Origin of the sequence: Trichocoleus sp. ST-U1, from assembly GCF_039961835.1 — a bacterium.
GTDB lineage: Bacteria > Cyanobacteriota > Cyanobacteriia > Cyanobacteriales > FACHB-T130 > FACHB-T130.
In genome coordinates this window covers 1-57441 of the sequence record NZ_JAMPJZ010000016.1, presented here as the reverse complement: position 1 = coordinate 57441, position 57441 = coordinate 1, and the positions used below count along the sequence as shown (strand labels likewise).

General features: G+C 47.2%; 53 protein-coding genes and 2 pseudogenes (1 of these 55 only partly in view). 27 read left to right on the top strand and 28 right to left on the bottom strand.

Annotated features, from left to right (window positions below; translation table 11 throughout):
• The 3 genes from NDA06_RS08790 to NDA06_RS08780 form a co-directional block, all read right to left on the bottom strand.
• Positions 1-184, bottom strand: the start of a protein-coding gene (locus tag NDA06_RS08790) for a PstS family phosphate ABC transporter substrate-binding protein (protein ID WP_190438685.1). It extends 887 nt beyond the left edge of the window; 184 of the gene's 1071 nt are visible here — the first part of the coding sequence; its start codon is at positions 182-184; its stop codon lies beyond the left edge, outside the window.
• Positions 185-213: 29 nt separating this feature from the next.
• Positions 214-1668: a serine/threonine-protein kinase gene (locus NDA06_RS08785; RefSeq protein ID WP_190438683.1), complete on the bottom strand. Its 1455-nt coding sequence runs from the start codon at positions 1666-1668 to the stop codon at positions 214-216.
• A gap of 111 nt (positions 1669-1779) precedes the next feature.
• On the bottom strand, positions 1780-2784 hold the full coding sequence (locus NDA06_RS08780; RefSeq protein ID WP_190413151.1) for a LysR family transcriptional regulator: 1005 nt from the start codon (positions 2782-2784) through the stop codon (positions 1780-1782).
• 299 nt (positions 2785-3083) lie between these two features.
• On the opposite strand from NDA06_RS08780, the gene NDA06_RS08775 reads away from it, so the two are divergent.
• From NDA06_RS08775 to NDA06_RS08760, 4 genes are all read left to right on the top strand, one after another.
• Positions 3084-3800 carry an NnrU family protein gene (locus NDA06_RS08775; protein WP_190413149.1) on the top strand — a complete coding sequence of 239 codons (717 nt, stop codon included), beginning with the start codon at positions 3084-3086 and terminating at the stop codon, positions 3798-3800.
• Positions 3801-4049: 249 nt separating this feature from the next.
• Positions 4050-4391, top strand: a complete 342-nt coding sequence (locus tag NDA06_RS08770; RefSeq protein WP_190413147.1) for a thioredoxin domain-containing protein — start codon at positions 4050-4052, stop codon at positions 4389-4391.
• A gap of 362 nt (positions 4392-4753) precedes the next feature.
• The gene (locus NDA06_RS08765) at positions 4754-6826 is read left to right on the top strand and encodes an NAD(P)H-quinone oxidoreductase subunit 5 (protein ID WP_190413145.1); all 2073 of its coding nucleotides are present in this window, start codon (positions 4754-4756) and stop codon (positions 6824-6826) included.
• A gap of 143 nt (positions 6827-6969) precedes the next feature.
• The gene (locus tag NDA06_RS08760; protein WP_190427834.1) at positions 6970-8571 is read left to right on the top strand and encodes an NAD(P)H-quinone oxidoreductase subunit 4; all 1602 of its coding nucleotides are present in this window, start codon (positions 6970-6972) and stop codon (positions 8569-8571) included.
• Positions 8572-8715: 144 nt separating this feature from the next.
• Here the strand turns inward: NDA06_RS08760 and NDA06_RS08755 are convergent, their stop codons facing one another.
• From NDA06_RS08755 to acsF, 3 genes are all read right to left on the bottom strand, one after another.
• Entirely contained in the window at positions 8716-10911 is a 2196-nt protein-coding gene (locus NDA06_RS08755) for an ATP-binding protein (RefSeq protein ID WP_190985530.1), read from the bottom strand.
• Positions 10912-11009: 98 nt separating this feature from the next.
• Positions 11010-11804: a hypothetical protein gene (locus NDA06_RS08750; protein ID WP_242047423.1), complete on the bottom strand. Its 795-nt coding sequence runs from the start codon at positions 11802-11804 to the stop codon at positions 11010-11012.
• A gap of 102 nt (positions 11805-11906) precedes the next feature.
• Positions 11907-12983 carry a magnesium-protoporphyrin IX monomethyl ester (oxidative) cyclase gene (gene acsF / locus NDA06_RS08745; RefSeq protein ID WP_190413139.1) on the bottom strand — a complete coding sequence of 359 codons (1077 nt, stop codon included), beginning with the start codon at positions 12981-12983 and terminating at the stop codon, positions 11907-11909.
• Between the two features lie 234 nt (positions 12984-13217).
• Here acsF and NDA06_RS08740 point away from each other — a divergent pair, with 234 nt between their 5' ends.
• Positions 13218-13694 (top strand): NINE protein, encoded by a 477-nt coding sequence (locus NDA06_RS08740; protein ID WP_190413137.1) that lies wholly within the window; start codon positions 13218-13220, stop codon positions 13692-13694.
• Between the two features lie 55 nt (positions 13695-13749).
• Here the strand turns inward: NDA06_RS08740 and NDA06_RS08735 are convergent, their stop codons facing one another.
• The 5 genes from NDA06_RS08735 to NDA06_RS08715 all read right to left on the bottom strand — a co-directional run bounded on the left by NDA06_RS08735 (position 13750) and on the right by NDA06_RS08715 (position 17268).
• Entirely contained in the window at positions 13750-14505 is a 756-nt protein-coding gene (locus NDA06_RS08735; protein ID WP_190985529.1) for a DUF2996 domain-containing protein, read from the bottom strand.
• Positions 14506-14617: 112 nt separating this feature from the next.
• Positions 14618-14893 carry a MoaD/ThiS family protein gene (locus tag NDA06_RS08730; protein WP_190985528.1) on the bottom strand — a complete coding sequence of 92 codons (276 nt, stop codon included), beginning with the start codon at positions 14891-14893 and terminating at the stop codon, positions 14618-14620.
• Positions 14894-14996: 103 nt separating this feature from the next.
• Positions 14997-16289, bottom strand: coding sequence for a threonine synthase (thrC, locus tag NDA06_RS08725; protein WP_190413131.1), 1293 nt, complete (start codon positions 16287-16289; stop codon positions 14997-14999).
• Between the two features lie 245 nt (positions 16290-16534).
• Entirely contained in the window at positions 16535-16795 is a 261-nt protein-coding gene (locus NDA06_RS08720; RefSeq protein WP_190985527.1) for a MoaD/ThiS family protein, read from the bottom strand.
• Positions 16796-16827: 32 nt separating this feature from the next.
• Entirely contained in the window at positions 16828-17268 is a 441-nt protein-coding gene (locus NDA06_RS08715; RefSeq protein WP_190438669.1) for a late competence development ComFB family protein, read from the bottom strand.
• A 295-nt stretch (positions 17269-17563) separates the two neighbouring features.
• Between NDA06_RS08715 and NDA06_RS08710 the strand changes: the two genes are divergently transcribed.
• Both NDA06_RS08710 and NDA06_RS08705 read left to right on the top strand, forming a co-directional pair.
• A complete protein-coding gene (locus tag NDA06_RS08710) occupies positions 17564-18796 on the top strand; it encodes an NB-ARC domain-containing protein (RefSeq protein ID WP_242047422.1) in 1233 nt (410 codons plus the stop codon).
• A gap of 67 nt (positions 18797-18863) precedes the next feature.
• Entirely contained in the window at positions 18864-21299 is a 2436-nt protein-coding gene (locus NDA06_RS08705) for a bifunctional serine/threonine-protein kinase/ABC transporter substrate-binding protein (RefSeq protein ID WP_190985525.1), read from the top strand.
• Positions 21300-21318: 19 nt separating this feature from the next.
• Here the strand turns inward: NDA06_RS08705 and NDA06_RS08700 are convergent.
• The 3 genes and pseudogenes from NDA06_RS08700 to hemW form a co-directional block, all read right to left on the bottom strand.
• A pseudogene (locus NDA06_RS08700) lies at positions 21319-21468 on the bottom strand (phosphate ABC transporter substrate-binding protein); the annotation flags it as partial.
• A 165-nt stretch (positions 21469-21633) separates the two neighbouring features.
• On the bottom strand, positions 21634-22383 hold the full coding sequence (locus NDA06_RS08695; protein ID WP_190985524.1) for a rhomboid family intramembrane serine protease: 750 nt from the start codon (positions 22381-22383) through the stop codon (positions 21634-21636).
• Positions 22384-22442: 59 nt separating this feature from the next.
• On the bottom strand, positions 22443-23705 hold the full coding sequence (gene hemW / locus NDA06_RS08690) for a radical SAM family heme chaperone HemW (RefSeq protein ID WP_190985523.1): 1263 nt from the start codon (positions 23703-23705) through the stop codon (positions 22443-22445).
• A gap of 366 nt (positions 23706-24071) precedes the next feature.
• On the opposite strand from hemW, the gene NDA06_RS08685 reads away from it, so the two are divergent.
• Positions 24072-25151, top strand: coding sequence for a PIN/TRAM domain-containing protein (locus NDA06_RS08685; protein ID WP_190413113.1), 1080 nt, complete (start codon positions 24072-24074; stop codon positions 25149-25151).
• Positions 25152-25345: 194 nt separating this feature from the next.
• Here NDA06_RS08685 and NDA06_RS08680 read toward each other — a convergent pair whose 3' ends face one another.
• On the bottom strand, positions 25346-26587 hold the full coding sequence (locus tag NDA06_RS08680) for a VWA domain-containing protein (RefSeq protein ID WP_190681759.1): 1242 nt from the start codon (positions 26585-26587) through the stop codon (positions 25346-25348).
• Between the two features lie 468 nt (positions 26588-27055).
• Between NDA06_RS08680 and NDA06_RS08675 the strand changes: the two genes are divergently transcribed.
• The 3 genes from NDA06_RS08675 to NDA06_RS08665 all read left to right on the top strand — a co-directional run bounded on the left by NDA06_RS08675 (position 27056) and on the right by NDA06_RS08665 (position 29218).
• A complete protein-coding gene (locus tag NDA06_RS08675) occupies positions 27056-27715 on the top strand; it encodes an ATP-dependent Clp protease proteolytic subunit (RefSeq protein ID WP_190413108.1) in 660 nt (219 codons plus the stop codon).
• Between the two features lie 114 nt (positions 27716-27829).
• Positions 27830-28426 carry an ATP-dependent Clp protease proteolytic subunit gene (locus tag NDA06_RS08670; protein ID WP_190413106.1) on the top strand — a complete coding sequence of 199 codons (597 nt, stop codon included), beginning with the start codon at positions 27830-27832 and terminating at the stop codon, positions 28424-28426.
• A gap of 174 nt (positions 28427-28600) precedes the next feature.
• Positions 28601-29218 carry a J domain-containing protein gene (locus tag NDA06_RS08665; RefSeq protein ID WP_190413729.1) on the top strand — a complete coding sequence of 206 codons (618 nt, stop codon included), beginning with the start codon at positions 28601-28603 and terminating at the stop codon, positions 29216-29218.
• Positions 29219-29244: 26 nt separating this feature from the next.
• Here the strand turns inward: NDA06_RS08665 and NDA06_RS08660 are convergent, their stop codons facing one another.
• Positions 29245-29382: a hypothetical protein gene (locus tag NDA06_RS08660; RefSeq protein ID WP_190413104.1), complete on the bottom strand. Its 138-nt coding sequence runs from the start codon at positions 29380-29382 to the stop codon at positions 29245-29247.
• 674 nt (positions 29383-30056) lie between these two features.
• Here NDA06_RS08660 and NDA06_RS08655 point away from each other — a divergent pair.
• The gene (locus tag NDA06_RS08655) at positions 30057-30263 is read left to right on the top strand and encodes a hypothetical protein (RefSeq protein WP_190413102.1); all 207 of its coding nucleotides are present in this window, start codon (positions 30057-30059) and stop codon (positions 30261-30263) included.
• 331 nt (positions 30264-30594) lie between these two features.
• On the opposite strand, the gene NDA06_RS08650 is transcribed toward NDA06_RS08655, so the two are convergent.
• Positions 30595-31023, bottom strand: a complete 429-nt coding sequence (locus tag NDA06_RS08650; RefSeq protein ID WP_190413100.1) for a hypothetical protein — start codon at positions 31021-31023, stop codon at positions 30595-30597.
• A gap of 1026 nt (positions 31024-32049) precedes the next feature.
• On the opposite strand from NDA06_RS08650, the gene NDA06_RS08645 reads away from it, so the two are divergent.
• The 4 genes from NDA06_RS08645 to NDA06_RS08630 all read left to right on the top strand — a co-directional run bounded on the left by NDA06_RS08645 (position 32050) and on the right by NDA06_RS08630 (position 37570).
• Entirely contained in the window at positions 32050-32229 is a 180-nt protein-coding gene (locus NDA06_RS08645) for a hypothetical protein (protein ID WP_190683844.1), read from the top strand.
• 269 nt (positions 32230-32498) lie between these two features.
• Entirely contained in the window at positions 32499-34274 is a 1776-nt protein-coding gene (locus NDA06_RS08640) for a S8 family peptidase (protein ID WP_190985542.1), read from the top strand.
• Complete coding sequence (locus NDA06_RS08635) at positions 34271-34501, top strand: hypothetical protein (protein WP_190985522.1); 231 nt, start codon at positions 34271-34273, stop codon at positions 34499-34501. The genes NDA06_RS08640 and NDA06_RS08635 overlap by 4 nt, the downstream gene beginning before the upstream one ends.
• Before the next feature lie 519 nt (positions 34502-35020).
• Positions 35021-37570, top strand: coding sequence for a CHAT domain-containing protein (locus NDA06_RS08630; RefSeq protein ID WP_190985521.1), 2550 nt, complete (start codon positions 35021-35023; stop codon positions 37568-37570).
• Positions 37571-37679: 109 nt separating this feature from the next.
• Here NDA06_RS08630 and NDA06_RS08625 read toward each other — a convergent pair whose 3' ends face one another.
• Entirely contained in the window at positions 37680-38369 is a 690-nt protein-coding gene (locus NDA06_RS08625) for a hypothetical protein (RefSeq protein ID WP_190413092.1), read from the bottom strand.
• 373 nt (positions 38370-38742) lie between these two features.
• Here NDA06_RS08625 and speA point away from each other — a divergent pair, with 373 nt between their 5' ends.
• Positions 38743-40800: a biosynthetic arginine decarboxylase gene (gene speA, locus NDA06_RS08620; protein WP_339380229.1), complete on the top strand. Its 2058-nt coding sequence runs from the start codon at positions 38743-38745 to the stop codon at positions 40798-40800.
• Between the two features lie 73 nt (positions 40801-40873).
• Here the strand turns inward: speA and NDA06_RS08615 are convergent, their stop codons facing one another.
• The 3 genes from NDA06_RS08615 to NDA06_RS08605 all read right to left on the bottom strand — a co-directional run bounded on the left by NDA06_RS08615 (position 40874) and on the right by NDA06_RS08605 (position 43501).
• Complete coding sequence (locus NDA06_RS08615) at positions 40874-42043, bottom strand: NDP-sugar synthase (RefSeq protein WP_190413091.1); 1170 nt, start codon at positions 42041-42043, stop codon at positions 40874-40876.
• Between the two features lie 199 nt (positions 42044-42242).
• On the bottom strand, positions 42243-43061 hold the full coding sequence (locus NDA06_RS08610; protein WP_339380694.1) for a ScpA family protein: 819 nt from the start codon (positions 43059-43061) through the stop codon (positions 42243-42245).
• A 29-nt stretch (positions 43062-43090) separates the two neighbouring features.
• Positions 43091-43501 carry a LapA family protein gene (locus tag NDA06_RS08605; RefSeq protein WP_190413090.1) on the bottom strand — a complete coding sequence of 137 codons (411 nt, stop codon included), beginning with the start codon at positions 43499-43501 and terminating at the stop codon, positions 43091-43093.
• A gap of 54 nt (positions 43502-43555) precedes the next feature.
• On the opposite strand from NDA06_RS08605, the gene NDA06_RS08600 reads away from it, so the two are divergent.
• Positions 43556-43687 (top strand): hypothetical protein, encoded by a 132-nt coding sequence (locus tag NDA06_RS08600; RefSeq protein ID WP_277878341.1) that lies wholly within the window; start codon positions 43556-43558, stop codon positions 43685-43687.
• Between the two features lie 197 nt (positions 43688-43884).
• Here the strand turns inward: NDA06_RS08600 and NDA06_RS08595 are convergent, their stop codons facing one another.
• Complete coding sequence (locus NDA06_RS08595) at positions 43885-44970, bottom strand: AI-2E family transporter (RefSeq protein ID WP_190438655.1); 1086 nt, start codon at positions 44968-44970, stop codon at positions 43885-43887.
• A gap of 199 nt (positions 44971-45169) precedes the next feature.
• On the opposite strand from NDA06_RS08595, the gene pdxH reads away from it, so the two are divergent.
• The 3 genes from pdxH (at position 45170) to NDA06_RS08580 (ending at position 47307) form a co-directional block, all read left to right on the top strand.
• On the top strand, positions 45170-45814 hold the full coding sequence (gene pdxH / locus NDA06_RS08590) for a pyridoxamine 5'-phosphate oxidase (RefSeq protein WP_190985520.1): 645 nt from the start codon (positions 45170-45172) through the stop codon (positions 45812-45814).
• A 378-nt stretch (positions 45815-46192) separates the two neighbouring features.
• A complete protein-coding gene (locus tag NDA06_RS08585; RefSeq protein ID WP_190985519.1) occupies positions 46193-46705 on the top strand; it encodes a hypothetical protein in 513 nt (170 codons plus the stop codon).
• Between the two features lie 137 nt (positions 46706-46842).
• A complete protein-coding gene (locus NDA06_RS08580; protein ID WP_190985518.1) occupies positions 46843-47307 on the top strand; it encodes a translation initiation factor in 465 nt (154 codons plus the stop codon).
• Positions 47308-47433: 126 nt separating this feature from the next.
• On the opposite strand, the gene NDA06_RS08575 is transcribed toward NDA06_RS08580, so the two are convergent.
• Both NDA06_RS08575 and NDA06_RS08570 read right to left on the bottom strand, forming a co-directional pair.
• Entirely contained in the window at positions 47434-48093 is a 660-nt protein-coding gene (locus NDA06_RS08575) for an HAD family hydrolase (RefSeq protein ID WP_190985517.1), read from the bottom strand.
• A gap of 122 nt (positions 48094-48215) precedes the next feature.
• Positions 48216-50234 (bottom strand): hypothetical protein, encoded by a 2019-nt coding sequence (locus NDA06_RS08570; RefSeq protein ID WP_190985541.1) that lies wholly within the window; start codon positions 50232-50234, stop codon positions 48216-48218.
• Positions 50235-50722: 488 nt separating this feature from the next.
• Here NDA06_RS08570 and NDA06_RS08565 point away from each other — a divergent pair, with 488 nt between their 5' ends.
• Together NDA06_RS08565 and NDA06_RS08560 are read left to right on the top strand one after the other, a co-directional pair.
• Positions 50723-51466, top strand: a complete 744-nt coding sequence (locus tag NDA06_RS08565) for a DUF2993 domain-containing protein (protein WP_190985516.1) — start codon at positions 50723-50725, stop codon at positions 51464-51466.
• A 579-nt stretch (positions 51467-52045) separates the two neighbouring features.
• Positions 52046-53356, top strand: coding sequence for a nucleotide disphospho-sugar-binding domain-containing protein (locus tag NDA06_RS08560; protein ID WP_348233228.1), 1311 nt, complete (start codon positions 52046-52048; stop codon positions 53354-53356).
• Positions 53357-53529: 173 nt separating this feature from the next.
• Here NDA06_RS08560 and NDA06_RS08555 read toward each other — a convergent pair whose 3' ends face one another.
• Positions 53530-53724: a hypothetical protein gene (locus NDA06_RS08555; protein ID WP_190438634.1), complete on the bottom strand. Its 195-nt coding sequence runs from the start codon at positions 53722-53724 to the stop codon at positions 53530-53532.
• A 564-nt stretch (positions 53725-54288) separates the two neighbouring features.
• Here NDA06_RS08555 and NDA06_RS08550 point away from each other — a divergent pair.
• The gene (locus NDA06_RS08550; RefSeq protein ID WP_190987210.1) at positions 54289-54633 is read left to right on the top strand and encodes a helix-turn-helix transcriptional regulator; all 345 of its coding nucleotides are present in this window, start codon (positions 54289-54291) and stop codon (positions 54631-54633) included.
• Between the two features lie 75 nt (positions 54634-54708).
• Here NDA06_RS08550 and NDA06_RS08545 read toward each other — a convergent pair whose 3' ends face one another.
• Positions 54709-54852, bottom strand: coding sequence for a hypothetical protein (locus tag NDA06_RS08545; RefSeq protein WP_190987211.1), 144 nt, complete (start codon positions 54850-54852; stop codon positions 54709-54711).
• Positions 54853-54947: 95 nt separating this feature from the next.
• On the opposite strand from NDA06_RS08545, the gene NDA06_RS08540 reads away from it, so the two are divergent.
• The 3 genes from NDA06_RS08540 to NDA06_RS08530 are packed head-to-tail and all read left to right on the top strand — an operon-like array spanning position 54948 to position 57124.
• A complete protein-coding gene (locus NDA06_RS08540; protein ID WP_190987212.1) occupies positions 54948-55751 on the top strand; it encodes a hypothetical protein in 804 nt (267 codons plus the stop codon).
• A 5-nt stretch (positions 55752-55756) separates the two neighbouring features.
• On the top strand, positions 55757-56971 hold the full coding sequence (locus NDA06_RS08535) for a DNA methyltransferase (RefSeq protein ID WP_190987213.1): 1215 nt from the start codon (positions 55757-55759) through the stop codon (positions 56969-56971).
• Between the two features lie 9 nt (positions 56972-56980).
• On the top strand, positions 56981-57124 hold the full coding sequence (locus NDA06_RS08530) for a hypothetical protein (RefSeq protein WP_190987214.1): 144 nt from the start codon (positions 56981-56983) through the stop codon (positions 57122-57124).
• On the opposite strand, the gene NDA06_RS08525 is transcribed toward NDA06_RS08530, so the two are convergent.
• Together NDA06_RS08525 and NDA06_RS08520 are read right to left on the bottom strand one after the other, a co-directional pair.
• Positions 57121-57327 carry a hypothetical protein gene (locus NDA06_RS08525; protein ID WP_190413078.1) on the bottom strand — a complete coding sequence of 69 codons (207 nt, stop codon included), beginning with the start codon at positions 57325-57327 and terminating at the stop codon, positions 57121-57123. The two genes, NDA06_RS08530 and NDA06_RS08525, sit on opposite strands and share 4 nt — an antisense overlap.
• 21 nt (positions 57328-57348) lie before the next feature.
• Positions 57349-57441: pseudogene (locus NDA06_RS08520) on the bottom strand (IS630 family transposase); the annotation flags it as partial.

The window sequence follows — 57441 nt, the reverse complement described above, 5'->3', positions numbered from 1 at the left end:
AGGGTGTTGAGCGATTGGGCTGATTTTCCCGATCGTTGGCAGCATCACTGGGGTTGGTGGTTTGGTTTAAACGACCGAGGTCAACACCAGAGCGCTTGGTAAACCACCAAAAGCCAGCGCCTAATAAAGCAGCAGTGAGCAGGAGGGCTAAGACGAGAACCGTGGTTTCGTTTTTTTGGGACATGATGGTTACTCAGGAAGCTCACGATTAGCTTAGAGAAAATTAGCAAGTAATTTATAAATTAGGCGAAATAGAGCAGTCACTGCGATCGCGCCTGCTCCAGCCAACATAGCCACAAAAACGACTATCTCCAGGGGAAACCCGTCTCGTAAAACGGGAAAAAACAGCATAATTGCCAGGGTTATTCCCGCAATAATCAATAAATCCAATTTTTCAATGAAGCGGCGGTATTGAGCAAACAATAGACCCCCAATCATCATCCCCAACAATCCAACGCTCAGCCCTGGGGATGGCAGCAAACTACCCAAAGCAATAAATAACAATCCGCCTTCAAACCCCGTAAAAGCTGCTCCTCCTAAAACCTCCAGTAGAGAAAATCTCGGTCGAGAGGCGGGTTGAGAAATGGGGGCGGGTGGCTGAGGGGTCGGGGCTGGAGTTGGAGGCGCGGCAGCGGCGGCTGGAGCGGCGACGCGGGTAGGCATCTGAGTCGGTGGTGCCAGAGGCGCAGGGGACGGTAATAAAGAAGTCAGGGCGTGCAGCACTTCATCAGCAGACTGAAACCGTTGATTCGGCGCACTCAAGAGCATCTGGTCTAAAATATCGGCGAAGCGATTCCACTCACTAGCTCCCGCAGCGCTAGCGATCGCACCCGCATGAGGTCTCCAATTCCACTGATTTGTATAGACATCAAATAACTCGGTTGGCTGCTTGCCCGTGAGTAGGATAATGCAAGTCACCGCCAAGGCATACAAATCTGTTGAAGGATACACTTGACCCCCAGCCATTTGCTCTGGCGGTGCAAATCCCATTGAATAAATTCCGGTTGACGATCCACCAGGCGTTGCCTTCGTCACCTGCTTAACAGCACCAAAATCTAAGAGATAAAGCCGACCGTTGCGATGGCGCATAATGTTGGAAAGCTTGATATCTCGGTGGATGGAGCCGCTATCATGAACAAACTTTAGCACCGGCAGGATTTCTCGCAGCAGTAATAACACCTCGTCTGGGGAGAACTTCCCCTTCTGCGCCAGTTCCTCTTCCAAATTATGCCCATCGATGAATTCCTGCACCAGATAGAAAAACTTGTCCTGTTTTCCCGGTTGAATGCTGGGAACTGTGATATCAAAGAAAGCAAACAAGTCGGGAATTTGAGGATGGCTGCCGAGTTCTTCTAAAACTTCTCCTTCCCGTGCAAATAGATTTTGGGCAATTTGTAGCTGATCCGGCGTTAAATCTCCCACTGGCTGAAACTGTTTGACGACGCATCGGCGCATTCCAGGCGTGCGGCGATCGCGTGCCAAAAACGCTGCACCAAATCCCCCTCGTCCTAACAGCTTTGCCGATAGATACCGACCATCTAAAATCAGCTGCATTCCACAGGCGGTGCAATACTTCTGCTGCACCGTTTTGACAAGGTTGTTGTCATCAAGATCGGCAAAAAAATTCAGGGGGCGAGGGCAGCCGGGACGGGTACAGTAAATTTCCATGAGGAGTTACTGGTCAAATCCTAATCGATGGTTGCTAATTGCTAATTGTTTAAGAGCTAGTAGCCATACTTCCATTCGCGATTAGCAACTAACAGCTGGCTAATACTGGAATTAACTGCCTGCGGAGTTAGGAGCAGCTGCCTTGAACCCATCGGCTTCGATTGGAGTGGATGCTTCCATTTCTCTTCCCCATCCGGGGGAGGCAAAGGCAGGTAAAATTTCTTGGCTAAACGCTTCTGCTGCTTTGGAGCGGTAGCGATTTGGGTTCACAATCACCCATAGCATCCGCTTGACCACTACCTCTTCAATTTTTGCGTAGTGGAGGATGCCCATTTGCAACTCTTTTTCGATCGCCGATAGGGAGACAAACGACGCCCCAAGTCCTGCCTGCACGGCATTTTTAATTGCCTCAATCGAGTTGAGTTCCATCTCTATTTTGAGGCGTCGGGTATCGATGCCGCAGCGAGTTAGCACTTGGTCAATCACCTTGCGGATGGTGGATTGGGAGTCTAAGGCAATGAACTGCAATTTGTAAAGGTCGTCTTTTTGGATAGTCCCAATTTTGGCGAGGGGATGTAAGGCTGGCAAGATCAGCGCTAGTTCATCTTCAGCATAAGGAATAATTTTTAGTGCTTCTTGTAGTTCGGAAGGAACCTCTCCCCCAATGATTGCCAGGTCAACTTGCCCGTTGGCGACACTCCACGCCGTGCGGCGCGTCGAGTGAACGTGTAATTGTACTGCTACATCTGGATACTGCTGGCGGAACATCCCAATCATTCGGGGCAGTAAGTAGGTTCCTGTCGTCTGCGAAGCTCCTATAATCAGGGTGCCACCCTGGAGATTTTGCAAGTCTTCAATGGCGCGGCAGGTTTCTTGACAAAGCGTCAAGATTTTTTCGCCGTAGCTGAGAAGTAGGTGCCCTGCTTCCGTCAGTTGTGCCCTGCGTCCTCCCCGGTCAAACAACGGCACATCCAACTGCCGCTCTAAGTTTTGGACTTGGAGGCTGACAGCGGGTTGCGAGACGTACAGGCTATCGGCGGCACGCTTGAAGCTTCCCTCGGCGGCGATCGCTTTAAGAATGCGGAGTTGGTCTAAAGTGAAAGGAAGGTCAGACATACAGGCTTTACCTGAAAAGGGAAAGGAGCGACTGAGGCATAAAGCTCGGCGATCTGTTAGCTTTTTGTCGGTTGTCAGTTGTCAGTTGTTGGTTACTGCTGACATTTGACCGATGACCCATCACCAATGACCGAAGGATCGCTAAGCGCTCTCTTGCGAGAGATGGGGCTGGACTCAAGCGATTGATAGCCCACTTCGTTGTAAAGCCTCTCAGTCATCGACAGTAACACAACACGAGATCAAGTCTCTCAGGGAATACTTGGGGGGTCTATTTTCTACTGGAAATTACGTAAAAGTTTATGAATTTCTTTCGCGTTCTGACTCCTAGCCACTACATAATGCTGGGACTGCTTTTTGGGTTTGCGATCGCTCACAGTGGTCTGGCTGCACTGCGTCCTTGGGGCGAAAAAAAAATCGGCCCCCGCCTCTACCGCATCTTATTTGCCCTCGTCAGTCTTCCTCTAGCAGTGGTGTTGATCGTTTACTTCATTAATCATCGTTATGATGGGCTGCAACTGTGGCAAGTTCAGGGCGTCCCCGGCGTTCAGTCGGTGGTGTGGGTGCTTTCGGCTATCTCATTTCTGTTTCTTTATCCAGCAACTTTCAACTTGCTAGAAATTGCCGCCATCGAAAAGCCTCAAGTGCATCTTTACGAAACCGGCATTATCCGCATCACTAGGCATCCCCAAATGGTTGGACAGGTGATTTGGTGTATTGCTCATACGCTTTGGGTCGGCACGACTTTTACCCTCTTAACTTCAGTAGGGCTAGTGCTGCATCATTTATTCGCAGTTTGGCATGGCGATCGCCGTCTCTTGGCTCGCTATGGGGAAGCTTTCGAGGCTGTGAAAGCTCGCACCTCTGTTGTCCCCTTCCAGGCACTCCTGGAAGGGCATCAAACCCTGAAATGGCAAGAGTTTCTCCGCCCTGCGTATCTGGGGGTCACTGCTTTCATTCTGCTGTTGTGGTGGGCGCACCCCTGGTTGATCCAGGCGACAGGTGTTGTCAGATGGTAGTGTGAGTTCCGCAATTATGCTGAGCCACGCGATCCCAAATGGATGTAGCATGATTCCAAATAACTTTCAGCTTAATTACGCTCTGGTTCTACCGCCTTAGCTTCCCCATAGATGCCTAGACGTAGTAGATACGCACTGGCATACCAGTTGCGCTAGAGTAAGCTGAAGGATTTTACTTCATTGTTTATTGTTCCACTTCCTCCTTTTGGCTGACTTTCAATAGTAAAAGCGAATAAAACTAGAGGGATCATGGTGCTTTCTGTTAACGAACGGACGTTTACACAAGAAGTTTTAGAATCTTCCACCCCAGTCCTAGTTCATTTTTGGGCACCCTGGTGTGGATTATGTCGGCTAATTAACCCCCTCCTGACTAGAGTTCAATCTGAATGGGGCGAACAAGTCAAATTAGTTGGAATTAATGCCGATCAAAATTTAAAACTGGCGAATACTTATCGCCTCCAGACTCTACCCACGATCGTTCTGATTGAAAACGGCAAGGTAGTTCACCGCATTGATAGCTTTCAAGGGCGGGATGATTTACGCATGGCATTAGAAAAAATTATGGTAAGTTATTTGCCAAATTCTGCCTGAAGTTGGAGATAGCTGCTCCTATCCAAGATAAATAGGACTGACGCAGAGATCCCCTTTACATCCGCCGATAAAGTGGGGAATTGTCCGGTTCCCCGTTTTCAAGGGGGGTTTGGGGGATCTCGGTTTCAAGCTTTCAGTGCGTAAATCCCGATCAATTTTTTCGCTGCTTGTAACTGTTCAACCTGAATGCAACGTTTTACCCGTTCTTAAACTCACCGATTCTCTCTATCGGTGGGTTTAATTTTTGGCTGACAAGTTTCTGGCTGTCTAAACTGTTAGTTATAAATACTTTAGAGACCGTCTGTGTCACAATGTAAACGGTCTTACCAAGTTAGTTAAGAAATATAAAGTAGGCGTCAGTGATGGAACTGCTCTATCAGTATGCCTGGATCATCCCAGTCCTGCCGCTAGCTGGGGCGATGCTGGTCGGTCTGGGACTAATCTCGATTAATCGATTTACCAACAGTCTGCGGCAGTTAAATGCCGTGGTTATAGTCTCCCTGCTAGGGATGGCGATGGGTTTCTCCTTGGCGCTGCTCTGGAGTCAAATTCAAGGTCATGCTACCTACACCCGTACCCTGGAGTGGGCAGCCGCGGGGAATTTTCACCTGAATATGGGCTACACGATTGACCACTTGACGGCCCTGATGCTGGTCATCGTGACGACAGTTGCCTTCCTGGTGATGATTTACACCGATGGCTACATGGCTCACGATCCGGGGTATGTGCGCTTCTATGCCTATCTGAGCCTGTTTAGTTCCTCCATGTTGGGTTTGGTGGTCAGCCCCAACTTGGTACAGGTTTATATTTTCTGGGAACTGGTCGGTATGTGTTCTTACCTACTGATCGGATTCTGGTATGACCGCAAGGCAGCAGCCGATGCTTGCCAAAAGGCTTTTGTCGTCAACCGCGTCGGCGACTTCGGGCTGTTGTTAGGGATGCTGGGGCTGTACTGGGCGACGGGCAGCTTTGAATTTGACGTAATCGGCGATCGCCTGCAAGCATTTGTCGCATCAGGCTACCTAAGTACCGGCCTTGCGGCTCTGTTCGCAATCTTAGTGTTTATGGGACCAGTGGCAAAATCTGCTCAGTTCCCGTTGCACGTCTGGCTACCAGATGCGATGGAAGGCCCTACCCCCATCAGCGCCCTGATTCACGCGGCAACGATGGTGGCTGCGGGCGTCTTCCTAATTGCGCGGATGTATCCCGTGTTTGAAGGCATCCCAGTGGCAATGAACGTGATTGCCTGGACGGGTGCCTTTACTGCATTTTTGGGGGCAACCATTGCCATTACCCAAAACGACATCAAGAAAGGTCTCGCTTATTCCACCATGTCCCAGCTGGGCTACATGGTAATGGCAATGGGCGTCGGTGCCTATACTGCCGGTCTATTTCACCTAATGACACACGCCTACTTCAAGGCGATGCTATTTTTGGGTTCTGGTTCTGTGATTCACGGCATGGAATCAGTCGTAGGTCACGATCCCGCCTTGGCTCAGGATATGCGGATGATGGGCGGACTGCGGAAGTATATGCCGATTACCTCCCTCACCTTTTTGGTTGGAACGCTCGCGATCAGCGGGATTCCACCTTTCGCTGGGTTCTGGTCGAAAGACGAAATTCTAGGCAGCGCTTTTGGGGCAAATCCGGCGCTGTGGTTCGTCGGCTGGCTGACGGCTGGAATGACTGCTTTCTATATGTTCCGGATGTATTTCCGGACGTTTGAGGGCAAATTCCGAGGGCATGAATCAGGCATCAAGCAGGAACTACTAGGGGCGACGAAATCTCCCCAAGTTGAATTTGCTTTTGGCCCTGGGGCGATGGATACCAGAGAGTTATCCTCCAAAGCCCATGACAGCCACGATGACCACGGTCATAGCGAGTATCCGCACGAGTCGCCGCTGACAATGACGCTGCCCCTGATTGTTCTGGCGGTGCCGTCGATGCTGATTGGTTTGGTTGGGACGCCTTTCCACAATTATTTTGAGGAATTCATTCACGCCCCCGGCGAACCGCTGACTGAGGTGCTGGAAAAAGCCACTGAGTTTGATTTGACAGAATTTCTGATCATGGGGGGTAATTCGGTCGGAATTGCCTTGATTGGAATTACGCTGGCTTCTCTGATGTACTTGAGAGGCAAGATCGATCCCGCTGCGATCGCTGCTAAAATCCCCTTCTTTTACAAGCTGTCGCTCAACAAGTGGTATTTCGACGAAATCTATGACACCCTCTTCGTTCAAGGGTGCCGTCGCTTAGCGCGACAAGTCATGGAAGTGGATTTCCGCGTGGTTGATGGCGCAGTCAACTTCACCGGCTTAGCGACGCTGTTGAGTGGTGAAAGTCTGAAATACTTTGAAACTGGTCGCGTCCAATTCTATGCCCTGATTGTGTTTGGGGCGGTGCTAGTGGGCGTGATTGTCTTTGGTGTGACTTAAATTTAGAAACCGCTCGCTGTGTGTTTCTACCCGCTGTCAACAAAAGATAAAAGGAAAAAGCTGAAAACTTTTTCCTTTTTCCTTTTTAAGTACACTTACTCATAGCTGACAGCTAAACCTTATTGCTCACGATTTGATATCTCATGAATACAGCTAATTTTCCTTGGCTGACTTTTATCATCCTGTTCCCCATCGCGGCATCCCTGTTGCTTCCGTTGATACCAGATAAAGATGGTAAGACGGTACGCTGGTACGCCCTCATTATTGGGCTGATTGATTTCGTGGTGATGGTTTATGCCTTCTATACTCAGTACGACTTTTCTAATCCCGGTCTGCAACTGGTGGAAAGTTACTCCTGGGTACCCCAAATCGACCTAAGGTGGTCGGTGGGCGTAGATGGCTTATCAATGCCGCTAGTCTTGCTCACCGGCTTTATCACCACCCTGGCGACTTTGGCAGCGTGGCCCGTGACGTTTAAGCCGAAGCTGTTTTACTTTTTGCTCCTGGCGATGTACGGCGGTCAGATTGCAGTGTTTGCGGTCCAGGATATGCTGTTGTTTTTCCTGGTGTGGGAACTGGAACTGATTCCGGTGTACCTGCTGCTGGCAATTTGGGGCGGTAAGAAGCGTTTGTACGCGGCTACCAAGTTCATTCTTTATACGGCTGGCGGGTCGCTGTTCATTTTAGTAGCCGCCTTGGCGATGGCGTTCTACGGCGATACCGTGACGTTTGATATGAGGGCGATCGCTGCCAAGGATTACCCCCTAACTTTCCAACTCTGGATCTATGCAGGGTTTCTGATTGCCTACGGCGTCAAGTTGCCGATTATTCCCCTGCATACTTGGCTACCAGATGCTCACGGCGAAGCGACTGCGCCAGTGCATATGTTGCTAGCAGGAATTCTCCTGAAAATGGGCGGTTATGCGCTGATTCGGATGAATGCCCAGATGCTACCCGATGCTCATGCCGTGTTCGCGCCCGTTTTGGTGATTTTGGGCGTTACCAACATCATCTACGCAGCCCTCACCTCTTTTGCTCAACGGAACCTGAAACGGAAAATCGCTTATTCCTCGATTTCCCACATGGGATTTGTGCTGATTGGAATTGCCACGTTTACTGACTTGGGTTTGAGCGGTGCGGTACTGCAAATGGTTTCCCACGGTTTGATTGGGGCAAGCTTGTTCTTCCTTGTGGGAGCCACTTACGACCGCACCCACACCCTGATGCTGGATGAAATGGGCGGCGTCGGGTTGAGGATGAAAAAGATGTTTGCCATGTGGACGACTTGTGCCCTCGCGTCATTAGCATTGCCAGGGATGAGCGGATTTGTGGCAGAAATCATGGTGTTTGTTGGCTTTGCGACCAGCGATGCTTATAACCCCACTTTCAAGGTCGTGGTGGTCTTTCTAGCCGCCGTTGGCGTGATTCTGACCCCCATCTACCTACTCTCGATGCTGCGAGAAATTTGCTACGGGCCGGAGAATAAGGAATTAGTGGAACACGAAGCCTTGATCGATGCGGAACCACGAGAGGTGTTCATCATCGCCTGTCTGTTGGTGCCGATTATTGGCATTGGCTTGTACCCCAAAATCCTGACTCAAATTTACGACGCAACCACTTTGCAGCTGACGGAGCGACTGCGAGGTTCAGTTCCGACGCTGGCGAGTGGGCGACAGGTTCCGACCCAAGCACAGGCGGATATTCCCCTGTTGTCGTTGCGGGCACCAGAAATCGGCAATCGCTAGAGAATTCAAAGGTGAAAAATCGCAAAAATTTTCTTGAGGTTTGAATTTTCAGCTTGCTAAATTTTCATAATCAATAATCCTTTTTGGGGCGGAATTAAATATCCGCCCTTTTTGTTAAAAATTACGAATTCATCGGCAATAGTATCAAATGTGTGATGGCGGATGCAGGGGAATTTCTATCAGAAATTGCGCCCCCTGACCGGGCGCTGAAATACATTTGAGTTGACCGCCGTGTTTTTCGACCACAATTTGATAGCTAATCGACAACCCAAGCCCTGTGCCAATACCGACAGGCTTAGTTGTGAAGAAAGGATCGAAAAGTCGCTTTCTGACTTCCTCTGCCATTCCTGGCCCATTGTCGGAAATCTTGATTACGACTCGGTTATTTGTCAACACGTCGGTACGAATCCGAATGATACTGGCGTCGGCTTTGATTTGTTCAAGCGATCGCTTTTTATTGGACTCATCCAAAGCATCAATTGCATTGGTGAGAAGATTCATAAATACTTGGTTGAGCTGCCCTGGATAGCACTCTACTTTAGGTAGGTTGCCATATTCTTTGATTAGCTGGATAGGGGGATGATCTGGTTTGGATTTGAAGCGGTTTTGCAGAATTAGGAGCGTACTTTCGATGCCTTCATGAATATCTACCAGTTTCATCTCGGCTTCGTCAAGGCGGGAGAAATTGCGTAAGCTACGCACAATCTCACAAATGCGCTCTGCCCCCACATTCATAGAAGAAAGTAATTTAGGCAAGTCCTTGATGAGAAAATCTAGGTCAATCGCGGCAATTTCGTCTTGAATTTCTGGCGTTGGATGGGGATATTGCTGTTGATATAGTTGCAGCAACCCAAGAATGTCTCGCGTGTATTCGCTCGCTGGGGCTAAATTCCCGTAGATGAAGTTAACGGAATTATTGATTTCATGCGCGACTCCAGCCACTAGCTGACCCAAACTGGACATTTTTTCACTTTGAACCAGTTGAGACTGAGTACGTTGGAGTTCCTGAAGCGTGGTTTCGAGCCGGGTGGCGTGTGCTTGAGCGATCGCTGCGGCTTCACGAGTTTGAGTATAAAGTTCTGCTTGGTTAATCGCGATCGCGACTTGGTCGCAAACCGCCGAAAGCAGTTCCACTTCATCGTCATGCCAAGTTCGAGGACTGCTAAATTGACCGCAGGCAACTACACCAAGTTCGCCCGTGCGAGTCATTATCGGAAAATTTAGTATAGAAACGTACCCCAGCGATTGGAAGAACTGCCGTGAATTGGGGTCGGTTAACGCTTCAATATTATCCAAATGGATGATTTCTCGGTTTAAGAGTTGTATTACTTGAAAACTGGTCGGTTCCTCTGGATAGCAACCCAGAAAGCTAGGCAAATTGTCTACCTTCGCTTCATGCAATATCTCCCAACTTGCCGATTCACCATTGGGACGATACCACATGAAAAGGCACTGCTCAATTTGCAGCAGCCTGCGGATTTCCTGCACGGCTGTTTCCAAGATGGTATTGAGATCCAGCGAACTGCGAATTTGACTAGCAAGACGATTGAGTAGTTCTTCTCGCTGCGCGAGTTCTCGGAACCGAGCTTCTGATTGCCGCAACGCTTCTTCCACCTGCTTGAGAGCGCTGATATTACTTCCGGTGCCGATAATTCGATAGATGCGACCCGCAGCATCCCGCAGTGGAGTTAAAGTCGTTAGCCAATAAGTGTCTACACCCTGCAAGGGAATGCAATCCTCGTAAAAAGTACATTCCCCTGCGACGAGACATTTTGTATATCTCTCATGCAAGGAATTACCTAACTCTAAACCAAATAGTTCATGGGGAGTTTTGCCCATCGCTTGGGCACTACTGATGCCAGTAACCATCGCTATCGGTCGATTCCAGCTAAGGTAGCGAAAAACCCCTTGTGCGTCCACATCTAAAACAAAGATGGCGTTTTCCACGCCCTCGTAGATGGAATGGAAAAAGTCCTCACTCTGGATCATCTCTGCCGACAGGATCAATCCACCCCTTTCCCCGCTTGGGTGCTTCCAAGGATGCAGGCTCCACTTTATCGGCACCGAGGAACCGTCAGGGCAAACAAAGCTACTTTCCTGAAACTCCCCTGAACTCGCCCCAGATAAAACTAGCTCAGCCTTGTGCCGCCATTGGTCGGGAAGGTGAGGAAAAACTTCGTAATGCGATCGCCCAATCAAATTTTGCTCATCTAGCCCGTAATCGATTAGCCACCGACGAGAAGCGAGCAAGTAACGCATCTGGCGATCGCACATCGCTACGGCAGCGGGTGTATGTTGCAAAAATAGCCCAAACAGCTCTAAATTGTCTGAGGCGTTCATAGGTCGGCAAAGGCTCTTTTTGTAATGGCATTCAATTTAGAGGTTTTCAGGGTGAAATGCCCTAAACATTGCAATATTCAATTATCTAAACATTTAATTTAAGGCATCCACTCTAGTACGACGCCAACCCGACTATCTTTGCGTTGTCTTGCATTTTGCTTCTCAATGTCTGTCGATAAGCGCAGGTTGCGGGTAAAGGCATAGCCGACGGAAAGCTTTGTAATTCCGACTTCTTCATTCGTTGCTGGAGCAACCCAACTCTGAGTTAAGGAGATATCGGCTGCACCAGTGCGAGATAAAACGAATATCAGCTTCGCACCCACATGTAAGCCATCTGTTGAGTATCGGTCAGTTTCCAAATGTCGATAGCCCACCAGGGGCGCGATATTAACGTAGCCACCCAAAGGAAGTACGTAGTACCGTAAATCTGCTCCATAAGCCTCGCGCTGACCCTTGAACTCAGTGTGATAATCCCCACTGACGGTTAAGCCGGTGCGACCAATAAACACGTCCTCCACGCCAATATTGACTCCCCCGGCTTGCCCAGATGAAGGAAACTGGGAGTAGCCGAGGCGCACCCTAGTCCGAAAGCTGGGGTCATTGCGAATTTCTTCTAGCACATTCGGCACGTCTCGCCGCCAACGCTGCAAAACCGGGCTATTTTCAATAATTTCTGGGCTTAAATCCAACTCGCTAGCATCTGGCTTGGGCGTTTCTTGTGGCTGGGTTTGAGCCTGGGTTTGAGTTTGGGCAGACGATATCCCCAAAATCAAGGAAGTGCTGATTGCGAACAGTATAGAGTTTCGCGCAAAGGCGCAAAGGCGCAAAGAAAGGCAAGTTAGCGTCTGTGCGTCTAGCGGGCTGAGGCGCGAGATGCTAAAGGTCTTCGTCATGGGGGTTGCGTCAGTTCTATATTTATGAGGAATTTTGATAAGGATAAAAAAAGTGGCTCTGCTTAGTGCAGAACCACTTTAGTTGAGGGAAGATGCTCAAAATTAGCGGGCTTTACCTTGCACGGCAGTCATATCAATCGGCTTGATTAGGTACAGGCGCAGCAACTGCCAAGCGTTAGAAGCATAAAGGGGTAGCTTCTGGAACAATTGCAGGAATTTGGGGGTGTTGGAGGTTGCGATCGCACCCAGCTTCTCATTATTTTTGATGCACACTTCTAGGCGCTCGTAAAATTCTGGCTTCTCTACATCCAGAATCACTGGGAACACCCGTCCTGCGGTTTCGTTGGTCTTCTGAATCACGTGAATGTCATATTCCCGTGCGTCCAGACCAAGCGTGGCATAGAATTTGGAACGCTGGATGTCGTTGAGATACATCGTCGCAAACACTGACAGCAGGAAGAAGCGACACCACAGCTTTGCTTTCCAATCATTCAAGAATTGGGGTTGCGCTCTCATTACGGCATCGAAGAAGTCACCGTGCCGGTTTTCATCCTGGCACCAGTTTTCAAAGAAGCGGAAGATTGGATAAACGCGGTTTTCGGGATGTGCTTCTAGGTGCCGGTAAATGGTGATATACCGCCAGTAACCAATCTTCTCGGACAGATAGGTCGCATAGAAGATGAATTTCGGCTTAAAGAAGGTGTATTTGTGATTCTTGGTCAGAAATCCCAAATCTAGTGACATATTGAAGTCTGACATTGCCTTATTCAGGAAGCCAGCATGACGAGCTTCATCCCGCGACATCAAGTTAAAGCCTTCTGCCAGAAGCGGGTTTTTGTCCTTCAATCGGCGTCCGAGTTCTTTGTAGAGTAGGAATCCGGAGAATTCTGCCGTGCAGGAACGCTCTAGAAATTCAATAAATAACTGGCGCGTCTCCCCATCAATATGATCCCAGGATTGGTCAAACTCGGCATCCCGCACGAAGTGGTGACGGTTGTAGTCAGCGCGGAATTCTTCCATCAGCGCCTTGAGTTCATCTTCATTTGGCGACAGATCCATCTTCGCCATTTCATCAAAGTCGGTGGTGTAGAACCGGGGCGTCAGTAGGGTTTCTTTCGCAGGTACTTTCACCCCAGGTCTTAATTCTTCAAAGCTGGGTTTTTTGAGGGAATCCACCATATTCTTTGTCTCTCTTGTTTCTCTTATTATTATGATTCCGTCGCTTTCACTCAAAGGCTTGCGTTCCAGTCTACCAATCTACACGAGAGCGATCGCACTTGTTACGTTAAGACTTACTACACGCTGTCAAGTTTTGTGACATCTTCAGAGTTCTTGCTGCTCAATTCCTAGGTGCAAGAGTTAAGAACAAAATCCTATGATTGAAGTTAGGACATCTGAAGCGCTAGGAATCTTATGAAGAACGTCTCGACTGCCTATGTTCTTTGGCTAGCCTGTTTTTTGTCCCCACCGATAGCGGGGATGCATCGCCTGTACAATGGCAAGATTGGCACGGGGCTGCTGTGGCTGTTTACGTGGGGTTTGTTTGGGGTCGGACAGTTCGTGGATTTATTTCTGATTCCCGGCATGGTGGAGGAACATAATGCCAAGCTTCAAGACCGCTTGGGGGTATCCTCCACGGGCGTGCCTCTATCGCCACCTGCGATCGCGCTTACCAAGCAGGAGCTTACCCGCGATCAACTAATGGTTAAACTTGTGAAAGCCGCCGCTGCTAGAGGTGGCAAACTTTCCGTTACCCAAGCGGTGATGGATACAGGTGTAAGCTTTGCCAAGGCAGAAGCCACTTTGAAAGAAATGCTCAAAAGTGGCTACGTCATGGTTGACAATCACCCAGAAACTGGCGTTGTCATTTATGAATTTATCGAGTTGTAATGGCTCATTAGTCATTAGTAATTATCTAATGACTAATGAAATTCACCTTTCCCGACTAATTTCTTTCCAGCCACTTTTGAGCATTCAACCGCTGCGTCACGCCAAACACCATTAAATCCAGCGTGATCTTGCGCTCATCGCACAAAAAAGGCTCAATGATACTAGGTTTAGAGCCTTCAAAACAGGAAAAAGCTCTTTGTTTTTGGATGTCTTCTTCGGGAAAATAAAGGTTAAAGTTCCGCTTTCCTCCTTGCCAGCTCCCGTTGACTTGCCAGCATTCTGAGATTTCTTGAAGCGGTTTCTTGTCAAATTTCAGCTCTAAATTTTTGACGCCCTTTTTTTCAAGTGCTGTTTTCAAAGCTGGTAAATAGTCTTGTTGAATAAACTCAACAAAAGGCTTGTCTTCTACCGCAGGTGCCTTCTCTTTTTTAGCCGCTTTAGCAGCTGGCTTATCCCCTTCTGGCGACTCGTCCTTTTTAGCAGCTTTGGCACCTGCTGGCTTATCTGCTTTAGCAGCTTTGGCACCCGTTGGCTTATCCTCTTTAGATGCTTGAGCTGTTTTTTTAACATCTGTTTGAACCTGAGCCGAGTCATCTGGGGTTGATGCCTCTGTCGAAGATTTTTCTCCAGTCGCATTCGGATTCACCTCCGGATTCACAGCTTCTGGAGCGGGTGCGTTTGCTGTAGGAATGTCGGTTGCTACGTCAGAATCCGTACTGGGAGCATTTTCTTCAGAAACACTAGGAGCCTGCTTGTCAACAGTGCTAGGAGCCACCTCTCCGGCGTCATTGTGATTCGTTTCTTCTGCCATTGGACTTATCCGCAAGTTGGTGATTTTTTTGAATGTATGCAGCATGGATGAAGGTAGGATTAACAATCCCGATTCGAGATTGAAATCCTTTACTGCTCATCCTATCTTGGAATCAGCCTCCCGCCTGCGCTGCCACAATGCTTACCTCATCACCCTCATTCAGAGGTGTCTGAGTTCCATCCAAAAAGCGGATGTCTTCGCTGTTGACGTAGAAATTCACAAATCTGCGGGGTTCGCCCTTTTCATCGCACAAACGCACTTTGATGCCAGGATAGCTTCGCTCTAAGGATTCGAGCAGTTCACCAATCGTACCGCCACTGCCTTCAATGGTGGCTTGATTGTTTGTAAGCTTCTGGAGAGGAGTCGGAACGAGAACTTTGACTGTCATAGTTAAAGATTATTCAGTAGTCATTCATGCGTAGTCACGAGCGATGAGTCATTAGCAACCCCGGAGGGACTAATGACTCATCACAAAAAGCTGGTAGCGGTTATTAAACCAGAACTTGCTGCCAGTCGAGGCGTTCGAGTGTCCGAGAGCGCTCTAATGCCCGCTCGAAACTGTCCAACTTCGCCTCAATTGTCAGGGGTTCCCCGATGTATCCTTGCACCGCTTCTTGGGTTTTTAGTCCGTTGCCGGTAATGTAAACAACGGTCGTTTCTTCGGGATCAATTTTACCCGCTTCTACCAATTTTTTCAGCACGGCGATGGTAGTGCCACCAGCGGTTTCGGTAAAGATGCCTTCGGTTTCAGCTAATAGCTTGATGCCTTCAACAATTTCAGTATCGTTGACTGATTCAATGTTACCGCCGGTTTTCTTGGCGACTTCCAGCGCATAAACTCCGTCTGCTGGGTTGCCAATCGCGATTGATTTGGCAATGGTGTTCGGCTTCACGGGGGTTACGAAGTCGCGCCCTTCCCGATGGGCTTGGGCAATGGGAGAACAACCTTCAGCTTGGGCACCGCTGAAACGGACGCTCTTATCAGCTACTAGTCCAACGTTGATAAATTCTTGGAATCCTTTGTAGATTTTGGTGAACAGAGAGCCAGATGCCAGAGGAGCGACGATATGATCCGGCAGTTTCCAGCCTAGCTGTTCTGCTACTTCGTAGCCGAGGGTTTTTGAACCTTCCGAGTAGTAGGGACGGAGGTTAATATTGACAAATCCCCAACCTTGTGTATTAGCGACTTCGCAGCAGAGACGGTTCACTTGGTCGTAGTTGCCCTGAACTGCCATGACGGTGGGACCGTAGATGAGTGTACCTAGAACTTTACCGGCTTCCAGGTCGGCGGGGATGAAGACGCAGCAGTCTAAACCGGCGTAGGCCGCGATCGCTGCTGTAGAATTCGCTAAATTACCTGTACTGGCGCAGGATACCGTCGTAAATCCTAATTCCTGCGCTCTTGTTAAAGCGACCGACACCACCCGATCTTTAAAGCTCAGGGTGGGCATATTGACGGCATCGTTTTTAATATAAAGATTTTTAATACCCAGACGGCGAGCTAAGCGATTGGCTTTTACCAGTGGTGTCATGCCAGTTCCCACGTCAATCGGCTTTTCTGTGGCGACGGGCAAGAAGGAACGATAGCGCCAAATTGAGTTAGGCCCTGCCTGAATGCTTTCACGAGTGACGGTGCGGCGCAAAACATCGTAATCGTAGGTTACTTCCAGAGGGCCAAAACAAAACTCACAGACATGAGTTGCCTTGAGTTCGTATTCGGTGCCGCATTCTTTACACTTCAGTGCCGTAAAGGTTGCCGTTGTTGACTGGGTTGCCTGGGTCATGGGTATTTACACTCTAATCGTCCGTCATCGCTCGGTTGATACTAACACAGGCAAAAATACCCGTCAAATATATCCGACTCTTTTAGTCGGGTTTAAATGTTATTTACGATACAAAATTTAGCCCTCAGTCTGAAGACCGGGGCGATCGCATTCCAAGCTTGCGGTCGCGAATTTAGGAAAAAGAGGGAATTGAAGCGGATTTGGGATGAAAAAACCGGATTTCTAGGGTTTAAGTTTTGTCTTTCCTAGCCACCGCTAACAGGGGGAATCAGCACCACTTCATCCCCATCATGCAGAATGGTGTCTGGCTCGGCAAATTGAAAATTAACGCCAAAGCGAGTAACTTGACGCCATTTGTCAAGTTCCGGATGTTCGGAAGCAAATTTATCTAATATCGCTGAAACGGCTGTATTTGGAGGGATTTTCAGCACCAGTTCCGAAACGCCATAAGCTTCTTGATAGGCGGCGAATAATTTGACGGTAATCGCGATCGCTTCAGTGGACATAGGAAGTGATGCTAGAGGTGGCTGGCATTAGATTAGCGCGATCGCCGACCATCTGCTTTATGAATGCCCCCTAATCCAAAAAGCGATCGCACCCAAGAAAGGGAGAAATCGGAGCTTTTGGCTTGTTCAACATCTACATCAGATGCACTCTCTTCGAGGTTTTCGGCGTTTTCTGCGGAAGGGAGAGAATTTACCATGTTCAAGGAATCTTGTTGCACCGCCGCCAATGCTTGACCCACCGCCACGATAATCTGAGGTGCTAACTTAGCTTTAGCCCGTTGCTGTTGTAGATACCATCCTCTGGGACTGGTCGCATACAGGGCTGGCAGACGATTCAGGGCGTAAGCGATCGCATGGGCTGGATTGATATAGTTGACCAACTTTGGCGGTAACTGCTGAAGTTGTCGGTGTACTTCCTGAGCAACTAACAGTTCCATGACATTGCAGTAGGTTAGAACTTGATTCGGTTGCATAATCTTCTTAAAGACTGAGCTGGCGATCTCTATAAAGAAGGACAGACGTTAAAGAAGGCGATCTCGCGCGTTATCCTCTTAGATTGCCAAAGACGCTTTAGCTTGACGGCTCACTTTTTTGCTGACTCTTTGGCTCAGTTTTCAGCGTACGGCTGCGATCGCTACACCGAAAGGTGAGCCAGAATAAGCGAGAATTGTGGTAAAGAGCTTAACTATGGCGGGGTCTCTCAGAGCATCTGCACGGGGACTAGAAAGCGTTGATAAAGCCCGAAAAAGGAAAGGTTGGACAAAAACAATGACCGTTTCTTGGTGGCAGGCTGCCCTAACGACCCAGGCAACCTTGAAACGGTTTTGGCAGAAAAAACCTATTCACCAAGAGACCTTTATTAATATTTGCCAAGCTGTCGGGATCGGCAACTGGAGGGAAATTGTTGATTCAGGTGCCGTTGAAGAAGCAGAAGCGCGTGAAATGCCTATACTCGATTGGGGTGAAGCGCCTGATGTCTCTGGTTTCTATGGGCGCACAGAAGAACTCGCTGTGCTTGAGAAATGGATTGTCGCTGATAGTTGCCACCTAGTAACGCTGTTCGGCATGGGGGGAATTGGTAAAACAGCGCTATCCGTGATGCTAGCCGAGCAAATTCAGAATGAGTTTGATTATTTCATCTGGCGATCGCTCCGTTCTGCCCCATCAGTTGAAGACCTGATCGCAGACTTGCTCCGATGCCTCTCCAACGAGCAATCAACCGATTTACCAAAAGATATTGGTCGCCGAATCTCTCAGCTAATTGAGTCTTTGCGATCTCCCAAAGGAACAAACCCTTCCACAGGTTCCCATCGATGTCTGCTGATTTTGGATGAAGTCGAAACGATTCTAGGTGCTGGTCAAGCAACTGGGTATTATCGAGAAGGGTATGAAGGCTATGGCGAACTATTCAGACGAGTGGGAAGAGAGCGCCACAACAGCTGCTTAATGCTAATCGGTCGAGAGCAACCGAATGAAATTGCATTAATCCAGGGAGAAACTCCAAGCGTTCGTTCATTACTGCTGTCCGATCTCAATGATACAGACGCTTGGCAAATATTTAGAGCCAAAGGTTTGTCAGACGAGAACCACTGGAAAAGCCTTTTTCAAATCTATCGAGGGAATCCCTTAATCTTAAATATTATTGCCAGTTATATAAAAGACTCATTTGCTGGTAAAGTTTCTGATTTCTTAAAGCTAGAAACAATATTTTTAGGCGATATTCATCTAATTTTAGATACTTCCTGGCAACGGCTATCAAATTTTCAAAAAGAAATTATGTTTAAGTTAGCGGCTAATCTCAACCCCAGCTCTATCTTTAAATTAAAAGAAGAAATCAATCTAACGGTTTCAACTTCTGAAATTATGGAAGCGATTCAAGCATTAGAACGTCGTTCGCTGATAGAAAAGCAAATCGAAGGGAATGAAGTTATTTATACGCTTCAGCCAGTTGTGAGAAGGTATGTTAAAAGAAAAATTGCTAAGCGAACGGTTGAACAATAAAGTTATTTTCCGAGAGGAAGTTATAATTCTATAACATTCCCACTCAAATCGGGATAGTGTGTTTGCCGTGAGTTATTGCATCAATCCTAACTGCCGCAATTTCAACGAACCTGGTAATCAAAGCACTTGTCCTGACTGTGGCTCTGAAAGTTTAGTAGAAGGGCGCTATCGGGTCATCCAACGTTTGGGCAAAGGAGGCTTTGGTCAAACCTTTGAGGTGGAGGACGTGCGTCGGGAAGGTATAAAAAAAGTCCTAAAAATTTTGCTTACTGATTATGAGAAGGCAATCTGCCTATTCCAGCGGGAAGCCGAAGTTCTAAAGAAGTTGAATCATCAAGGGATTCCCAAAGTAGAGGCAGATGGATACTTCCAGTTATGTCATCTAAAGAGCGAAAAGCCCTTGCACTGCTTGGTGATGGAGAAAATTGAGGGGATCAACTTAAAAGAATGGTTGAGCAGCCGGAACCATCAACCCATCAGCCAAAAGCAAGCGATCGCTTGGTTGAAACAACTGGCAGAAATCTTACAGCAAGTGCATCAAAGCAACTATTTTCACCGGGATATTAAGCCGTCTAACATTATGCTGCGACCTGATAATCAACTGGTGTTGATTGATTTTGGCGCAGTCCGCGAAGCCACGGAAACCTACTTACACAAGTTAGCCGGAAGAGATGGCACAGCAATAATTTCCCACGGCTATACACCCCCAGAACAAGCCGATGGTAGAGCTGTTTCCAAATCTGATTTCTATGCTTTGGGACGCACCTTCGTTCATTTGCTGACAGGCATACATCCCCATGACCTTCCTGAAAACCCCCAAACAGGTCAGTTGAATTGGCGAAACAGTGCCCCACAGATTTCACTAGAGTTGGCAACTTTAATTAATGACCTGATGGCTCCTTTCGCAGGGAATCGACCTGAAAATGCCCAAGAAATTGTGCAACGTTTAGAAGAAATTGAGACGCAAATCAACAATCATCGGCGGACACGATCTCCCGACGACACGCTTACTTTGCTTCCTGAAGGCAATTGTTCAGACGAAGAAGTTACCAGGAGTATCAACTCAGGCAATTTAAGGCTTGTACTCATTTGGGTCGTGAGTGCAATTCTCTTGACAGGACTCGGAATAATTATTTATGCGCTCGTGAAACCGCCGAAGGCTTGTGATTCCAATCTTGCAGACAATGTCAGTTGTGGAGAAGAAGTTTTAGTTCCCAGTTTGAAAGGCGCTCTCAAGCAAAAAGGCGTGCAAAAATTTGCCAGCGGTCAATATGCTGAGGCTGTTGGTTTATTAGAGAAGGCACGGAGCGAACAGCCAAGCGACCCGGAAATTTTGATTTACCTGAATAATGCTCGATTGATGGATAAAAAGGAAAAGGCATACACGATTGCTGTTGCCGCTCCGATAACCAACAATCCAAACAGAGCGTTGGAAATTCTGCGAGGAGCTGCCCAAGTCCAAAATGAAATCAATCAGGGTCAAAGGATTAGTGGTAAAGGGCTGAAAGTAGTCATCGCAGATGATGCCAATAATCCTGTCAAAGCTAAACAAATTGCCGAGTCATTCGTGTTGAAAAAGGACATTTTAGCGGTCATTGGTCACTATGCCAGCGAAGTGACACTGGGAGCGATCGCAATTTATCAACAGCACGGGTTGGTATTAATTTCTCCAGGTAGCACCTCGGAAGACCTCTCTGAGTGGAGCCAAAAGAGCGAACACGTTTTCTTTCGCACTGTACCCAGTAATCGCGTGAATGCCCAGGCTTTGGCTAGCTACATGATCCAAGCCAATCAGCGGACAGCCGCAGTCTTTTACTCTGGCACGAGTAATTACAGCAAATCTATCCGAGATCAATTTCACGTTAGCTTCCCCGCAAGTAGAGGACGGGTAAGAGCAGATTTTGAACTGTGCAAAAAGGACTTCAATGCTGTTGAGGCGATTAACCAATCACAAGCAAAAGGCGCGACTACGCTTGTCTTTCTTCCGGATGGTCAGACCTGTCCTTTTTCCTTTCAGAATGTCTTAGCGGTGATTAAGGCAAATCAGGGTCGTTATCCGATGGTGGGAGCATGGGCTGTTTACAGTTCTGAGATTCTACAAATCGACCCTAAATATGTAGTCGGTCGCCTAGTAGTAACAGTCCCTTGGCATTCCTTGAGCAGCCCCAATCCAACGTTTCCCAAAGAATCTAAGCAGTTATGGAAAGCGGAAGTGAGTGGGCTGACCGCTACGACTTATGATGCAGCTCGTGCGTTAATAACGGCTTTAGCAAAAAAACCTCAACCGAATCGTTCTGACGTGCGGCTGGCTTTATCGGCTCCCGACTTTCGAGCCAATGGTGCAATGGGGATAATTAGTTTTCGCGGTGGAGATCCCAATGAGCCGATCTTTACATTGGTCAAAGTCGTGCCGTCTAACTGCTCGCTTTATGGTTTTAAGTTTGTACCTGTAGACTATCCCCCAGATAAACTTAAGGAAATAGAGCGCGGTTGCAAAAACTAAACGTACTTATCCGAATGCTCTAGCGGATTCTAACAAATCCATCCTTTTCAACTAGTTTTTGATCCCGATCTGTTAGCAGTAACTTGGCGTAAGCTTCCCCAGATCGTTGTTCAATTTGTTCGTTTTGTTTAACAATTACTGATAATTGGCGAGTTAGAGGATATTGACCATTCGAGAGGATTACTACTTGTGTAGATCGTTTAATGTCATTAAGCCTCTATTTGAGTTTGCCATTTATCGTCAAATCTTTAACTTTTCAAGTTTTTTAACTATGGTTGTTTTTTTTAACTGAATTAGGCTCGCTATATAAATCAGCTCTAACAGCTTCTCTCCTCTAATTCTTATGAGTTCTCTTCGCCTCAGGGGTTCGTTTTTTATCGGTTCTTTTTTTCAACAGCAACACGAGAATGGCACCAATTGCTAACCCTACACCATGTGCCCAATACCCAACGCCCACGGGATTGACGCCACCGGAAATATTTAAGCTACCGATTCCATAAAACATTTGCTGAATAAACCACCAGAATAGATAAAACAAAGCTGGCAGTTCAATAGGGATAAACACAATTACCAGGGGCAAAATGGTATCAATTTTTGCCTGGGGAAAACTCAGAAAATAGGCTCCGAGGACAGATGCGATCGCGCCATTTGCTCCAATTAAGGGCATCGTCAAAGTAGAGTCCAACCAAACTTGTACGATGCCCGTCAAAATGCCGCCCAGCAAGTAAAGTAGCAGAAACCACCGATGTCCGAGAAGATTCTCCACACTCTTGCCAAAAACAAATAAGAATAGGAGATTCCCTAAAATTTGACCAAAGCTGCTGTGAAGAAACATCGCCCAAAACAGGGAAGCAGAAAACATCAGCAAGGCAATCCACGCGGCTGGATTTTCTCCACTGAGAGCATCTGAAATCACCGCACTAATTCGGGCCGGAACGATCCCCCAGTGTTGGATAAAGGCGCTCAGCTTACCTACAAGCTCTAGTTTTAGCTCCCACAGAAACAAAGCAACATTGATTCCGATCAGGGCGTAATTAACAATCGGTTTGCTGCGACTGGGGATGTTATCAGCAATAGGAATCATGAAGGTTTTAGATTTTAGATTTTGGACGAATCATCAATCCACACGCTATGCCCTCAAACTTATCCTAGTTCGCTAAACAAATCCGCCAAAATTACATTAGAAAATAAAAAACCTTCCGGATCGGTTAATCTCAATCGTCCCTTTGGTGGGAGTTTCTGGGCGTCAAGCGCGATCGCTTTCCCGCTTTCGCCAACAATTTCTACCCAACCTTGCTGGTAGTAGGATTGCAAACACGTCCAAATTTGTTGCAGCGTCTGTTTGCCAAACTGTTCGGATAAGGTTGATAAACTAAGGCCCTCTGCTAGACGCAAGCCCAGCATCAACGTTTCCAACAATACTTCAGATGTCAATGTTTGAGGACAATCCCAGACGCCACCTGCTTTGACTATCTGTTGCACCCATTCGTAATATTCCCGTGTTTTGCGGGGACGGGTGAACCGGCACCCTTGCAAATAACTGGCGGCACCCATGCCAAAGGCATAGTAGGGGCGATTTTCCCAGTAAACTCGATTGTGGCGGCATTGATGACCGGGTTTGGCATAATTAGAAATCTCATAATGCTCATAACCGGCACTGGTGAGAACTTGCTGCGCCAGTCGATACATCTCGGCAGCCATTTCATCGGTAGGAAGCGGTTTGGCACCGGGTTGATACTGACGCCCAAAGGCAGTAACGGGTTCGACTTGGAGATCGTAGATTGAAATATGAGTGGGCGCGATCGCTACTGCGGTTTCTAGAGATTCCTGCCACTGTTCCAACGTCTGATGGGGCAAACCAGAAATCAAATCTAAGCTAAATTCGGGAACCCCCACTTTGCGGACTAGCTCCACAGCTGCAAAAATATCAGAGACAGAGTGCGATCGCCCGCACACTTCCAATAGTTCTGGCTGAAACGCCTGTACCCCCAGACTGATTCGATTCACTCCAACTGAGCGGTAGCCTTGAAGTTGTTGCGAGTCAAAGGTGCCAGGGTCCATCTCCATCGAAATTTCAGCATCGGTGGCAATACCAAAACCAGCATCAAGTTGAGTCAAAATTTGCTTGAGTTGTTGCACCGATAACAACGAAGGAGTACCACCTCCAAAAAAAACTGTTTTTAGGGAATTTCCTTGTACTGGTGTAACTTCAATTTCTTGGCACAATACCTCAACATACTGCTCAATTGTGCCAGAGTTCTTACCAGTCTTGCGATCCCCTACCACAGACACTGGAAAATCACAGTAAAAGCACCGGCGTCTACAAAATGGAATGTGGAGATAAGCAGAGCTGGGGATACCCAAATTAATATTTTTTGCGTCCGGGATTAAATAATTTAAGACCATATTTGTATCAATACTCAATATAGCGATGAAATCTTTAAATGTTTGATTAACAGTTGTTACTTTACTGAATTGTTGTCAGGTCTTTTCTTCTCTTAGCAAGAATACGTCAAGCCTATACCCCCTCTTGTTTCCTGTCTTTTAGAAGCGACATGATTGGCTAATTTTTCAGAATTGTTCTTTTAATAAATAAAGAGGTGGCTTCATAAAAATAGCTCAAATTGGATTAAATGCTGGTGCTAAATCAATGGTCATCCGCAAGAGTGAAGTCAATAACACAAAAGATATAATAAAACAAATGTAAATTTGTATCAGTTCTTGAGAGCCGCTTTCAGGAATTGAAGCAATCATCCCAAATAACTGGAAACCATGCTTGACGCAATCATTATTATTTTATTCATCCTAGCAGCGGCGGGAATCGGGTTCGACGCGATTGAATTACTGCCTAGCGGTGCCCTACATCAAGTCAGCAATCAGGACGCTTTACGCTGGGTCTTCGCCGGGTTTGCCGCCCTGGTTGGGGGCGCTGCCGGTTTGCTCGTGCAGACGACCTATCGACGCTTGGAAAAGAGAGTCCGGGAAATGCCGATCGAGGTCATTTTGACCAGAGCTGTCGGTTTGGTGATTGGCTTATTAGTTGCCAACTTGATGCTGGCACCCGTTTTCTTACTACCAATGCCCTTCGATTTTGCTTTTATTAAGCCTCTTGTTGCCATTTTAGGCAGTGTCATGTTTTCCTATTTGGGGGTCACTTTAGCGGATACCCACGGTCGTTCCTTCTTGAGGCTGATTAGCCCTCACAGCGTGGAAACGATGTTGGTGGCAGAAGGAACCCTCAAACCTGCCTCGACCAAGGTTTTAGACACCAGCTGCATCATCGATGGTCGCATTGAAGAACTGCTGAACACTGGCTTTATCGAAGGTCAAATCCTCGTACCCCAGTTTGTCTTGCAGGAACTGCAACAACTGGCAGATGGTTCCAACGATCTGAAGCGAGTTCGGGGACGGCGAGGGCTAGATATCCTGAACCAGATGAAGGATGCTTACTCAGAACGGATTGTAATCCACTCCGCCGATTACGATGAAATTCCCAAGGTGGATGCGAAGTTAGTCCGGTTGACGCAAGAAATCAACGGCACTTTGCTCACCAACGACTACAACTTGAGTAAGGTTGCTACTTTGCAGAAAGTGCCGGTGCTGAATATTAACGATTTGGCTCAGGCAATTCGGGCAATTTATCTGCCTGGTGATAGCTTGGATATCAAAATTATCAAGGGTGGCAAGGAACCAGCTCAGGGCGTCGGCTACCTGGATGATGGAACAATGGTGGTTGTGGAAGACGGGCGCGACTACATGGGTGGTGAAATCCGAGTGGTTGTAACCAGTGCCTTGCAGACTTCGGCGGGGCGAATGATTTTTGCTCGCCCTCAAGCGTCTGTTGTGGCTTGAGTAGCTTGAAGTGGCGATCGCCACTGGTGGCACCTAGAAAGCCCACAAGCACCACTCTTAAAATCTCACCGCCAAGAAAGTACGCAGAGGTAAATTGCTTCCTCTGTGTACCTTTGCGTTAACCTTGGCGTACCTTTGCGTTAACCTTGGCGTACCTTTGCGTTAACCTTGGCGTACCTTTGCGTTAAAAAAACCTACTCCTGCAAAATAGTTTTAGAGACGATCCGTGTCTTCTTCCTATCTGCTTCCGAAAGTTCTTCACCTGATTGCAAGCGAGTAGCACTGGTTTGGAGAACCGTCGCGCCTCCCTTGTCTCCCATTTGCAGGGCGGTTTTGGCGGCAGTTTGTAACATCGTCGCTGCACCCACGCGATCGCCTTGCTGCAATTTCGCCTCTGCTAACTGAGTTTGTCGGTATTTCGCCAACGCCAAAATAGACTGTTGCACCTGAGGATTGGGTGCGGGTTGGTAACTCCGGACAACATTCGCCTCAACTAAGACTTGTTGAGAAATTAGCCCCATTTTATCCTGGGCAGGATCGTCGTAACGGACTTGCACCTGGGCGATCGCTTGACGCCCTTCCGCTAGCTGGCTGACGTAAAGATTCGCCAAAATGATTCGCGGCACATCTTTCATCAAGTCTCCCAGACGTACCGTATAGCGATCGCCTTCTTGTTGTACCGGCAGTTCAATGGTATCTGGAGCAACTTGGGCGATGGGTTTGAGTTCCGCTAACCGTACCTTCGGCATTAACGAAAGTGATAAGTAGGCATTTGTCAACCCCACCGCAGAGATTCGATTAAACAAGCGTCCAAACTCATTCACTGCTTGTTCCGGACGCTCAATATAGGACAGCGTACCGCCACCCGCATCAGCAATTTTTTCCAAAACATCCTGGTTCCAGTGAGCGCCAAATCCCAATGTATTCAACGTCAGGTTGTAGCCAGTCGCCACTTGGGCAAATTTCAGACAGCGGTTGTTGTCGCCATGCTCATTTTCGCCATCTGTTAACAGAAAAGCTTGAGAAACCGTTTCCTTTTTGCCCTTCGCCAGTTCTTCAATTCCTAGTTTTAAACCCTCATCAATCGCCGTACCCCCATCTGCACTGAGCCGATTAATCTGTTTTTTAATATTTTCTGGGTTGTCAATGACTTGGTTGGGGACAAGCACTTTGGCTTTGTGATCGAAGGCGACAACCGAGATGCGATCGCCCGGTGTAAGACGATCCACCAGACCGATCGCTGCCTGTTTCACCGTTTCCAGGGGGCGTCCATTCATCGAGCCACTGTGGTCGAGAATTATGCATAAATTGAGCGGGGCACGATCTTCAAGATCCCCAGCGATCGCAGAAATAGAAATTTCTAGTTGACGCTGGCTACTCGTTTGAGTCGCGTCAATATTCATATCATTCAAAGCAGGCTGTAAACCAACTCTCATAGCACGCTCATTCCTGGCAGAACAAGAAGGGATCGGAGTAACCACAAGACTAAACGCTGACGCTCCGGAAAGGGAACCATAAAATTACCCCAACCGCGACCGGGCTTATTTTCTACAATAGCTTGCAGCCCAACACGGCGGAAGCAGCCAGCCAAAAGATCGCAATTCTTTGCAGAGTAAAACGCGATCGCTGGGGTGGATTTCACCCATCACCTTTCGCAAAAACCGATACTTAAACTCAGGTTTCTCTGTTTAAAAACCCAAAAATTAGAAGAGTTTAAGACCCATTTTCCGGCGTCCCCTCCCAAAAAGCCCGCTGACAGGCGCTAAAGCGACATCAAGCCACCCTCAACCTGACTAAAAGCGGTAAGGGGAGTAAAACTGCTAGAATCCAGTCAGTACGGTGGGGCACACCGGAATTAATGTCAAATTAAAGATAGCACCACTATTGCAGCTTTCCGATACGCCATGAACTCACCCATCCAGGCTGTTCAAGCTCCCTACGGCGGCGATAGCTTCTACCGAACACCGCCACCAGACTTACCGTCCCTGATTTTAAAGGAGCGGATTGTCTATCTGGGAACGCCCTTGGTGCCAGAGGTAACGAAACTAATCATCGCCCAACTGCTGTTTTTGCAGTACGAAGATCCAGAAAAACCGATCAAAATCTACATCAATTCCACCGGCACCTCGCGTTACGACGGCGAACCTGTTGGCTTTGAAACCGAAGCCTTCGCCATCTGCGACACGATGAACTACATCAAGCCGCCCATTCATACCATCTGTATCGGTTCGGCAATGGGAATGGCGGCAATGCTACTCTCTGCTGGGACTAAAGGCTATCGCGCTAGTCTGCGCCATGCCACGATTATCCTGAACCAGACTAAGAGCTACGCTCGCGGTCAGGCGACGGATATTCAAATCCGAGCCAAAGAAGTGCTGGCTAATAAGACAACGATGCTGGATATCCTATCGCGCAATACAGGTCAGACCCCTGAAAAAATTGCCAAGGATATGGATCGACTCTTCTATATGACTCCGGAGCAAGCTGTGGAATATGGCTTGATCGATCGGGTTCTAGAGTCCAAATCAGATTTACCAACACCACTTCCCGCTGGTGTTATCTGAAGAATTAAAAATTAAAAATTAAAAATGAAGACTATTCAAATTTTTAATTTTTAATTTTGCATTTTTAATTCTTTGGATACGAATTTTCACTTTTTACGAACGGAGTTCTACATTATGCCTATTGGCTACCCTAGAGTTCCCTACCGGATGCCAGGGGGACAATATACCGAGTGGATTAACATCTACGATCGCCTTTACCGGGAACGGATTATTTTCATGGGCGAAGATGTTGATGATGAAATGGCTAACCAGATAATTGCCGTGATGCTTTATCTGGATTCGGAAGATCCGGGCAAGGACATCTATCTCTATATCAACTCTCCGGGTGGCGTAGTCACTTCTGGCATGGCGATTTATGACACCATGCAGCACATCAAATCAGATGTGGTGACAATTTGTGTAGGCTTAGCGGCATCAATGGGTTCGTTCCTGCTGACCGCTGGGACAAAAGGTAAGCGTCTCGCTTTGCCTCACTCGCGGATTATGATTCACCAACCTTCTGGTGGTACGCGGGGACAAGCCACAGACATTGAGATTGAAGCGAGAGAGATTCTACGGATTCGTCGCCAGCTGAATGAGATTTATTCTCACCGGACGGGTCAGCCTATTGAGAAAATTGAGAAGGACATGGATCGTGACTTTTTCATGTCTGCTCAAGAAGCGAAGGAATACGGTCTAATTGACCGCGTTATCGAAGAACGTCCGAAGTAATGAGTGATTAGCTGTTAGCTGTTAGCTGCTTGACGGGTGGGTAGTCGCAATTGTAAACTTGGGCTTCCAACAAGATTCTCAGAAGCTAATAGCTAACCGCTAAAAGCGAAGGGCTAGAAATAAACTCCCGACTATCAACAAAGATTAAAGCCTAATCGATAGATGATTCCTCTGATGAACCTCGCAGATTGTTACCGGGTGTTGGGGTTAAGATCAGGGGCATCTTTTGCAGAAATTAAAGCGTCTTACCGACGTTTGGCACGGCAGTATCATCCCGACGCAAATCCTGGCGATCGCCAAACGCAAGATAAATTTATAGAGTTGACGGAGGCTTACAAGTTCCTCCTCAGTGTAGTAGATAAGTCTGAGACGGTTGAGAAAGTATCCAATCCAGAACAGACTGCTGCACCGCCTCCTCAACCTTCCGTCACGAAGGTGACTCGCAAAGAGACGCCCAAAGAAACGCCCGTTCAAAAACTCCCAGACTTATCGATAACTGAGCAACAGCTGAAGTGGAGTTCTTATCAGCAGTTGCAGCAGTTGCTGAAAAATCGCCGATTTCCCCGCGCGATCGCCCTCATCGAAGGACTCGCCCAACGTCTGCCAGAAGATCCAGAAGTGCGTCAGTGGCAAGCGATCGCTTATCAACGTTGGGGGCGTCAGCTGATCGCTGAAAAGCAACTCGAAAAGGCAAGAATTTATCTAAAAAAAGCCCTGAAAACCGACCCCCATAATCGCTCTCTCTGGGCAGAAGTAGAACGAGATTTTCGCCGTTTAGAGCAGATTTTTTAGCTTTACTTCGCTGCAATCAAATATCTTCAATTGGGTTCTGCTTGGGATTCTTTGGGAGCAAAGCGAATGCAAGTGATTTTCCAGTTGGACTCCTCGAAGCCTTGATTAACCGACTCCAAGGACTCTCTCACCGCTTGTGAGCCATGATAGATAGGTGGCTCCATCTCAAATCAGGGCAATGGGACTGTTGGGACCTTTGTCTAGGAGATACTTGAGAAAAGCAATCATGCCCTCAGAATTGCCTGCCTCAGCTGCTTGAATCAGTTACAAGGATATTGCACGCGAGAGTAAGCACCGCTATATAAAGCGACTCCTATAGCAGTCGTATTTGAGTTGTGATGATGCTAACGGTTCAGATCGCCGACTTCTTAGCGGGGATCTCGCCTTCAGGAACAATTTAGGATTGCTATAACAGATAATTTATTAAATAAATATTAATTGTGAAAATCGTTACTCTAGACGCATTTTCGCCCTAGCCTCTCTTAAAAACAGAACCTGAAATCTGGCTGTCTCTACCAAAAATGTAGGTTAACGAGATTCAGATTTTCTTTATAAATGTCCTCTCACCCATCAATAACCGTTTGTTTGGGAAGGGAAGGATTTTATCCAGTGCCTATAACGCTTGACAGCAGATTGTTTTGAGCAATGTTGCAATTGCTTAATCTATGGATAGTTGACGCTCGTATTTATGTTAAGCAGCTTCATAACTTTTTATGATGAAATGCAATGTTTTAAGTGGATATCGTACAAGTTATAGCTCATTGTAAAAATCAGATCGCATACTTTATAAAGACAGAGAAATTTTGCTTTTGAAATGGTTCCTCAAAGGAAATACTTTATGCAACCCTTAAATTCACCAGTTTCAGCCTGTCGCTATTGTCAATTTTATAATCCGATGGGACGACGTGGCGGCTGTTGTCAAACTCTTGGCGTAACCGTTCAAAGTGGATGGCAAGGTTGTCAACTGGGAATTCCTCGGTTTAAAATTCCCTACGAATGTTCCCAAGAAGATTCGCAGAAACGAGTTGAAGCAATTGTAATTTAAAATACAACAGAAAAGAGGAATCTGAAACAGTCTGAAAGTTAGAAAGCCAATTTTTTTTATTTCTCCTTTAATAGCACGCTTCTGTTTGACGGGTTGCCGGAAACTGAAAAAGCAATTTTCTCAATAAGAATCTATGCATTGCAACCCGTCTATAATGGCAAGCCCATGAAAGGAGTTCTTTAATCGTTTAGTTTTTCCCTTTTAAATAGTGCGATCGCTGATTAACCCGTTAATACGGGTTTTTTTGGGTATTATTCCGTACATCGGATAAATGAGCGATCGCTTTTCGATACAAGTCCAAAACCCGCCTTGCCTCTTTGTCTGAAAATCGTTACACTTTCCCCTCTGCCAAGTTTTGTAATTCCTGCTGTAGAAAATTTCCCCATTCCGCTGCAAGGGGAATTTCAGTAAAGGGGATTTTCACCGAAGCGGCTGGTGCAAAGACAAATTCCAGCGAAGCGACACGACCTTTACTGGGCAGTGCTTCTAAATCAACGGGCTTGTCATCTACTAGCAGCCGAATCGCTTTAACATCCTTTAAGGAAAACGTTTGCACCTCCACTGGACCTTTTCGCGTCGGTTTTCCCCAGGTTAAAGTGCTGTCATTTTGAGCCAACACTGCATAGATATCGTACTTAGATCGCTCAAACTGCTGTGCCCAGACGCGATAAGCTTCAACTTTTTGATACTCATTCCAGCCTTGCCAAGCCAGCCAGATAAACGCTGCCAGTAGGGGCAGCCACAACAGACCTCTTTCCATTGTCGGATTTTCGCTCTTTAACTATTCTGATATCTTGCAGCCTAACAGACGATTGCATCTATCCTTGGTTAGCTCCCCTTCGGCTATCTGCTAAGTATAAATACTGGATCTAGATTTGCCTAAAACCGTCGAAAGGTTTCTCCAGAAGCTTCCCGATGAGAGTAAATTGCCCAAAGGCTTGAATAAGGCTTTACCAATACTTACCAATACCAACAAAGTCCGCCCAGCTCTTTGAGAGGCGCTTCGCGCTTCGGAAACTCAATTTAGCCTGCCTCGCTGGCTTTGTTTCGATAAAAGCTCTCACAACTTCCGCCCCTTTGTCCTGAACGAGGCATTACGCATAAGTCCCAGCTTGTTGTCTTCCTGATGCTTCTCCCGTACAGATGCGCCCTTGGGTTCTCAGTTTGAGGGTGAAGTATTCGTGCCTTGTACAAGTCACTTCAACCCAAATCTTTCTGCGCCAATGCTTTACCCCTACATGATTTCAACAGAGGCGGGTAATGCATCGTTCTTCTGAAGAGGGGTAAAAGGGTTGGTGTAGCCGAAACTACCAGTATCGGTAGGTATTTTGGCGCTCATTACGCTGCACCCAGTTTCTAGCTGCGATCGAGATCACAAAGCTGGAAACAGCCAGTCACATTTTGTGAGCCAATCCCATCACTCAAACTTGGGGATTTCAAGCAAATATTTGCAGCAATAATGTCACATTTCACTATAGGTTTTTATCACTAGAGAATCTTAATAAAACCTTCATAATTAAAAACATCGAATTCAACAAACTAGGATGCAATCTCACATTTATCTACCTCAAGTCATTATCGAACAAGTGATTTTTCAAATATTTACTATTAGTCGAATTTTTCGTATGGCTCAACCAAAATTGATGTTAACGTTATCCTCTAAATATTTAATTAATATAAGATCTTAATTGAAAATTATTTGATGTTATTCAGTTTACAGCACTGAATAATAGATCTGATTAAAAAAATAATTTTATCATAATTATTTCAAAACGACAAAAATTTTATGAGTCATCTACTACTAAAAGCTACAGGAATATTCATCTTTATATTTGGGTTACAACTGCTCAATATTCAATTGAACTTTAGCATCAGAACTCCCGATAATACTACACAAAATCAAACCTACGAACCCCCAAATCTAGGATTCTCGGACGATAATAGTCAAGGCGCAGGAACCCGCTAACGACAAGAGAATGCCTCCCTCACCTCAAACTGAGTATTAAATAGACGCTCATCGGCTGAAAACCCACAAGTCCTTCAGTAAGAGTAAAAATAGGGTTCTTTCGCTTCAAGAGAACTTTTGCCACAAGCAGCCTGATTCGTATCGCTTATTACTGCAAACGAGCGGTATTACTCCAACAAACAAAAATTAATAACTAAAAACTGAATACACCACGGGGCAGATGCATGAGTTATCGTGGGGAGAAACTGGCGCTCACAAGACGGGTGAATATGAGAAAGCTTTTGATAGCGTGCTTGTTTTTATTGGGGGTAGGTTTTGCCCTGTTTAACTTCAAAGGACTGGCAGCACAAGGTGAGTTTGACTCGATTGTGCTGGATTTCCGCGAAGACGTACCAGCAGAAGTGGTGCAAGAACAGGTGCGATCGCTAGGCGCTCAGTATAACAGCGAATTTTCCGAGTCAGATCAGTTGTATATCATTAAAGGCGATCGCAACCTGCTGAAAACTCTAAAAAAATCGCCTTTAGCCAAAAAAACCGAATATATTGAACCGAATTATGTCTACAAAGCTCTGGAAGTCCCCAACGACCCAGAGTACAGCAAACAGTGGAACCTACGGAGTATCAACGTAGAATCTGCTTGGGACGAAACCAAAGGCGCAGGGATGACAGTTGCCGTCATTGACACCGGCATCAGTCGCGTTCCTGATCTGAAAGATACCAAGTTTGTCCAAGGCTACGACTTTGTTAACAACCGAGACCAAGCAGACGACGACAACGGGCACGGCACCCACGTTGGCGGTACTGTTGCCCAAGCCACCAATAATGGCTATGGCGTCGCGGGTATTGCTTACGAAGCCAGCCTTATGCCGCTGAAAGTGTTGAGCGCAGAGGGCGGCGGCACCGTTGCCGATATTGCCGAAGCAATTAAGTTTGCCGCCGATAACGGTGCTGATGTCATTAACATGAGCTTGGGCGGTGGTGGCGAAAGTCAGGTAATGCAAGAAGCGATTGATTATGCCTACAACAAAGGCGTCGTCATCGTAGCCGCAGCAGGAAACTCTAATGAGAATTCTGCCTCCTACCCAGCTCGATATCCCCACGTTATCGGTGTTTCAGCAATTGATTCTGCCGGTGAAAAAGCCTTTTACTCCAGCTATGGTGCTGGTGTGGATATCTCAGCCCCTGGTGGTGCAATCACCGAAGAAAATCCATCGGGTGGGATTCTGCAAGAGACCATTAGTTATGACGAAAACGGGAAGCTCATCCCCACTTTTGCTGCCTTCCAAGGCACCAGTATGGCGTCTCCCCACGTTGCTGGTGTCGCCGCTTTAGTGAAAGCCTCTGGCGTAACCGAACCGGAGGAAGTATTGGGTGTCCTCAAAAAGTCGGCACGGGTAATTTCAGATGACGCTCTCAACTACTTTGGGGCTGGTCATCTCGATGCTTCTGCGGCTGTAAAACTGGCGGTACGCGGGCAAATTACCTTCCGCGACTTCTTCCGCTGGTTGCGCGATAATGGCTATCTCAATCCTCGCTTCTGGATTGATGGCGGTGCGGTGGCACTGTTACCTAAGATTGCGATGGTATTAGGTTCTTATGTCCTTGCCTGGTTCTTGCGGAATTATTTCCCCTTTGGCTGGAGTTGGTCGCTAACCAGCGGTTTGGTTGCCGGTAGTTCTGGACTATTCTTCCTGCGCGGCTTCTATATTTTCGATCTTCCCCAGTGGCCTTTCCGGATGATGGGCAGTTCGATTCCCGAACTGGGCAATACGATTCAAGGCAGTGGTTTATTGAATCCCATCTTTGCCAGCGTGTTGATTCCTTTTGCATTAATCGCCTTGCTACTAGGACACCGCAGTTGGAAGTGGTTTGCGATCGGCTCTGCCTTGGGCGTGGCATCCTGTTTATTAGTGAGTGCCGTAGCAGATCCGGCGATGTTGTGGTTAGGTCATGGCGCGATCGCTAAGATATTCCTAATTACTAATGCCCTCCTGTGTATCGGACTCGCCTATTTATCCAGCAAAGGAGAAGGGCAAACAGCATGAGCATCAGCGTAGAAGGCACTATCGAACGCAAGGGACTTGGCCCAGGAACCTGGGCACTGGTCACTCAAGAGGGTCAAACTTATGAACTCCACAAAGCTCCAGAAGATTTACGTAAATCGGGACTCAAAGTGAAAGTCAAAGGTGAGGTGCGAAACGACGTGATGACCTTCGCGATGATTGGCCCGGTTCTAGAAGTTAAATCTTTTGAGGAAGTCAGTTCGGATTAGCCATGAGCGATTAGCGGTTGGTCATTCGTTAACAGCGAATGAGCGATCGCTAATCTGCCTTCTGCTTCTCGTTATTTCTAGCACAGTGGCTCTCCCATCGCGGGGTTGAGGGATGGAAATGCCAAGCAACTTGTGTCAGTTCCCCCCTAACCCGCCTTTGAAGCCGGGAGAAATCCAGAAAGTCTTACACCGCCTAACGAACCGAAAAAAAAATCCCCGGCTCAAACCGGTGAGCCAGGGGATGTCAATCAGGGTGCATCTACCAATCTACTCTTCTAAAGGATTCCTCAACTATCCGGATTAAGTTGGGGTAAATTTAACGATTAAATTAGAATAAATAGAAATTTTCTCTCCCTTTCCCGGAATCCATCAACGGCATCAGCGTTCAAGAAAACGAAACTGCCCTTCATGGAAACTTTAAGTAACTTGAATCTATCTAGGAAGAAAGGGAAACAGTTCCTCCTCCAGGTAAGAAAAGCAGCTAGAAGGTTCTAACTGAAGCAGGAGTGCATAGTAGCAGTGGCTCAGGAATTTCATATCTCTGTAAATCCCTTAGGGGAAAGTAAATATTGGGTGCGGACAGAATGGGTTGCCGCACCGGGTGCCGTCCCATTTGCCGAAGAGCAGGTAACGTGGCAAGTGGAGGATTGGTTAGCTCAGGCGAGGCACCTGATGAATGACCCTTTGCTGATGGCTTTGTCTCCTAGCGATATTTCTCGATCGGGTTCCCCGAACCGAGAAGCCGCCCAATCTTCCCTTAACTTGGTGGCGCTGGGGCAGCAGATGTACGATGCTTTGTTCCAAGGAACGCTGCGAGATAGTTGGATGATCGCGCAAGCGATCGCTCAAGATCGGCAAGAAGTATTGCGGCTGCGCTTGGGATTAAAAGATAGTCGCTTACTGAGCTTACCTTGGGAAGTATTGCACGATGGCGATCGCCCCTTGGCAACTGGAACCGATGTTGCCTTCTCCCGCTACCAGATGAGTACAAGGTTGAGAAGTCCCACCGTTTCGTTAGGTTCTGGGTCAAATCAACCGGCGGTGCGAATCTTGATGGCGATCGCTGCCCCCAACGACCAGGAAAGTTTGGCGCTCAAACAAGAAGTCAGCCACCTGCAAGCAGAACTGAGTCACCGTTCCCGGAATGGCTTACCCGAAATTCAACTCACCGTTCTGGAGCAACCGGGTACGGAGCAGCTGACGCACGAGCTGGAACAAGGTCAATATCAAGTTTTCCACTACGCAGGTCATAGCGACCAAGGAGCCTACGGCGGCAATCTCTACCTCGTAAGCCGCCAAACCGGGCTGACGGAGATGTTAAGCGGAGATGACTTAGCGGGGTTGCTCGTCAATAACGGCATCCAGCTCGCAGTGTTTAACTCCTGTCGGGGCGCTCATACCGCCGCTTCAGCTCCCAGCGACGGTGCCGCAGAGGGAAATTTGGCAGAAGCGCTGGTCAAACGCGGTATCAAGAGCGTGCTGGCGATGGCAGAACGCATTCCGGATCAAGTCGCTTTGACCTTGGCACGGCGGTTTTACGGCAATCTGAATCAAGGTTATCCGATTGACCTCAGCCTGAGCCGAGCGCGGCAAAGTTTAATTTCTACTTACGGTTCTCGCCAGCTTTACTGGGCTTTACCGATCCTCTATCTTCACCCGGAATTTGACGGTTACTTGACACCAGGTCATCATGCCATCAATGCCAAAGCAGAGCGACTTCAGTTGCCTGACGCTTCTGGGGCAGACATTGCTTGGGGAGGAATGCTGAATCCTCTCTCTAGGGAGGAAGAAGCGGTCTTCACGGCAGCGCCGACTGGATCTCGATCCGGTTTCTTAACCACCGACGAGGCTTTAGACTCCTTAGAGGATGACTTCTACGGGGATGACGATCCCGACTGGACCGATCCGGTTGATGATTTGGAGTATGACGATATTGGCTACGAAGACGACTCGGCTTTGGTTGCGGATCTGTTTCGCCAGCTAAAGCCTGAAGTAGCAGCAGAGACACCGAGGGAAACTGAGGTAGACCAGACAAGGGACAGACCTGTAGAAAGAGAAAATCAGACAACGATCGCCCCTCACCCGCCCAGCGAGTCGAAAACCCCCCCCCAACCCGTCGCCGCAGCGATCGCTGCTGAGTCAGCACCGAAAAACGCGGGATCGGGAGAATCGCTACTGGGATATGCCGCCGGGAACCCCCGGCTGCGATTTTGGCAGCGTGATGAAGGGAAGAAGGGACAGCGACGAGTCAAGCGTGCCCCACTGATTTTGCTGGCGTTAGGCTCGACGATGGCGATCGCGCTTTTGGGTTTCTGGTTGTTGCAACGTCGTCCGCAACCTTCAGACTTGTTGTTCTCTCAGGAGAATACCTCAACCTCACTTCCGGCGCTCCCTAGCCCCAATCTCAAAAATGTCAATCTCCAGAAAGCCAATACCCCGACTGTCACGGCGATCGCTATTGAACAATTCAGTCAAAATAACTTATCCGCCGCCGGGGTGGCTGTAGAAGAATTATTGAACCGAGGAGCGTTACAGCAGGCCCAAGGGGCGCTTGACAACGTTAACAAACAGAAAATCGACGACCCAGCCATCAGCTTCCTGAGAGGGCGTCTGGCGTGGCAGTCTGTTCAAACTGGCAGTAAGGATTACAGTTTGGATGATGCCCGTCGATTTTGGGAGCAAGCGGTCAAAAAGCAACCCAAATCTGCTAAATATCTGAATGCCCTAGGGTTTGCCTACTATTTAGAAGGGAATCTCGATCGTGCTAACCAAATTTGGTTTGATGCTTTTTACTTGATAGAAGAAAAGCAAGCTACTGTTGCTGGCTCGGTTGCCCAACAAGAAGCTTTGACAACTTATGCCGGATTAGCAATTGGGCTGACCAAATTAGCTGCATCTCAACCTGCTGATAAGCAAGCAAAACTTTTGGATGAAGCCCGGAAGCTCCGACAAAAGGCGATCTCAGAAGACCCGGTTAACTTCCAACCGGAGGCCCTAAGTAAAAACTGGCTCTGGACAGAAAAAGCAATTAAAGATTGGAGATCGCTACTTTCGACAAGTCAAAAGTAATTCCCGAAAAAACATCTACTTGCACGTTGAATTTTAGTAATTAGTAAAAAAATTTGAGTTTTGAATTAAGAATTTTTTTCTAACTCAAAACTCAAAAGTTTTATAGTAATTACTTTTTGAGCAACGCAGAGAGAGACTGTCGCTTTCGCAGATCCATGATTTCTGCCAGACTATCCTCGCCCCAATCCAGAGGATGATTTTCTTCTGGAGGCACCACCGTTACCTCAGTCATCCCATAATTTGTCATCATTAGGGGCACTTCTTGAGGTTTAGAGAAGCCTTCTGCCGGTTGTGGCGGCATGGGACGACGCTTTTGCTTTTGAGTCGGGCGGCGTTGTTTTTTGCGGACGCTTGCAGTCGGCTTTGACCGTTTGAGAGATTTACGCTGCGGTGAACGACTCAGGTTTAGCGCTATCAAAAGCGTTCCAGTGACAAAGCCCAAGGCGATCGCACCATACAACCACCGTGGCACTTCCTGTTGCTTTCGAGCTTCCGGAACTTCCGGCACCGCTGTAAAACCGGGCAACGGGGTTCCAGATGGCTGACTGGTTGTGAAGCTTGGCAGTAGTGATGTCTCTGGTTCTGGAACCGTCGTTTCGGCAGGCATCGGTTCAACAGATTTAGATTCCTCCTGCTCGATGGGGCCTGTACTAAATAGACCTAGCGCTGCTACTGCTGCGATGGTAATCATGGACGCCCACAAACCGCCCCAAAAGGCGAGTGGGTACTTCTGAACCATCTGGTACAGGAAAACAAGGCTAAAGCGCTGTATAGGAGGCTTATCGGGCTGATTGAGCATTGAACGCCCTCAACTAGCACGGCTGATTGATCTTGGGTAATTTATATCAAAGTTTTATCAAATTTTGAAAAACTCGGTATAACTCACTAGAGGCAGATTTTAGCAAAAATTGCCTGCGATCTTCCAAAAAAAGAAAATATAGTAACCCGGACAAAGAGATGATTGTAGCAGCCAAGAACCAGAGATTTTGGAGATTTCAGAGTTCTCAAAGCAGAGAATTACTTATCCCCAATCCCCAAGTACAAATTTTGGTAACAATGGGATTAAGCAGACATCCAACCGCAGGTACTGATTCAAGACAAGACACCTGCCTATGATAAATGAATGCGATAGACTAGCTACTCGACAGGGCACAGGGAGGATAGATAAAAAAATGGGCGAGCAGTTTACGCCTGCAATTGAAGAAGAGCCATCAGAAGAAGAAATTGTGGCACAAAGTTCATCGAATCGCCGTGGCACCTCCGGTGCCCTTGCCCGGAGAAATGCAGGACGGGAAAAACATGATATGGCTTTAACTCGGCTAAGCCGTGAAAGCTTGCCCCAATCCTGGTCAATAGAAAACAGTGAGAACCTGTATCGGATTGAAGGTTGGGGTCAACCGTACTTTTCGATTAATGCAGCCGGTCACGTTACAGTTTCTCCCAAGGGAGAGCGCGGTGGGTCTTTAGATTTATTTGAACTGGTCAACGCCCTGAAGCAGCGCAATCTGGGGCTACCACTGCTGATTCGCTTTTCAGATATTTTAGAAGACCGGATTGAGCGATTAAATGCTTGTTTTGCGAAAGCGATCGCGCGTTACAACTATTCCGGTACTTACAAAGGTGTCTTTCCGGTCAAGTGCAACCAGCAGCGACACTTGGTTGAAGATTTGGTGCGGTTTGGTAAACCCCATCAGTTTGGCTTGGAAGCTGGCTCGAAGCCAGAGATGATGATTGCTTTGGCAATGTTGGATACGCCTGGGGCATTACTCATCTGCAATGGCTATAAAGACCGAGAATACATCGAAACGGCGATGTTAGCGTCTCGACTGGGGCAAACGCCGCTGATCGTTTTAGAGCAGGTTGAAGAAGTACAGCTGTGTATTGAAGCCAGCCGTCAGTTGGGCATTAAGCCAATTTTGGGCATCCGGGCAAAGCTGAGTACCCAAGGCGTGGGACGCTGGGGAGGATCTACGGGCGATCGCGCTAAATTTGGTTTGACCATTCCCGAAATCATTCACGCGGTCAACGAATTACGAGACGCTGACTTGCTGGATTCGCTGCAATTGCTGCACTTCCACATTGGCTCTCAGATTTCCGCAATTAATGTCATTAAAGATGCCATCCAAGAAGCTAGCCGGATTTACGTCGAGTTAGCCAAGCTGGGGGCTGACATGAAATATCTCGATGTCGGCGGCGGTTTGGGCGTGGATTACGACGGCTCTCAAACCAATTTCTACGCTTCCAAAAATTACAATATGCAGAACTATGCCAACGATATCGTGGCAGAGTTGAAAGAAGCTTGTGCCGAACACCAGTTACCCGTTCCCACGCTGATTAGCGAGAGTGGGAGAGCGATCGCTTCCCATCAGTCGGTGCTGATTTTTGATGTTCTCGGCACCAGCGATGTCCCATCTGGGGCACCCGAACCCCCAAAAGAGGGTGAATCTCCAATTATTAATTACCTCTGGGAAACCTACCAATCTATAAACGAAGAGAATTTCCAAGAGCTATACCACGACGCCGCTCAATTCAAAGAAGAAGCCATCAGCCGATTTAATTTGGGGATTTTGCGCCTCACCGAACGAGCCAGAGCCGAGCGTCTTTACTGGGCTTGTTGTGAAAAAATTCTAGCGATTACCAGGAAGCAGGAATACGTTCCCGACGAACTGGAAGACCTAGAAAAAATTATGGCTTCCATCTACTATATCAACCTGTCTGTCTTCCAATCAGCGCCGGATTGTTGGGCAATTGACCAGCTGTTTCCCATCATGCCGATTCATCGGCTGGATGAGGAACCAACACGGCGGGGAATTTTGGCAGACCTCACCTGCGACAGCGATGGCAAAATCGATCGGTTTATCGACCTCAGAGATGTCAAGTCGGTTTTAGAACTGCATACGCTGAAGCCTGACGAACCTTACTACCTGGGGATGTTCTTGAATGGAGCTTACCAGGAAATTATGGGTAATCTGCACAACTTGTTTGGCGATACCAACACGATTCACATTCATTTGACACCCAAGGCTTACAGGATTGAACATGTCGTCAAAGGTGACACCATGAAGGAAGTCTTGGGTTACGTACAGTACGATTCTGAGGATCTGATTGAGCAGATTCGTCGGCTATGCGAACAAGCGCTTATGGATAAGCGCATTACCATTCAGGAATCCCAGCGATTGCTGCAAAACTACGAGCAGAGTCTCAGTCGGTACACTTATCTGTCGTCCTGATGGGTAATGGGAAATGGGTAGAGAATCCACTTGTGACCAACTACCTATTTCCCAATGACCGCTGACCAATGACTTAAATCGCTTCCATCCCCAGCAGATCGGCGATCGCTTGCCGTTCTGCTGGCGGATTAGAGGGCAGAACTTGACGAGCATCGTTAATCAGCCAATCGAGGGCTGCGGCTTGGACATCAATCGTGGCACCTGTCTTATCCACGCAGTAACGTCCGAACACCAGCTTATCGACTAAGCGCACTCCTGGGCCTAGGCGGGAGTATTCAAAAATCACGCTATTTTCCACCTTGGCACCGCTGCACACCCAGCAATTGGGTCCGATGTAGGTGGGACCGACAATCTTGGCTCCATCTTCAATGCGTGTCATGGCACCAATGTAGACTGGGCCTGTGATGTCAACCTTGTCCCAGTTCACCGCTACATTTAATCCGGTATAAATACCGGGAGCCACTTTCTGTCCGGGAATTGCCACATTTTTGACTTCTCCCAGTAACACGCTGCGAATTGCCTGCCAGTAGTCTGGCACTTTGCCAATATCCACCCACTGGAAGTCCATCGGGATTCCGTAGAAAGGCGCACCCATTTCTACCAGTTTGGGGAATAACTGACCCCCGATATCATACTCCTCGCCAGAGGGGATGTAATTTAAAATTTCTGGCTCGAAAATATAAATCCCGGTATTGATATTGGTACTGAGCGCTTCCTCCACTGATGGTTTTTCTTGGAAGGCTTTGATTCGTCCCTCTTCATCGGTGACAACGACTCCATAACTGGAAACCTCATTCTGTGGCACTGATTTCATCACAATCGTCGCGATCGAGCCTTTTTCTTTGTGCCACTTCACCGCTGCGGTCAGATCCAAATCGATCAACGCATCTCCGCACAGCACCACAAAGGTGTCATCAAAAAACGGAGAAAAGTCTTGGATGCGACGCATCCCGCCAGCAGAACCGACCGCTTCGCCGATCAAGTCGCCATTTTCTTCAATCCGGCCTTCAAAGGAATAGCCAATTTGCACCCCAAAACGCTGACCATCCCGGAAATAGCTTTCAATCTCGTTAGCAAGGTGGCTGACATTGACCATGATCTGGTCAAACCCATGCTGCCTGAGTAGTTCCACCAAGAACTCCATCACTGGTTTTTGCAGAATGGGAATTAAAGGTTTGGGAATGGTGTAGGTAATCGGACGAACGCGGGTACCTTTACCAGCCGCCAGAATCATGGCTTTCATGAATATTTTTTCCTCAACCTAGGCCACTTTGTTTTCGTGCAATTTAGCTGTACCCCATCCCTTCACTGGAGGCAAGGGATGGCTGGTCAAATATTTTAGTCGATTGACCTTGTCGATATTCTAGATGTTTCTCACCCTAGCGTTTAATCAACATACCGGCAGGAACTGAATGCGCCCCTGTTACAGTACAGAATCATCGCTACAGCGTTCGGATTTTTAGGTCTTGGTAGAACTCCTCTTGGGCTAACTCTACCTTAGACTGAGCAGACAGGAGTAACAGCGCCCAAAAAACTCCCACTCGGTCATTGTGTTTCGGCGCAGTTTCCACCTCTTCAGGCAATTGATGCGCGTTTAACGGTGCTGACCGTTGTTTTACCCCTGCCCATAACTCTAACAGCTGGTCTAATTCCAGCCAATCCTGACCGGGGGACATTTGGGGCCAATGACTGCTCAAAAACCGATCTAGGTGAGCTGCGGTTTCGGTCAGATTTTCTTGGTGAGCGAGGGCAGCGATCGCGCGGGCGGTTTGGGAACGAGACTGGGAACGGTAACTTGGGTCTTTAATCGCGTTTGGGCCAGCAGGTTTTTCTTCCAGTACCGTGGCTATTTGCTGTAGCTGTTCGATTAATTCGTGTAGGGTTACACGACGAGTTTGGGGAGGCATTGCTGTCCCTCGGCGTCGCAAATGGCGCTCCAACCGCGTTGGCAATTGTCTGGGATCGGCGGCGGTGTCGTCCAGTTCGTCCTCAGTGGGTTCGAGATTGTCTGGGAGCGATTGCGAAAACAGGGTATCCGCCTTGAGCAATACCAGCATGGACGCATACAGAAACGCCTGCCCGGACTGGGACAGCTCTACTTCAAAGGTGCCAGAGAGCTTCTCCCCAGCTTTCTCCAATTCCAATAAGCATCGATCGATCGCCTCAATCACCTGGACATCCCAAGGGTCGATTTCTCCCCGCTGAGCCAAATCGATTAAAAGGGCGATCGCTTCCTGGGCTGGGCCAATGGTCATCGGCATAAACTCAAGCTCAAATGAAGCTAAATTGATTAGGCAAGGGATTCCTGTTCTTTTGCTGCCGCGAGACTTGCTAGCTTCCCTCCAACTACCTCTGTGTTTTCAGTCTGGAGGGTCGCGTTTAAGGGCAGACTTTGTCTCTCTTCAATTTCTGCCTTGTAGTGTTCAATATTTTCCTCTAATTCTTGGATGCGCTCGTCTTTGGCACGCATCTGACGCAATTGTTTTCCAGATTCTAGACTTCGCAGCAACCGCGCCCAGATACTAAAAATCCACGCCAAGACAGCTCCAAGACCCATCGCCAGAATCAGTTCAATACACAAGGGCGCTTGCACTTCGACACCTTGAACAATTTGAATGGCGGCAGGTTCGGTATTTTCTAAGCTGAATAAAACTAGCGCTAGTAACACCGCGAAGATCAGCAAAAAATTAATCTGTCGCATCAATGAACTCCTAAACAATGCAGATCCCTTGCCAATTTTACAAGGAAGAACGAGATGAATTCCCTATTTAAGGATGAGAAGGATTTGAGTCTCACCTATCCTACTCTACGTCTACGCCAAGTGCATACACTCGCCAGTTTTGAGAAAATCTTGAACCCAAAAGGGGTACCTGTTAATGTTGTCTGAGTGCAAGAGCGATCGCGCTTATTTCGTATGACAAGTAGAAGCCGATTTCTCCTCATCGGACAACAATAAAAGTTTTGGAATGGCACACACCAACCAATATTGGGGATCGTGCAGAATCTTTTTTGAGTTGCCAAGCGCATCTTTGCTTGGTTTGTAGTGCTGATAGCTTTTAGTGCGGTATTTATTCTGATAATCCTTCAGATGTCATTAGGGTTTCGGGAAACCGTCTCTGTCGTCACAACTGAGGGCTGACGCAAAAGGCGGAGGGTATCGATGGTGTCCTTAATCGTACCCGCAAGGGGCACAGACACGAGAACTCCCAACAGTCCAGCTATCTGACCTCCGATCAATAAAGCGATAAAGATCCAGATTGGATTAAGTCCGGTGAAATCGCCCATTAACTTAGGAGCAAGGACGTTATCTTTGATCTGCTGCATGAAAATCGATGCGATCGCGACCCAAACGGCTAACCAAAAATCTTGCAGCATCACCAAAAGCGTCACCATCCCAATCCCCAAGGTAGCACCGATAAAGGGAATGAGTTCGGCAACCCCAATTAACAAACCAAACAACAGGGCAAACGGCAGGTTCAGAGTCAAAAAGATTGGCGTCAGCGTTGCCATCATAAACAGTCCTAGGAGGACTTGCGTAATGAAAAAATTCTGAAAGTTTAGCCGCAGGGATTCGCTCAACGGCAGACCGATCTGAGACGGAAGGAGATTAAACAAACCCTTCCACAAGCGATCGCCATACAGCAACATATAAAACGCCAGCACCACCACAAACACGACATCGATTAATCCTGTCAACGTCCCTAGTGCCACGCCAAACGCCTGACTTGCTAGAGCTTGCGCTTGGTTTTCGATCCGAAAACTGACGCGACGGCTAAACCCTTTGAGATCCAAAGGCAAACGACGAGTTTTTGTCCAGGCGTCCAACTGATCTAAATTTTGATTGCTTGCCTCTAACCAATCTGGAATATTTTTGAACAGTTGAGTCGTTTGATCTACCAATATCGGGACAAGAGTCACGCCCAAAATGACAAGCACCGCTAAAGTCACCACCAAAACGATAATTACCGCCTGTGTCCGTTTGAAGCGAATCTGCTCTAACACCCGCACCGGGTAATTGAGTAAAAAAGCCAGAATTGCCGAAATGGTGAGGATGGTAATTAAATGCTCAAAATAGCGAAATATCTGGGACAGAACCCAGATATTTAAAGCCACAATCGGGCCGGTCAAACCGAGAATCAGCAGGCGTTGAAGATTGGCTGAACGGCGCATCGCACTCACAACCTGTAGCAGTGGCTCCCTGGGTACTCGTAGAACGACTGGCTAGACTTTACACTCTAACCCATAGCCAGTCTAAAGTCTAAAGTCTATGAATATAGCCGCAAGCGATAAATTTTTTTGTAGGATGTATGAAAACTGGGGTCAAGCAAGACTTTAAAATACTTAGATTAGGGATTGAAAAAATATAAAGATGGATACAAGCGTAGCCGATCTGCGTAAAAATTACACCCGATTTGGACTGAGCAAAGCGGATAGCGACCCCAATCCCTTTCAACAATTTAAAACTTGGTTTGACCAAGCACGGGCAGCTGAGCTTCTCGAACCCAATGCCATGACTGTTGCGACTGTTGGGGCTGATGGCAAACCTAGCGCCAGAATGGTTCTACTCAAAGACTTCGACGAACAAGGCTTCGTATTCTACACGAACTACAAAAGTCAAAAAGCACAACAACTCCTCGTCAATCCGTGGGCGTCCTTAGTCTTCTGGTGGGCGGAACTGGAACGCCAAGTGCGGATTGAGGGGCAAGTGGAGAAGGTTTCAGATGCTGAATCAGAAGCTTATTTTCACAGCCGTCCGCTCTTAAGCCAATTGGGGGCTTGGGCTTCGCGGCAAAGCCAAGTCATTGAAAACCGCGAGATCCTTGAGCAACGCTTGCAGGAACTCAAAGAGCAATATGAAAATCGGGAAATTCCTCGACCGCCCCATTGGGGAGGCTTTCGAGTCATTCCTACAACAATTGAGTTTTGGCAGGGGCGTCCGAGTCGCCTGCACGATCGCTTGCACTATCGACGAGGTGACGATGGCAACTGGGTAATTGAGCGATTATCACCTTAAGAAAGAATACTTTCAGAAAGCCCATAAAAACAGGCAAACCCTATCTTTATAAGCAATACGTGGGGTTGATTTTTGTGTATTTCTTCTTTCTTCCGAAGCTGACCGAGTTGGTAAATGCCTGTCGTGTCTATTCCTCTTGGATGAAGCCTTTACTCAAAATTCTATCTAGAGCTGTAGGGAATTATTCTTAACTTGCCTCATGATTGGGTGGAAACAAAAACACTAACTTGTGCTGTTGTCGGTCAGCGGTAAATACTCAATTTCTAAACTTGTTGTTGGAAATTTATTGAAGAAAAAAGTGTTTTTGGAACAGTGCAAGTTTTCCTCATGAGTGCGTCATAACAAGACATCCTGTAACGGAGGGAGAACAGGAAATTGATGAATACAATACCCCCACAGCGTCAAAGATTTTTACGCCCAATGGCGCTGCTGCTTTCAGCGTTACTAATGGTTCCGTTTTTGAATGCTTGCGGAGAATCGCAGACTAGCACTCCGCTACCACCTGTTGACGATACGCGGGGTGGAACAGTGACTAATGCTCCCCCCACAAACCAACCTCAGCCGCAAGCGAAGAAAGGATTATCAACGGGTCAGAAAGTAGCAATCACTTTGGCGGGAGCGGCGGCACTTTACTATCTTTACAACAAGAATAAGAACAAGCAACAGCAGGGGGCGCAGGGGAAATACTACCTTTCTAAGAACGGTCGCGTTTACTACCGGGATGCCCAGAATCGCCCTCACTGGGTAACGCCGCCACCGGGAGGAATTCAAGTTTCGGAGGAGGAAGCGCGACAGTACCGTGAATTCCAGGGCTATAACAACAGACCCACAGGGCGCGACCTGAGGGGACTGGCTGAAGCTGATGCCCCGGTTCCGGTTCCAGCACAGTAAGCGCTGCTATCTCTGGGTTGCAGATATGCGATCGCCCGACCAGCCATAAAAGCGCCAAGATCCACAACGGCAATGAGGAATCAATCTGTACCCTCTACATAGCCGTTTCACATAGCAATTGAAAAAGGAGACAAATCATGGTAGATGGGTTTATCAGAAAGATGCAGGATGCCTTGCTTGGTAACGACCAAGACGCGAGCAACTACGACGATCGGGAAGTCCGCCCCGCAAGTGAAGATCCGTTTGGCGATCCCGGAGAATATGGGCAGTATGGCGATGTCCGTCCCGCTAGCGAAGACCCCTACGGCGATCCGGGAGCATATGGGCAGTATGGCGATGTTCGCCCTGCCAGTGAAGATCCCTTTGGCGATCCGGGAGAATATGGGCAGTATGGCGATGTTCGTCCCGCGAGTGAAGATCCCTACGGCGATCCAGCAGACTACCAAGGGCAGTTCGGACAAAGGCAGTTTGGAGATGTCCGTCCTGCAAGCGAAGATCCCTACGGCGATCCAGCAGACTACCAAGGGCAGTTCGGAGATGTTCACCCCGCTAGCGAAGATCCTTACGGCGATCCGGCAGACCAGGAAAGTAGCGGCTGGTAAGCTAAAGCTGTTAGCAACTAGAAGTTGTACACAATCGTAAAAAAGCAAGTAAAAAGGCAGTAACGGAATTCGTTACTGCCTTTTCACTAAATGTAGGGAGTTGAAAAAAAACAGACCTTACCGTGTTTAGCTCAAGGGAGAATTGTCATAATTTGCTAACAGATCGGCTGGGTGATCGTAGATAGCGATCGCACCCTTGAGTTGATTATCGTCAAAGCCACCAGAACGCACCGCAATTACACCCACACCAGCTTTATTTGCAGATTCAATATCGTAGGGAGTATCGGCAATCATCACTACTTGATTGGGTTCCATTTGCATCTTCTTCAATGCTGCTTCCACGATGTCTGGTGCTGGTTTAGAGGCATCGGCATCGCTAGAAGTTGTCGCTTCATCCAGTAGATCGTCAACTTGTGCGGCTTTCAGCAACGGGGAGAGTTCTTGACTTGATGCAGAGGTAGCGATAATCAGCTTTAATCCAGCCTCCTGCATTTTCAAGATCAGGTCTCTTGCGCCGTCTGTAGGAGACAGTGTTGGTGCAAAGCGGTTGACCATTAGTTCTCGACGCTTCTGAGAAACGGCTTTCCCATCTCCGTCTTCGTCATTTAATTCCGGCACCATTGCTGGGATGACGTGATCGCCACCCATCCCAATCAGCGGTCGAACTTTATCGAAGGGTACCTCATAACCATACGTTGCAAATCCCTCAACCCAAGCTTGGGCATGGGCATCATTGCTCAGAACCAGGGTACCATCGATATCTAAAATTACGCCTTGCACTGTCATGGTTGTATTACCTTTGGATTTTGGTTGTATTTGTCCCCCTTTTTAAAGCGGGATTTTCTCTGCTTTGATTCTCGTTTCGCTCCTTTCAGCCCCTGAATCGGGGCGAAGAAAAAACGCGATCGCTAATTTGAGGCTACCGCTGGCAGCACTTCCGGGTCATCATCCAACGAGAGGAGGAATTGAATGATATCGGTCTGATCTTGGGAAGTGAAACCTGCCTCGGTGTCTACCCAATAAGCGTGTCCGCTGCCGTCTACATTCGACTGTTGTAAGTCAGAATTTGCCCGGTTAACGGCTACCGTTGTTTCACGCAGGTTGCGATCCAGCAGCACTCGCAAACTTGCGCTGGGATCGGGCTGGATATTGTTAAGCAACGTACCTGCCATGCCTAGTTGATTGGGATCGGCGACTTTAAAGCCGTCTTTATCTCGCTTCAGTGCTTCGGAACTAGCTGCCACACCGCCATCATGGAGATAAGGTGCGGTTACGGCAAGTCCAATTAAGCTAGGCACTTTGTAACCACCGGCTGGGTTGCTGATGGCAAAGGCTAATTCTAGCGATCGCTGTGGAGTGATATCGGTCGGTACTGATAGCACCGGCGGATCGGGCGGCAGGGGGACTGGGACGTTACTGGGATAGGTTTGGGGTGCTATCAAGATGCGGGCAAAGGGTGCCTGCGCCGGACCCCGTGAGGGCTGAGTTCCAATCTCATCGGCTGCGATTACTTCATGGTTGGTGAAGTAGCGTCCGCTATGACACTCAACGCAACCAGCTTTTGAGAAGATTGCTGCACCCCGCTTCAGGGTGTCTGTGCTAGCAGTTTGAACGGGTGGCGGTGCCAAGCTATTTTGAAATGCGGATATTCCATTAAGTTGTTCGCCGACCGGGAATCTTGGTGAGTTTGCCATCAACCCATCCAAAATAAAAGGCGAACCTTTCGGGTATCCAGGCATCTTAATTACCTGGTTCATTCCCGGTTCCCCTGGTGTAGGATCGATTTTTTCAAAGAATTCTGATGGTTTTGCCCCTTCTGGCAACCGAAAAGCTTGATTGGCTGAATTTTGAAAAATAATTCCCAAATAAGTTTCTTTGTCAATATTTAGTAACGCTTGGCTGGAATCAGCCCCGGTTGTGGCGTCGGAATTGGTGCCGTGAACGTTGCTGTTGAGGGTAGTCAGTCCGTGAAACCAGCCAATGGCAGCGTTTCCACTCCAGCCGTAGGGCCAAGCTTTGTGGGTATAGGAGGAAGGATTTTGGGAAGGATTGTTGACCATGTTGCCGGTAGAATCAAAGTTCCCCGGAGGCCAACTGAGCAAATCGGCATCGACGGCATCTTCTACGGCTTTGGCATCTGGGAGACGGGCGATTTCCCCATCAGCGTTGATGTAAGTGCGATCGCCTAAGGGAAGTTTAGTGGGATTCACACCCGTCTGGCGAAACATGGCGGCGGAGTTCGTAGCCATCGCCAAGACTAAGCCGGGATCGACATCGTTGTTCGGCGCACCTTCGATAACGCGCCCACTTCTGCTATCGATTGCTGCATGACACAAGGCGCAGGTGATGCCGACTCGAACCTTACCCTTCTCAATGCTGGTACGCATTCCTAGGGGCAGAATTGAACCCGCAGGCACGTCCATGCCGGTGTTCAGCAAGGTTCCGGCGGTAAAAGTTCTGCCGCCGATGGTGACATCTTTATCGATGGGAATCTGGAGGTTGGTGGTATGTTTCCCTCCCAGCCGCGCGATCGCTTTCGTCATCGTTACCAGGTTGATTGGCCCATTCAGCGCCCCGACAACATCGGTCTGAAAGACCTGATCTTTAAAAGTTTCTGAGTAAAAAGCTTTGCGTCCCAGGTTAACTAAGTCCTCAGTAACCGCAACAGCCCCATTCTCCGGTGAAAGTTGCTTGCGCCCTTCCTCCGTTTGCAGCAGACTTTGGGCTTCGTCTTTGGCGATCGCGTATCCCAACACATCATAGGAACCGATCTCCTGCGGTGCAGGCTTCGTAAGGGGTGTAAAGGTGTTGTAGAGGCTGGGTGTTGCGGGAATCGCTAGCTCAATTTGAAAAGCCAAAAAGCTGATGACAACGAGAACTAAAGCTAGCAGGAAAAATGGGCGCGGTACCTTCGGCAACACCTTCATCGAACGCACGATGCCTCGCAAATCTATCAATTACCTCCGCTACTTTAAAGGGACAAACGCCGTCTCTCGTCTGTCTGGAGGCTGAACCGACTGAGTGTATATTTTTACACTCAAGAAAGCAGAGGTTTTTCAACACAATTAGCACAATCGCGATCGCGTGTTGTTGATACAGTACATTCCCAGGATGATTTTGTCAGCAGTGGAAAGCCCCTCCTTGCCGCAGTTCGTGGGCTTTCCACTGCTGCTGTCACAATTTTTGACAGCGGCAGGAAGGTTACAAATAGACCTGATTCCTAAAATTTTACTGCTCCCGCAATCTACGATTAAATTGAATTTCTAAAAAGTCTCAATAACCCAATAATCACCACTTTAGCGGTTTATTCGCTATCTAAAACTGTAGTCCTAGCATTGCTTCTGCCATCAGGTAGATACACTCTTTTAAGCAAATTGCCTAGATTGAGCAGTGATAGGGCAATAGGAGAAGTAGCGTGACCCCAGATAAAGCTGGATTGGGAGAACAAACGCTTAACAAGCTAGCAGAAATGGCGCTGGCAAGCCAACTGGGAATAGTAGAAGAATTAAAAGTTCAGATCAAGACGGATCTAAGCAAACTTTCCCGTGGTGAAGTTGATTTTATCGCTATTAATATCAATGGTCTAATTATACAAAAGTTTTTGCCCTCGGAAGAATTACAAATAGAAATTAATCGGATTAGTGTCAAACCTCGTCTTGCCCTAATCGGCAAAATCAAATTAACCAAGCCTTCTCAAGGAACACTTCGCGTTGTTATCAGTGAAGAGAATCTTACCCATGCCTTCAATTCTGAATCTTTTCAGAAACATCTGCACCAAAGCAAAATTTTTATTGAGAATAGAAAACTATCAATTCATATCCAAAAAGTAAACTTTTCTCTACTAGCAGACGGCAATATAGCTTTGAAGTCCGAGCTAATTCTGGATAAAACTGGACAAGTTCAGCAACTTGCCTTCACAGCTACACCTCGTATCGGAGCTAATGGGCAAGAAATTGTCCTCCAAGATGTGAATTATTTAGAGGGAAAGGAACTCCCACCACAACTAACAGATGTTTTGGTCGCACAAGTGAGCGAAGTTTTAAGCCTGCGTGACTTTGACAAAAAAGGGATGTCACGGCAATTTCAGCAGATTGATGTAGTGGCAGGTAAGTTAACTTTGCAAGCCACCATTAATATTGAGCAGATTCCTTCCTCTTAAGCTGACATTACACAAGTTTGAGTAAATTTTTGTTTACAAATAATTTTAGTGTTTAAAGTTACAATTTAACTTAACAGGACTACCATTCTTTAGCTAGAAGTAGAAGTGAATTAGTAGCAGGTACTTTAGTTACTAACAGGCTAACAACCGATTATTTCTCTGAATTTTTTAATACCCGAAGCCAATAGGTCTATTTTATCCGGTTCTGCGCTCCTGTTATTGATTTTGGTTTAGAAGCTCCCAGTCTTATGATTTTAATCTCCTAAGTAGCATCATCAGTTAACCGACTGGTTGCTCTTGAGGCTTACTTATGTTGATTACTTTTTGTATTTTTCCCTGACTGGATAACGCTGACCTAAAACCAAAACCCTCAGTAGAGATACCAGGAAGTTGTCTTTGCTTACAAGGCTTAAAAAAAGTGCGTTCATACCGTGGGTTTCCTAAAAAAAAGCAGGATTGCTTGCTAATAAGTAAGATTACCTCCGCTTTATGAGGATAGGGTCTGAGCCTTATGCGTGGCGTGCTTGCAGGAGCTTTAAATAGACCGCTTCATTATTAAAACTCTATCTAAGCCGACCCATGACTCACTTTGGTGTAATTTGCCCGCCTTTTTCAGGTCATTTGAACCCCTTGGCAGCGTTGGGACGAGAATTGCAACAACGCGGTCATCGCGTCACTTTCCTGCAAATACCGGATCTAGAGGCATCTGTACGCTCAGAAGGGCTAAACTTTTATCCGATTGGGCAGGGGATTTATCGACCCGGATTTCTTGCGGAGTCCTTCGCGCAACTCGCTCAATTGAGCCGTCTAGAGTCACTCCGTTATTCAGTCACCTTGTGCCAACAGGTGAGTGAAATGTTCTGCCAAGATGCCCCCGATGCCATTCAAGCGGCGGGGATTGAAGCACTGCTGGTGGATCAGCTTGAACCAGCGGGTGAAGTTGTAGCTGAATCCCTCAATATCCCTTTTATTACTGTGTGCTGCGCCCAAGCTATCCGCCGACAGGCAGATGTTCCCCCCTTTTTTATGGGCTGGAGCTACCAGAATACCTGGTGGGCGCGTCTTCGCAATCTAGCTGCTTATTACCTATTAGATCGCAATAGCAAGCCGATTCAGAAAGCTCTAAATGAGTATCGCGCAGCGTGGAAGTTGCCCCTGAAACAAGGCTTCAGTCTCTCCTGTTCTCGACTTGCCCAAATCAGCCAACAGCCTGCTGCTTTTGATTTTCCCTGCGCCAACCTGCCAGAAAACTTCTATTACACTGGGCCATTCCGTAATGCGTCACCGCGAACAATTCCCTTTCCCCATGAACGGTTGACCGGACAGCCCCTAATTTACGCTTCGCTGGGGACTGTGCAGAGTACCAAACAGGAAATTTTCTCCTGCATTGCAGAAGCTTGCGTTGGACTGGATGTTCAACTGGTTCTCTCTTATGGAGGTGGGATGAATGTAGAAGCGGTTGAAAGGATGCCCGGTTCGCCGCTGGTTGTAGAGTATGCCCCTCAGATGGAATTGATTTCTAAAGCAAGGTTAACCATCACGCACGGGGGACTGAACACAGTACTCGATTCGCTCAGCCACGGGGTTCCTTTAGTTGCTATCCCCATCACCTATGAACAACCGGGGACTGGAGCGCGAATCCAATGGACAGGTACGGGTGAGGTGGTTCCTTCAGACGGTCTGAGCATTTCTAAGTTGCGAGGCGCGATTCAACGAGTGCTTACGGAGGATTCTTACTCAAATAATGCATTTCGGCTCCAACAGGCTATCCGTCAATCAGGCGGCGTGAAGCGAGCTGCTGATGTTGTTGAGCAGGCTGTAGGGTTCAAGCATCCAGCTCTGTCGAAATTAACGTCCAATGTATCTAGTGTATCTAGGAGTGTTGCGTGAACTCTATCAAGTGAATTATCAAGTGAATTGTCCGCCGCGACTCTGCTTCGGTGATGGTTGGCTAATCCTCTAATGAAAAAACAGGATAGAACGCCAGCGTTCTATCCTGTTAGCAAAATAAAACTCTATACATCAACTGAAGTGATGATGAGAGTTTTTTGAGGTGATTTTATTTAGGTCGTAACTTCGGCAGCTTTTGCTGCCACGTCGAAAACGATGTTGTAGCTTTCGGTTGAACCCAAGCGTTGGAGGACTCGCTGATGGGCTTCTGCGTCACAGCGGCGGCGAAAACGAGCAACAACCGAGGATTGCAACTTGGGTACGCGACGCATTAGGCACCAAGGGTGAAGCTGGTTAAAGTAGGTCATAAAATTTTCCCGATGATACCTAGGGTTTTTTGATGAATGTGCTTTGAAGGATGGCGATAAGGGTGTGGCGATCGCTATCGTTCTTTTGCGAGTGCAGTCCCCATCTATTGATAGGGTTGCGCTGAAATGCCAGCTAGTATTGGTGTTTTATCTGTAACCCAGACAGTCCAGATGGGCTATTTATGGAGGAAAGCAGGTGCGATCGCCCCTTTGGTTCAGTGCTGCTTTGATGGCAGCAATTCCCGGTGCTACTCGCAGTGCTTCTGTTGCTTTGGATTTGTTCATAGATATTTGATTGGGTAGATGGGTACAGGCGTGCGAGCCTTGTCGCTAGCACAAACAGCACTCATCCAGCTTAATTTCCGGCAGCTATGAGCAGGAAATACTACTTTGTTGGGGGATTACTGGAAGGTTAAAAATTGAACCCTCTTTATAGATTGTAACATAAAATGATTCAAGTTACTAACTTGAAACGAATAGTCGCAAAGTAGGGCATGATAGCTTAGTTTTAGGCACTAAAGGCGATTACTAGCGGTTTTACCTGTAATAAGGAAGAGAGAGTCGTTGAGACGAAGGTTTACGGATGAAGGGCTGCGGCAGATGGGCAACTTCTTACGAGCCTGTCGGGAAGCGAAAGGCTTGAGTGTCCACAAGTTGAGCGAACACACGAAGGAGTATGAGGCTCGCTTCTATGAAGGGTTGGGAGAGCCATTGCCTAAAGTTCTTGGGGTGAGCATTGCAGCCATTTCAAGAATTGAGAATGGAAACTTAAATAAACCAGCACCTGATATTTTGTGGATACTCTTAGATGTTCTCAAACCCGAACACCCGACTGAGAATCGTATTCTGACGCTGGAAGATTTGCTGCTGATTGGTACGGAAGCTTGGAACCCAAACATCGGAGACTGAACGTGTCAGTTACTTCTTCGCTCTGGGCTAGTTTTAACCAGAAAGCGAAAGTGAACAAGAGTTTGGGCGATTTGCCTAACTTGTTGATAAGGTAGCGATCTCACTCAGAAGAAAATTAGGCGATCGCCTTTTAGTGGTGAAGGGGAGAATGCGATCGCTTCCTGACCGATGCAATAAAAAAGGGCGCGATCGCAACTGGTGGTATAGATAAAGTTTCATGGCATAATCACTACACGTTGTTGAGAAACAAGGAATTTGGAAGTTGAAAGGCCGAATTGTATAGCTACTAAAAACAGAGCTAGGGACACAAATATATGACCTCTGTTTCAGAGCAAGCGCAAGACGAAGAGTACATCAAAATTGTTATAGATCCAATTTCTGCTTGTAAAAATTACATACCAAAATTTGGAGGTAGTGCAGGACTAACATTATCTGAATTTCAAAGCTTATACCAAGCTGATCCCTTCTACTCATGGTTAGGCTTAGATTCTCCTCTAATGTTCACTGCTCATAAAGCCGCTGGTGGCATGACATCAGTGTACCGACAAGTTGGGATAGGTTGTCAAAGACTGATTCAACGCATTATTATGGATAGCCTTAATCTGACAGCAGAGCAATCAATCTGGTCTTATGAAATTAAAAAAATAGAGGGGAAGACACAAACTTTATCTCTCGACTGCTGCATCCCAATAGCTGAAACGAAACTTGACCGCCGTCCAATAGTTACTAACTGGGTTCAAAATGCCTGTAGAGCAGTCAACATATCAGAAGATATGATACCAGTTTTCAAAGGAGCTGTTTTTGAAATCCGACAAGGGTATAAAAGTAAAGACTCAAAGCGCCAGAATGCTGATATTGCAAATGCAGCAGCAGCTTACTCTGAAGGATATTTGCCAGTAATATTACTTTTTTCAAACCAGATAGATAGTAGCGTTGCCGATCGTTATATTAAATCACGCTGGTTAATACTTCGAGGTACAACTAATGGTTCAACAACTAGCTCTACATACGAGTTTTGTCGCCAAGTGCTAGGTTACGACTTAGCAAATTTCTTCCAACGCCATTCCGCTAGGTTGAAGCAAGAGGTAGAATCAGTTCTAACCGCTTTATTGCAATAAACTGAATGATTTCTCAAAGGGCTGATTTGACTTTCAAAGACAATCTTAAGCAAGGGCGACACGGTTGGATACGTTTGACTCCAGCCTATTCAGTCAAGGTAGTTCAAAATGTCCTCGAATATGTTGGAAAACCACAACTTGTCCTCGATCCTTTTTCTGGTAGTGGAACAACAGGGTTAGTCTGTGCTGAGAGGGGAGTTAATTGCAATCTGATAGAAATTAACCCATTTTTAGCTTGGCTATCACAATCAAAAGTACATCATTACAGTCCATGTGAATTAAACGCAGCTATTGAAATAGCTGGTGCTGTAGCGGAACAAGCATCCCAAAATGAGCAATTTGATAATCTCTGGATTCCACCGCTTAATTACATTGAACGTTGGTGGTCGCCAGAAAGGTTAAAGATACTAGCAAGTCTTTTTCAGGCGATACAAAGCCAGAGGAAGAATGGAAAAGATAGTTTGGCTTTAAATCTAGCGCTTATTGCTTTTTGTAGAACAACAATAGAGTGGTCGAACGCTGCTTTTAATCATCAATCTATGTCTTTCAAAAAAGAAAAAATAAGCTTTAATAAATTAAATGAAAAACACTTAATTATTAATGATTTTGTAAGCTACTGTGAGCAGACTATTAATTCTGCAAAGCAACATCTTTTAGGAAGTGTTTCTGTACAAAATAGTGACTCTCGTTACATTCACATAAACGATTGTAGGAAGTATGATTGCGTAATTACCTCACCTCCCTATCCAAACCGGATGAGTTATATACGTGAAGTAAGACCTTATATGTATTGGCTAGGTTTCCTTAATAATGCGCGTGAGGCAGGCGATTTAGATTGGCAAGCAATTGGCGGAACTTGGGGAATAGCAACTAGCCGTTTAGCCCAATGGGAACCTGGAAATACACAAATTAAAAATGAAAACTTCAAAGGTATAATTCAAGAGATTAATAAGCAAAGCCCTATCCTGGCAAACTACGTTCATAAATATTTTGTCGATATAGTAACCCACATAGATAGCCTAAGCTATGTTCTTGTTAAAGGGGCAAAAATTTTCTATATTGTTGGCAATTCTAAGTTTTACGATACACTTGTTCCAGTAGAAGAGATTTATATGAGCATAATGAGGCAATGCGGTTTTAAAAACGTGCAAAGTGAAGTAATAAGAAAAAGAAATTCAAAAAAAGAATTATATGAATTTTTAGTGACAGCAGAATGGTAAGTTTGAAGAGTGCAAGTCGTTAATACTGGGAGCGATCGCATCCTCTGCAAAAATCTAAATCTGCCAAAATTGGCAGGATGCGATCGCATCCTTTTAGATGCAATAAAAAAGGGCGCGATCGCACCCACGAAAACAATTATTAAAAAACTTTAGAATCTTGAGCCGCAGATAGATTCCACAACCGCTACAGGCTCATTTCGATGTTGCTCTCGGCAAATTAAATTCTTAGCCAAACGTTGCTCAGCATAGGCTCGGTGAGTAAACCAGCCGATCGGCGTACCAGCGATCGCGCCGATCAGCAGACCCGTTAGCAGACTATAAACCAGATGCTTTCGAGTAATCCTATTCTCTTTCATTTATAGCAATCGCCAAGGTAATTAGGACGACAAGCATAAGACATGCTCGATTGCATCTCGCAAACAATTAAACTGGTCGAGTTGTTTGCGGATGCGGCTCTTGAGCCAAGACCA

Excerpts from the sequence above, each read along its gene's own strand:
- NDA06_RS08755 (WP_190985530.1), bottom strand. The coding sequence starts at position 10,911 with ATGAACGCCTCAGACAATTTAGAGCTGTTTGGGCTATTTTTGCAACAT.
- hemW (WP_190985523.1), bottom strand. The coding sequence starts at position 23,705 with ATGGTCTTAAATTATTTAATCCCGGACGCAAAAAATATTAATTTGGGT.
- NDA06_RS08545 (WP_190987211.1), bottom strand. The coding sequence starts at position 54,852 with ATGAAACTTTATCTATACCACCAGTTGCGATCGCGCCCTTTTTTATTG.
- NDA06_RS08615 (WP_190413091.1), bottom strand. The coding sequence starts at position 42,043 with ATGAAAGCCATGATTCTGGCGGCTGGTAAAGGTACCCGCGTTCGTCCG.
- NDA06_RS08715 (WP_190438669.1), bottom strand. The coding sequence starts at position 17,268 with ATGCAACCGAATCAAGTTCTAACCTACTGCAATGTCATGGAACTGTTA.
- NDA06_RS08650 (WP_190413100.1), bottom strand. The coding sequence starts at position 31,023 with ATGGAAAGAGGTCTGTTGTGGCTGCCCCTACTGGCAGCGTTTATCTGG.
- NDA06_RS08555 (WP_190438634.1), bottom strand. The coding sequence starts at position 53,724 with ATGACCTACTTTAACCAGCTTCACCCTTGGTGCCTAATGCGTCGCGTA.
- acsF (WP_190413139.1), bottom strand. The coding sequence starts at position 12,983 with ATGGTGGATTCCCTCAAAAAACCCAGCTTTGAAGAATTAAGACCTGGG.
- NDA06_RS08540 (WP_190987212.1), top strand. The coding sequence starts at position 54,948 with ATGACCTCTGTTTCAGAGCAAGCGCAAGACGAAGAGTACATCAAAATT.
- NDA06_RS08685 (WP_190413113.1), top strand. The coding sequence starts at position 24,072 with ATGCTTGACGCAATCATTATTATTTTATTCATCCTAGCAGCGGCGGGA.
- NDA06_RS08785 (WP_190438683.1), bottom strand. The coding sequence starts at position 1,668 with ATGGAAATTTACTGTACCCGTCCCGGCTGCCCTCGCCCCCTGAATTTT.
- NDA06_RS08580 (WP_190985518.1), top strand. The coding sequence starts at position 46,843 with ATGGTAGATGGGTTTATCAGAAAGATGCAGGATGCCTTGCTTGGTAAC.
- NDA06_RS08655 (WP_190413102.1), top strand. The coding sequence starts at position 30,057 with ATGCAACCCTTAAATTCACCAGTTTCAGCCTGTCGCTATTGTCAATTT.
- NDA06_RS08595 (WP_190438655.1), bottom strand. The coding sequence starts at position 44,970 with ATGCGCCGTTCAGCCAATCTTCAACGCCTGCTGATTCTCGGTTTGACC.
- NDA06_RS08560 (WP_348233228.1), top strand. The coding sequence starts at position 52,046 with ATGACTCACTTTGGTGTAATTTGCCCGCCTTTTTCAGGTCATTTGAAC.
- NDA06_RS08535 (WP_190987213.1), top strand. The coding sequence starts at position 55,757 with ATGATTTCTCAAAGGGCTGATTTGACTTTCAAAGACAATCTTAAGCAA.
- NDA06_RS08770 (WP_190413147.1), top strand. The coding sequence starts at position 4,050 with ATGGTGCTTTCTGTTAACGAACGGACGTTTACACAAGAAGTTTTAGAA.
- thrC (WP_190413131.1), bottom strand. The coding sequence starts at position 16,289 with ATGACCCAGGCAACCCAGTCAACAACGGCAACCTTTACGGCACTGAAG.
- NDA06_RS08735 (WP_190985529.1), bottom strand. The coding sequence starts at position 14,505 with ATGGCAGAAGAAACGAATCACAATGACGCCGGAGAGGTGGCTCCTAGC.
- NDA06_RS08525 (WP_190413078.1), bottom strand. The coding sequence starts at position 57,327 with ATGAAAGAGAATAGGATTACTCGAAAGCATCTGGTTTATAGTCTGCTA.
- NDA06_RS08670 (WP_190413106.1), top strand. The coding sequence starts at position 27,830 with ATGCCTATTGGCTACCCTAGAGTTCCCTACCGGATGCCAGGGGGACAA.
- NDA06_RS08600 (WP_277878341.1), top strand. The coding sequence starts at position 43,556 with ATGAATTCCCTATTTAAGGATGAGAAGGATTTGAGTCTCACCTATCCT.
- NDA06_RS08605 (WP_190413090.1), bottom strand. The coding sequence starts at position 43,501 with ATGCGACAGATTAATTTTTTGCTGATCTTCGCGGTGTTACTAGCGCTA.
- NDA06_RS08660 (WP_190413104.1), bottom strand. The coding sequence starts at position 29,382 with ATGGAGCCACCTATCTATCATGGCTCACAAGCGGTGAGAGAGTCCTTG.
- pdxH (WP_190985520.1), top strand. The coding sequence starts at position 45,170 with ATGGATACAAGCGTAGCCGATCTGCGTAAAAATTACACCCGATTTGGA.
- NDA06_RS08780 (WP_190413151.1), bottom strand. The coding sequence starts at position 2,784 with ATGTCTGACCTTCCTTTCACTTTAGACCAACTCCGCATTCTTAAAGCG.
- NDA06_RS08710 (WP_242047422.1), top strand. The coding sequence starts at position 17,564 with ATGACCGTTTCTTGGTGGCAGGCTGCCCTAACGACCCAGGCAACCTTG.
- NDA06_RS08760 (WP_190427834.1), top strand. The coding sequence starts at position 6,970 with ATGAATACAGCTAATTTTCCTTGGCTGACTTTTATCATCCTGTTCCCC.
- NDA06_RS08730 (WP_190985528.1), bottom strand. The coding sequence starts at position 14,893 with ATGACAGTCAAAGTTCTCGTTCCGACTCCTCTCCAGAAGCTTACAAAC.
- NDA06_RS08765 (WP_190413145.1), top strand. The coding sequence starts at position 4,754 with ATGGAACTGCTCTATCAGTATGCCTGGATCATCCCAGTCCTGCCGCTA.
- NDA06_RS08740 (WP_190413137.1), top strand. The coding sequence starts at position 13,218 with ATGAAGAACGTCTCGACTGCCTATGTTCTTTGGCTAGCCTGTTTTTTG.
- NDA06_RS08575 (WP_190985517.1), bottom strand. The coding sequence starts at position 48,093 with ATGACAGTGCAAGGCGTAATTTTAGATATCGATGGTACCCTGGTTCTG.
- NDA06_RS08720 (WP_190985527.1), bottom strand. The coding sequence starts at position 16,795 with ATGTCCACTGAAGCGATCGCGATTACCGTCAAATTATTCGCCGCCTAT.
- NDA06_RS08570 (WP_190985541.1), bottom strand. The coding sequence starts at position 50,234 with ATGAAGGTGTTGCCGAAGGTACCGCGCCCATTTTTCCTGCTAGCTTTA.
- NDA06_RS08635 (WP_190985522.1), top strand. The coding sequence starts at position 34,271 with ATGAGCATCAGCGTAGAAGGCACTATCGAACGCAAGGGACTTGGCCCA.
- NDA06_RS08750 (WP_242047423.1), bottom strand. The coding sequence starts at position 11,804 with ATGACGAAGACCTTTAGCATCTCGCGCCTCAGCCCGCTAGACGCACAG.
- NDA06_RS08610 (WP_339380694.1), bottom strand. The coding sequence starts at position 43,061 with ATGCCGATGACCATTGGCCCAGCCCAGGAAGCGATCGCCCTTTTAATC.
- NDA06_RS08695 (WP_190985524.1), bottom strand. The coding sequence starts at position 22,383 with ATGATTCCTATTGCTGATAACATCCCCAGTCGCAGCAAACCGATTGTT.
- NDA06_RS08625 (WP_190413092.1), bottom strand. The coding sequence starts at position 38,369 with ATGCTCAATCAGCCCGATAAGCCTCCTATACAGCGCTTTAGCCTTGTT.
- NDA06_RS08775 (WP_190413149.1), top strand. The coding sequence starts at position 3,084 with ATGAATTTCTTTCGCGTTCTGACTCCTAGCCACTACATAATGCTGGGA.
- NDA06_RS08680 (WP_190681759.1), bottom strand. The coding sequence starts at position 26,587 with ATGAGAGTTGGTTTACAGCCTGCTTTGAATGATATGAATATTGACGCG.
- NDA06_RS08645 (WP_190683844.1), top strand. The coding sequence starts at position 32,050 with ATGAGTCATCTACTACTAAAAGCTACAGGAATATTCATCTTTATATTT.
- NDA06_RS08665 (WP_190413729.1), top strand. The coding sequence starts at position 28,601 with ATGAACCTCGCAGATTGTTACCGGGTGTTGGGGTTAAGATCAGGGGCA.
- NDA06_RS08640 (WP_190985542.1), top strand. The coding sequence starts at position 32,499 with ATGAGAAAGCTTTTGATAGCGTGCTTGTTTTTATTGGGGGTAGGTTTT.
- speA (WP_339380229.1), top strand. The coding sequence starts at position 38,743 with ATGGGCGAGCAGTTTACGCCTGCAATTGAAGAAGAGCCATCAGAAGAA.
- NDA06_RS08585 (WP_190985519.1), top strand. The coding sequence starts at position 46,193 with ATGAATACAATACCCCCACAGCGTCAAAGATTTTTACGCCCAATGGCG.
- NDA06_RS08675 (WP_190413108.1), top strand. The coding sequence starts at position 27,056 with ATGAACTCACCCATCCAGGCTGTTCAAGCTCCCTACGGCGGCGATAGC.